This is a genomic window from Actinopolymorpha sp. B11F2 (assembly GCF_040195635.1).
Taxonomy (GTDB): Bacteria; Actinomycetota; Actinomycetes; order Propionibacteriales; family Actinopolymorphaceae; genus Thermasporomyces.
Genome location: NZ_JBEFTX010000005.1, coordinates 346,029 through 403,699, shown reverse-complemented (window position 1 = coordinate 403,699; position 57,671 = coordinate 346,029). Strand labels below are relative to the sequence as shown.

Below are 57,671 nucleotides of genomic sequence, written 5' to 3'. Positions count from 1 at the left end.
CTTCGGTCCGGTGGCCGTCGTCGGGTTGAGCGTCGAGCTGTTCTCAGCCTGGCGGCCGCGATGGGACGACGCGTTCCCTGGTGTCGTTATGCTGGCGTGCTACGCGAACGACTACCACGGCTACGCTGTCCGCCCGGAGACGCCGGCAGAGGCGTACGAACGCGCGAACAGCTGGCTGCCGGACACAGCAGGCGGCACACTCGTCGACGCGGCCACCCGCCTGCTGGGCCGACAATCCGGCGGGCCGGTCCGACACGGGACGACGTCATGACGGGACAGGTCGTCCTGGCGATCGACGCGGGGCAGAGCGGAACCAGGGCGCGGCTAGTTCGGGGCACCACGGTACGCACCGCCAGCGCTGGCGGCGTGGGTCTGGTCGTCGACGCCGACACGCTGCACCGGACCGCCAAAGTCTTCACTGGACTTTGTGGCACCCTCCTCCGAGATGTCGATGACGCCGCGGTGGACACGGTCGTGGTCGGTACCACCGGTCTGTCGCGTCACCGGGACCAGAATGCCGAGCTGGCCGCGATCCTTCTGGCCCGTACGTCGGCACGCAGGGTGGTCCTGGCTCACGACGGACTTACCGCCCACCTCGGCGCCCTCGGTGGTCGCCCCGGTGTGGTCGCCGCCGTGGGCACCGGCGTCGTGGTCTTCGCCCGTACGTCGACCGGCCGGTGGCTCCCACCGCTGGACGGTCACGGTTCCGCTCTGGGGGACCGCGGCGGGGGTTACCATCTCGGACTCGTCGGCCTGCGCGAGGCGGCTCGCCAGCACGATCTTGGCGAGCTCGCTGCTCCGCTGCTCGACGCGGGCCGCAGGCGCTTCGGCCCGGTGGTCGCCTGGTCCGGCGCGATCGTGGAGGACGGCACCGCGCGAATCGCCGCGTTCGCCCGCGACGTGCTCCGCCTCGCTGCCGGGGGTGACCCGACGGCCATCCAGATCAGCGCGCTCGCGGCGGGAGAGCTTGCTCGCACAGTCTGCGCCGCTGTGTGTGCCCTGCGATCGGCTGGCGACGAGCCTATGGAGACAGTGGACGTATCGTGGTCGGGCTCAGTGCTGACTGATCCTTCGTACCGCACGTTGGTCACGGCGCGTATCAAGGAACTCTGCACAGATGTCACCGTGCGGGCGCCCGAGGGATCCGGACTCGACGGCGCCATAATCCTCAGCACAATCGCCGAGCTGGCGCCGGCGCCGGGCCTCGTGGAGGTCTACGGTCCCTGATCCACGACCGTCGGATCACGATGCCGCACCTGCTGCGCAACCGCGTCGCTTCTATGTAGACATATGCGGAGGGCGAGGTTTCCGGGGCCTCGATTCCGGCTGATCGATGTGAGCCAGGCGCCCAGGCCGCCGCAGAGGGGTTCCGGGAGCGGTTCCATGACTCTTCCTCTATGTCCCCGATCCGTCGCGTGACGGCGCCATAGGCAAGGAACGGTGGCACCCTTACTCGAGCAATGCGTCCGATTGCGGAGGCGGCTGCCGAAGCTCCCGGGCGACACCGGCCGGAGCGAGGTCGTCACACCCCGACGATGCGTCATCGCTTCACCGCATCGCATCGTCACCGACCTCGACGCCCTGCGCCGTCACCGGATCCTTGGGCACATCCTCGCCCCGTTACCTTCTTCGTGGCTCCAGGTTGGGGCTGCAGGCCACCGGTTCAGGCATGACTGGCTGCCCCTGTCGTCGATGATCTGGGGGGGTGTTGTCACCTGGGCTGGCGGATGCCAGTGACCGCTGATAGAGACCTGGCCTTGATCGTGAAGGTCTGTTCGTAACGTGGCTGCCGGCGCGGGTGTCCTGGTCGGCCTGGCACTTGAAGCGAGGAGACCTTCGTTGTCGAACTCCGACAAGTCTGCCGTGGAGCCGTTCGGTGTGTTCTGCGGCCTGGACGTTGGCAAGGGTGAGCACCACGCCGTCGCGCTGGACCCGGGCGGACGGCGGCTATACGACCGGGCCCTGCCCAATGACGAGGCTGCTCTGGGCAGCGTGTTCGGCGAGCTCAGCACTCACGGCAGGGTGCTGGTGGTGGTGGACCAGCCGGCCTCGATCGGAGCGCTGCCCATCGCGGTCGCTCGTGACCTGGGCATCGAGGTGGCCTATCTGCCCGGGCTGGCGATGCGCCGGATCGCCGACCTGCACCCCGGACAGACCAAGACCGACGCCCGCGACGCCTACGTCATCGCCGACGCGGCACGCACGATGCCGCACACTCTGCGCCGGATCCGCGGCGAGGACGAGACACTGGCCGGGCTCGGGGTTCTCGCCGGCTATGACGCGGACCTGGCCGCACAGTCCACGCGGCTGACCAACCGGCTCCGCGACGCACTGCTCAACGTCCACCCGGCCCTGGAACGCCTTCTGGGCAAGCACATCCACCGTGGTGGGGTCCTTGACCTACTCACCGTCGCCGCCACCCCGGACGCCCTACACTCGCTCGGCGTCGACGGCGTCACGGCCGCTATGACCGTCCGTTCACCCCGACTGGCCAAGACCCTGCCCGCGCAGATCCTCACCGCTCTGGATGCCCAGACGGTGACCGTCCCGGGCACCACCGAGTTCGGACGCGTCATCGCCGGCGTCGCCGGCCAGCTGCGCGACGTTCTCGCCGAGAGGACCTCCCTCGCCGCCGACCTCGAGTCCCGCCTGGAGGCCCACCCTCTTGGACAGGTCCTGACCTCGATGCCAGGCGTCGGGATCAGGACCGCCATCATCCTGCTGGTCATCGTCGGCGATGCCTCAGCGTTCCGCACCGCCGCACACCTGGCCGCCTACGCCGGCCTGGCCCCGATCACCCGCCGATCCGGCTCCTCAATCAAGGGCGAAACCCGCTCCCAACGCGGAAACCACACCCTCAAGTCAGCGCTGTTCTTGTCGGCATTCGCCAGTCTCGCCGACCACGAAAGCCGCGCCTACTACGACCGCAAACGAGCCGAAGGCAAACGACACAACGCCGCCCTGATCTGCCTCGCCCGCCGCCGCATCGACGTCATGTTCGCCATGATCCGCGACCGCAAGCCCTACCAGCCGCCGAGCAGCCGAAACCCAACCCCACAGACCACGGCGGCTTGACAGCCGCCATAGAGACACCCCCCGCGCCCGATCCCCAGCCACGATCGTTCATTGCTCACTGGGGGTCAGCGGATGGAGAGTTGTTTCTCGAGGTCGGCCTTGAGTTGGTCGCCGCCGCGTTTGTGCCACTCCGCCCGGCACGTGGCGAGGTCGCTCATCGGGCGGCGGCCGGTGACGATCTGGTTGACGTAGTCGGTGGTGACCTTCTCCAGTACTCCGCCGACTCGGTCCGCCACCGACGACGAAAGGCTGGCGATCGGGTCGTCCACCGCGCCGTCCATCATCGACTCGGCGTACGCCAGCGCCTCCTTGTGCCCGTTCGGGTTGCCTGGGAAGTAGTACCCATGCGGGTACTGACCGAGCCCGGCCAACTCACTCTGCAGGTTCCCGTCGTCGACCGGGATCGGCTCGCCCTTTGCGTTGTAGTTGTAGTGCCGGCCTTCGATGCCGAACCGGTTGAACATGTACTCCTCGGTCCCGAATGAGGCGTTCAGGAAGTCCAGGCAGCGCAGGATCGCCTCCACCCGGGACGGGTTCTTCGCCGACTTCGCCGAGATCCCCCAGCGGGAGAACCAGCCCGTCGTCTTCACCCAGGCGGCCTTCCCCCCGTCGTGCCCGGGCGGCAGCAGCGGGACAATGCCGGGGTTCTTCTGCCGGATGCCGTACAGCGGTGAGCTCACCGTGAACGGGTACATCAGCCCGCTCTTCATGATCCCGAGCAGCCCGGACTCGAACATCCCGATCGCCTTGATCTCCTGGGCGTCCAGGGCCAGCGCGTCCGGGTGGAAACCACCGCCGGCCCAGACCTCCCGGCACCAGGCGATCGCCGCCTCGTATTCCGGAGTGTCCAGCCGGTTCACCAGCGTCCCACCGTCTTCGCGCCACTCCGGGCCGGCCCGAAACATCGCGTTCACCAATCCCATCACTGGACCGGGGAAGGCGCCGATGCCGTACGGCGTGTGGCCGTTGACCGTGCCGATCGCCTTCGGGATCGCGGTGAAGAACTCCTTCAGCTCGCTGGCGTTCGCGGGTGGCTTGGTGAAGCCGATCTTCGCCGCCCAGTCGCCGCGGTACGGGAACACCGTGTCCACCGCCGGCACCGGATTGGTCACGCCCATCACCCGGCCGTCGATGAGGGTGACCTTCCATGCCTGCTCCGGCGTGTTGTTTGACAGGTTCGGGTAGCTCTTCATCTTGTCGCCGGACAGGAACTCGCTGAGGTCCGCGAACGCCCCCTGCCGCAGCGCCTTGTCACTGGTCGGATTCGGCAGCAGCGCAGTCACGTCCGGCAGGTTGCCGCTGGCGAGCAGGGTCGCCAGCTTCGACTCGTACGAGTCCGACGGGCCCCAGATCATCTTCAGTTCGAGCCCGAGCTTGTCGTTCAGCCGCTGCCAGAACGGGTTCTTCTCCGGCGGAGGCGCGGGCGGACCCCAGATGATGGTGAACATTGACATCGAGCCGCCGTCGCCGGGTTTGTTCGGCCACGCCTTGCGTAGCGGCTGCGGGACTCGGGCGTAGGCGTTCGGCAGTCCGGCGTGCTTCGCCTTGATCTCACCCGGAACCGCCGGCGCCGGGAGGTGCTTCGGCAGCTCGATCGCGCCTTTGCCGGCCTTGACGCCGGAACTGCCGGACGATCCGCTGCACCCCGGTACGACGAGAGGGGCTGTCCCCGCGGCCCCGGCCTGCAGCAGCAGGCGTCGGCTCAGCACGGACGATCGGGTGTCAGACATTGTGGTACCTCCTGGGAGATTCGGACGGTTCAGCCTTTGATGGCGCCGGTCAGCACGCCCTTGGTGAAGTACTTCTGGAGGAATGGGTAGACCAGCAGGATCGGCAGCACGGCCAGTACGACGACCGCCATCTGCACCGACTGCGGTTCCGGGATCACCTGGTTCGGGTTGTCCACCTGCGGGATCGGCGAGCCCTGGATCACGTACAGGTTCAGCACCAGCTGGATCGGCCACTTGCTGGTGTCGTTGATATACAGCAGCGCGTTGAAGAACGAGTTCCAGTAGCCGACGGCGTAGAACAGCGCGATCACGGCGTGCACGGCCTTCGACAGCGGCAGCACGATGCCGGTGTAGACCTGCCGGTCGTTGCAGCCGTCGATCCGTGCCGCCTCCAGCAGCTCGCGCGGGATCTGGAGAAAGAAGTTGCGCAGCACGACGAGGTTGAAGGCGCTGACTAGTCCGGGCAGGATCAGTGCGGCGTAGCTGTCGAGCAGTCCGAGGTTCTTGATGAGCAGGAAGTTCGGGATCATCCCGGCGCCGAACAGCATCGTGAACAACGCCAGGTAGAGCACGGCGCGCAGGCCCGGCAGGTCCCGGGTGCGGGTCAGCCCATAGGCCATCATGCTGGTGCTGATCACCGACAGCGCGGTGCCGACGACCGTGATGCCGGCCGACACCAGCAGCGCCCGGCTGACGATGCCGCCGCGTATGATCGACTGGTACGCGTCCAGGCTCCATGCTCGCGGAAGCAGGCCGCCGTACCGGACGTCGGCGGACTCGGCCAGTGACACCGCGATGACGTTCCAGAACGGGTAGAGCATCAGCGCGCTGATCGCCAGCACCACGATCAGCTTGGCCGTTCGTACCAGAACCGACGGTCGCCCCATCCAGACCGGGCGCGTGTGCCGGGCCACCTAGAACAACCCCTCGTGCCCGAAACGCTTGCTCAGGGCGTTGGCCCCGAGCACCAGCACGGTTCCGACGACACCCTTGACCAGACCGACCGCCGTGGAGAACCCCCAGTCGGCGCCGACCACGCCACGGAAGTACACGAAGGTGTCGAGCACCTCGGCGGCGTCGGCGCCCACCGAGCTGTACTGCAGGTAGATCTGCTCGAACCCGACGGTCAGCACGTCGCCGAGTCTCAGCACCAGCAGCAGCATGGTCACCGGCAGCAGCCCCGGCAGGGTGATGTGCACGATCCGCTGCCAGGCGTTGGCGCCGTCGGTCGCGGCGCTCTCGTACAGCTCGTTCGGGATCGTGGTCAGCGCGGCGAAGAAGATGATCGTGCCCCAGCCGGAGTCCTTCCAGATCACCTGCGAGGTGACCAACAGCGGGAACGTCTCCGGGTTGCTCATGATGTTGACGTTCTCGGCCCCGAGTCGGCGGAATAGGTCGGCCACGACCCCGGCGCCACCGAGAATCTGTTGCCAGATCGAGATGACGATCACCCAGGAGATGAAGTGCGGCAGATACACGATCGACTGCACCCAGCGCTTCACCGCCGGCGAGATCAGTGAGTTCAGCAGCAGTGCCAGCGCGATCGGCGCCGGGAACGCGAACATGATCTGCAGCAGCGACAGCTGCAGGGTGTTCACCACCGCGTGCGCGACATCGGGGTCGGACAGCAGCCGGCTGAAGTTGTCCAGCCCGACCCACGGACTCCCTGCAAACCCGAGAAACGGCGAGTACTCCTGGAACGCAGCGACGTTGCCCAGCATCGGTACGTACGCGAACAGCACGAAGAAGACCAGCCCGGGCAGCACGAACAGATACATCCGCCAGTGCCGCAGGACCAGCGCACGCCGGCCCGACCGCCGTATGGCTCGGGTCGCCGGCAAAGTCGCGGCACGGGTGGCGCCTGCAGTCACGACGGACTCCTCTCGCACGAGCCCCATCGTGTTCCTGGGCGATCTGGCCAGGCAATCGATCCGAGTAGACCACTTGCGGGTGGCTGGCTCCGGTGTGGGCGGGTCGCGCGGCGCACTGTGGATCGGCGGCGGGTTCCGTTCCCGGCGGTACCCGGTCACCTGGCGGCACAACCGCGGGCACCACAACATCGAGCACGACTTCGTCGCCGGACTGATCGACTACGGGCACACGCTCGGCAGCCGTACCCTGCTCGGGTTCGTTCCGTTCGACTTCGACGGCATCAACCAGTACGCCGTCCAGCACCCGCGGCTGAAGGCGTTCGGTGCCAACGGCAAGTACCTGGAGTCGCAGGGCATCCATTGCTGGGGCTATGCGCTGAATCCGGCGCTGGCGGAATCGCGGCGACTCGTCGCCGAGTACGTAAAGGAGCTGTACGACGACTTCTACCCGAACGCCGACGGGCTGCTGATCGAGTCGTCGGACCTGAAGCTAGGCAGCGGTCCCGGCAACCACCACGCGCTGGAGTTCGAGCTGGTCCGGGAGATCTCAGCGGACTACTCGGCCGGGCATCCCGACGGCGAGGTAGTGGTCTACCCGCACTACTTCCGCACCGACCTCGGCCGGACCAGCTGGTACGACGACCGCTGGCGGCTGGTATTCACCTCGCACAGCACCGAGCTCGACGATTGGCTGATCGGCAGGGCCGCGTACACGTTCTACGCGGACTACTCGATGATGACCGGCGACCCGGCCAGGTTCGGCGGTCGTGCCGGCTGGTCACCGGCCGCGGGATCGACAGCTACCTGCCGCCGTTGGAGTTCTTCACCTACACCCCGGAGCGCGGCGAGATGGGCGAGCCGGCGGTGATCGGACGCGCGCCGCGGCCGTTCGGGCTGCGGCACCTCAGCGCTCCGTGAACCCGTACGACGATCTGCTGGTGGCGGTCCCGGATCGCCGTCCGGGTCTTCCGGCGGGATCCCTAGCTGGAGCTGGACGAGTTCTGGCCGGTACTGCGGCGCGAACTGCTCGGCGCGGACGCGTCCGAGTCAGACCTGGCGGATCTGTGCACGCTGCACGCCGTGCACTTGCGGCACAAGAGCTACTTCAGCGCCGGACCCGCGGCATTACCGCGGACCTTCCGCGACCTGCTCGACCGGGGGGCGGCTCGGACCGGGCGACCTAGAGTGGATCGCCGCGCGGCTGGTCGAGCTACCAGCGATCCATGACCGGCTGGCTGCCAGCCGGTCGGCAGCGGCGAACGCGCTGGCCACGCGCGCCGCCGACGTGCTAGCTGCCTGGGACGAACCGTCACGCACGTTGCTGCACGACCACCTCCGGGCAGCGTGATGACCACGCGTCCGGACTTCCAGGACCGAGCAGGTGGCAGGGCGACGGCTTCCGGCACGGCGGTGATGGCGTCGACGCGCTGCTGCGAACGTCGGCCACATAGGGGTCGATGGTGCGACGACTTGTTGCCAGAAGAACTGACCCGATCCTCGAGAGCCGGAGAGGTATCGAGGACGGAGCGCTGCCCATGTCAACGATGCGAAATCGCTCCGTCGACCGACAAGTGGTCTAGTCAGCTTGCTTTACTCCGCGCGGCGACGCACCGATAGTCCTGATGGCGCGCTGTCACTGGGAGGTCATCATGCTACGCACGTCGCGGAAGCTCGCCCTAGGAGTCGCCCTCGCTCTTGCTCTCACTGGCGCGCTCTCACCGGAGCCGGCCGCCTCGGCCAAGAAGCCCACCGAGGGTGGTGACGCCGTGCTGAGCAGCGTCTGGACTCAGGACGCGTACCAGAATGTGTTCGCCGACGATGTTCCGCCACCAGAGGCGTCTCGCTCACTGTCCATGGTGGCCGCCCGCAACGAGTTCGAGTCTGGCCAGATCATGGTCCGCAAGACCAGGGCGTTCGAAATCAGCGAGGTCAGGTTCAGTCCGCTGACTAGTGAAGCCGGCACCATCGACACGGACAACCTCGACTACCGCTTCGTCGAATACGAGTACATCAAGGCGAACTCCACGTTCGCCGGTCGCCAGCCGATCAGCAACCCGATCCGCAAGGCACCGGGAATGTATCCCGACGCGTTGTCCAACGAGCGATCCATGAGCGTCGAGGCGAACACCACCCAACCCGTCCGGGTCCGCGCGTATGTCCCGAAGGCCACCCGACCCGGCACCTACCGCGGCATGGCGACGTTGGTGACCAGCCTCGGCAACCACACTGTGCCGATCACCTTGACGGTGGCGGGGGTGACCATTCCAAACGCTGGCCAGAGCAGCTTCACCACTGACCTCTGGATGCTCCAGTATGGCTCGCTGTCGTGGGACGAAGGGGCCGGCGACACCATCGGGCTGTTTTACGGCTACAAACGACTCAGCCCACAGTGGTGGCAGCTGATGGAAGAGTTCGCTACATCGATGCGAGAAAACCGGCACAACAACCTGCCGGTGAACATGCTCCAGCTTCTGATCGGTGGCGGCACCACTGTCGATGCGGCTGGCCGCTACGACTTCGACTGGTCGCTGTTCGACGAGTTCGTCGAGTTCTTCCGCGACCGCGGTGTGGTCAAGCAGTTGGAGGGATTCTGGATGGCCGGGCCGAACGTGCGCGGTGTCCCGTACCCCCGATTGGAGATCATCGATCGTGATGACAAAGGCAAGGCGGTCCGGGGATACGCCGAGTGGGACGGTGACAAGGCGGCGAACTTCGTCGACCAGTTCGTCCCGGCGCTTCGCGATCACGTCCGCGCCAATGGCTGGTCGGCCCAGTGGTGGATGCACGTCGGCGATGAGCCGAGCGGCACGGAAAACGTGCGGATGCACCTCGGTCTGGCCAAGCGCTACCGCGAGCTCTGGCCCGACGTGAAGCTGTCGGACGCGATAGTCGACTGGGGCAGCGTCGAGCAGGTCGCGCCGCACCAGGACTTCCTGATCCCCAACGAGCTGACCCTCAACGAACACGAGGACTTCTATTCCGCCCAGGTCGCCGCCGGCAAGCAGGTCTGGCTCTACAACTGCAACGTTCCGACGCACAACTACCTGAACCGGTTCATCGACCAGCCGGTCTGGCACCAGCGGTCGACGATGTGGTACGCGTACAGCCGCAACCTGTCCGGCTACCTGCACTGGGCATTCAACAACTGGCAGTACCGGATGGACGACCAGGAGGTCCGCGGCGACGGGTGGATCACCAAGCCCGATCCCGAGAACAACACACTCAAGTACACGGTTCGCCTCGAGTCGTTGCGCGACGGGCTGGAGGACCGCGAGCTGCTCGAGATCGTCGGCAACCGCGATCCCGGCCTGGCCCGCGACATCGCACGCACATTGGTCACCACCGCCAACCGATATTCCCGCGACACCGGCTACATGGCCAGGATCCGCACCCTGCTGGTGCACGCCGCCGCCGGCGAGGCCGTGCCACATGACCTGGCCCGCGGCGCAACCGCCACCGCCTCCAGCGCGGCGCCCGACCACCCAGCCGCGGCCGCCATCGACGGCGATCCGACTATCACTGGCTGGCGACCCGCGGTCGACCAGACCGGCGAACAGTGGATCCAGGTCGACCTCGGCCGGCAGATCCAGGTCGACGCCGTCCAGCTGCGCTGGAGTGGCCGCCCGTCGTCGTACCGGATCGAGACCTCCTACGACGGCGATCACTGGGCCACCGCCGACCACGTCCAAACCAAGGACGGCAGCATCGATCTCGCCGGTCTGAACGCCAAAGCCAGCTACCTGAGGGTCCTGGCGACCGGCGACAGCTACCAGCTTTCCGCGCTGCAGGTCAGTGGCGCGCCACTGGCGCGGCCGAACCTCGCCGGTGGCCGCCCGTACACGAAACCGGATCCGGTCGCCGCCTATCCCGACGCAGGCGATCGGGAGTCCACCGACGGCGTGCTCGCCGGCCACTACAGCGACGCCAGGTCGTACGCCTACGACGTCGCCTCCGGGAGCACGCGAACCGTCGACGTCGTGGTCGATCTCGGCACCGTACGACGATTCGACCAGATCCGGGTGCATCGCTACGAGGAGTTCGAGCGCTTCCGGTACGCCCCGGATCGGGTCACCATCGCGGTAAGTGCCGACGGCTCGACCTATCAGCGGAAGGCCGGTCTGTCGATAGCCAACGGTTCCGACGGTCTCTGGTACGACGCGCGCTTTCCCGTGTCCGAGGCCCGCTACCTCAAGGTCAGCTTCACCAAGGACTACGGCGATCTTGCCGACATGGTGTTCCTCGACGAGATCGAGGCGTACGGACCGGGCGACGGCTGGCTCAGCAATGTGGCCGAGGGGCAGCGTTATGCCAAGTCGGCCGAGCCTGACGATCCCGACTATCCCGACAGGGGAAACCGCGAGTCCACCGACGGCGAGATCGGCGGGCACTACTCCGACGGCCGGAGCTACGGCTACTACCTCAACCCGGGCGAGTCCCGCACCGTCACCGTCACCGTCGACCTGAACGGGCCAAAGGCGGTGCGCGAAGTTCAGGTGAAGCAGTACGCCGACGGCGTACACCAGTACGCCCCGGATCGTGTCCGGGTGCGGGTCAAGCCGATCGGCGGTGAATTCCGCCCGGTTGGCGAGCTTGCCTGGGCCAGCGGCGGTTGGTACGACATCGGCTTCGACGAGCAACTGGTCACCGCGGTTCAGGTCGAGGTCACCAAGCGGGAGGGCAGCTTCGCCGACTATCTGTTCCTGGATGAGATCGCGGTGCTCGGTGACCTGTCCCGGTCGCCGACCAACCTGGTCACCGGCTCGACGTACCAGCGCAGCACCGCCGAGCTGGACCCGAGCTATCCAGACAGCACCGGGATCGAGTCGACCGACGGCGTGCTCGCGGGCCATTACAGCGACGGCAGGTCGTGGGCCTACCACCTTCGGCCAGGACAGACGCTGACCGCGGACATCGACTTCGACCTCGGTACGCCACGCTCGCTGAGCCTCGCCCGGTTCCGGGCGTACAACGACGGCGAGCACAACTACCGACCAGATGCCGTGACGGTGTTGACCAGCGACGACGGGAAGACCTTCACCGAGCGGGCGATGACCGCCGAACCTACCAACCGATGGTTCGAGGCACCACTGAGTGGAGTGTCGGCCCGGTACGTGCGATTCCGGGCGATCAAGAGCGATGGCTGGTTCGCCGACTACATCTTCGTCGATGAGTTGGAGGTCTTCGGGCGGTGAGGATCCGCCGTGGAGCGAGGCAGGTCCGTGGGGGCGGGAAGTGGTCTAGTCGGGGTGCTGTACAGCCGCTATGACGGCTGGCCATGGTGGTCGCCATGACGACGCCGACGTTTTGTTGCGTACCGGACAACGACCTGTACCGCGCATTCCTCGACGGGGGCGGCGAGGCACGGAGGGTGCCGGACGTCGCTGAGGCGGTCGAGCGGGCCGAGCCGCAGGGCACGGTCCTGGTGCTCGCCGACGGCTACCCGCACCGGCGTACCGAGATGCCGGTCGAGGTGCTCGAACTCGCCGCTGCCAAAGGGTTGCGGATGTACGTGGAGTTCCCCCACGACCTGCCAGCGGTGTCCTTCGGCGAGCCGCGGACCGCCCAGTGGGAGCGCCTGGTCGTCACCGACGAGACCTTCGGCCCGGCGCTGCCGGCGGCCAGCCTATTGAGTGCACATGCTTGTGTGTTCCTGCCGACAAACCACCAACGACCACTGCTGGTCATCGCCCGGATCGCCGGCTACGACCGCGCAGACTTCGGTGTCCCGGCGTCCGCCTACCCGGCGCTGTTCGAACTCTCCGGCCAACCAGGCGTCCTGGTCGCGTCCACCAAGCTCAGTGGCTTCCGCACCGGCCGGTACGCCCCCACCGCTCGATGGACGCAGCTGTGGAGCGGGATCCTCGACCGGCTGCTACCCGACGGCCCGCCCACCCTGACCTGGACGCCCGTCGTCTCCCCCACCCACCAGCCTCACACCCAGCTCGAGGCGGACGCCGAAGGAACAGCGGTCGAGCGGGCCTGCCAATGGCACCTCGCCTCACACGTGCTGCTCACCAAGGCTGGCAATCAGGCGGTTCGCACCGGGCTCGATCAGAACGCCGAGGCCATACCGCCGGACCGGCTGCCACTCGACGCCGGCGACGGCAGCAACGGTGTACTCGAAGGCTTCGAGTCACAGATCCAACCCGACGGGACCCAGCGATGCCGGCTACCACTGCGCGCGGACTCCACAGCGGAGACCGCGATGGTGCTCGCGGTCTCACAAGCCGGCACTGCCGCGGACAACCTGCTCGACTACCTGTTCCGGTCGTCCGGAATGTGCGCCGGCGACCGCGCTGACGCCGACCATCCGTCGTACGGACTGATCTCTTGGGGGGTGGGGCATCCGGACTGGGAGATCGCGAACTACGGCGACGACAACGCCCGGGTCCTGCTCGGCTGCCTGCTGGCAAGCGCCCGACGCAACCCCACCCGATGGACCGAACCGATCCTGAAAGCCGTCCTGGCGAACTTCCGCACCACCGGCCGCAGCGGATTTCGCGGTGACCGGATCGACATGCCCGAGTTGACCAGCCGCGGCTGGCGAGCCTACTTCGACGCCGCCCTCGACAACCCGTCCCCGCATTTCGAGGCGTACCTCTGGGCCTGCTACCTGTGGGCCTATGCGACCACCGGATACCGGCCATTCCTGGAACGTACGACGACCGCGCTCGCCTCGATGATGAGCACCGGACCGACCGGCTGGCGACGCAACGACACCACCGAGCGAGCCAGGATGCTGCTGCCGCTGGCCTGGCTGGTCCGGGTCGACGACACCCCACGACATCGCGGCTGGCTGCACGAGATCGCCACCGACCTGCTCCGCCACCAACACCCCAGCGGAGCGCTGCCCGAGCTGGAGGCAGGCGGACTGGCGATCTTCAAGGTGCCGCAGACCAACGAGGAGTACGGCGTCACCGAATCGCCCATCATCCAACGGACCGGCGACCCGGCAAGCGACCAGCTCTACACCACCGGGTTCGCGCTCCTCGGCCTCCACGAAGCGATCGCCGCCACCGGCGACCCCACACTGCGCGAACCCACCGACCGGCTCGCCGACTACCTCGTACGGATCCAGACCCGCAGCGACCAACCCTGGCTGGATGGCACCTGGCTGCGATCCTTCGACTTCCAGCGGTGGGACTACTGGGGCAGCTCAGGCGACCTCGGCTGGGGCGCCTGGTGCATCGAACTCGGGTGGGCACCGGCATGGACCACCGCCACCCTCGCCCTCCGCCAATCCCAGTCGTCACTGTGGGCCGAGGCCAGCCGTGTCATACCAGACAAGAACCTGTCCAGACAGCTCCTCCGCGGCATGCTCGCAGAACGGCTCGACGAGGACTTCGACTAGGCCGTCCACGCCGATGGAGGTCTACCCGCGGTCGAGTATCGCGACCTCGGGACCGTCGAGGTAACAGGTCGCGACACTGCCGCCGACCAGTGAGCCGAAGTGGTCTACTCCGCAATTCCGGACCCTCTTCCAATGGTGGTCTCGCAGGCATATGCATAGCTGACACGCCTCGATCGTCTTCTTACTCCAGACAGGACACAAGTAATGAGCACTTGCGGCACCGTCGATCGTCGGACGCTTCTCCGCTTCGCTGTGGCGGCCCCCGCGGCGGGCTTGGTCGCGTCCTGCGCCCAGCCTGCCAAGTCCGGAGCTCCGGCAGTGGCGCCGACCGCCTCCGGATCGATCAAGGTGGACCCGTCGGCGCCGTTGGAGTTCTTCAACTTCGACGGCGGCTACGGCAAGGAGTGGACCACTCTTCCGTTGGACCTGTACCGCAAGGAGTTCCCGAAGGCGAAGGTCAAGCTGTCCAGCGGGCAACAGCTGCAGCAGCAACTGCAGCCGAGGTTCGTCCAGGGCAACCCGCCGGACCTGATCGAGAACGTCGGCTTGGACGGCGCCGCGCTGGCTGCGCAGAACCAGCTGCTGGAGATCAGCTCCCTCCTGTCCGCGCCAGCATTCGACCAACGAGGCAAGACCGTCGCGCAGACACTGCTGCCGGGTGTCGCCGAGACCGGGCGGTACGACGGAAAGAAGTACCAGATGGCCTACGTGTTCGGAGTCGGCGGAATCTGGTACTCCAAGCCGCTGATGGACAAGCACGGCTGGGAATATCCGAAGGACTGGGACCAGATGTTGGCCCTCTGCACGGAGATCAAGAAGACCGGTGTCGCTCCGTGGACGTACCAAGGCAAGTTCCCGGGCTACCTGTCCGTCCCGCTGCTGTGGACCGCGTATAAGGCCGCCGGGCCGTCGATCCGCGCGGCTGTCGACAATCTGGAGCCGAACGCGTGGCGGCACCCGGCCTTCATCGAATCCGCCACCCGCTACCAGGAGTTGGCGTCGAAGAAGTATCTCCTGGAGGGATCGCAGGCCCTGACCCACACCCAGTCGCAGACTTACTGGGCGCAGGGCAAGGCGGTGTTCATCCCGTGCGGCGGCTGGCTCGAGAACGAGCTCGGCGACATCGCGCCGAAGGACCTCGGCATGACTGTCGCGCCGGTGCCCGGCCTACAGGCCGCCACGGACAAGGTGCCGTTCCACATGGTCAGCGGCGGCCCTGGTGGCGCGTTGATCGTGCCTGCCAAGGCGAAGAATCCCCAAGGTGGCCTGGAGCTGCTTCGGATCATCTTGTCGAAGCAGTCGATGCAGAACTTCACCAAGCTGACCAACTCGATGACCGTGGTGAAGGGCGCCAGCGAGGGCCTGCAGTTGTCGTCCGCGATGGCGTCGATGGAGAACGTCGTCGCCGACGCCGGCACCGACATCGTGCAGGACTGGAACTTCCGACTCTGGTACGCCAAGATGCTCGCGAATTTCGACCAGGCGATGGCGGCGCTGATGAACCTCGACATCACGCCCGACGAGTGGAGCAAGCGAGTGCAGAGAATCGCCGACGACACCGCCAAAGACCCCTCGATCAAGAAGTACCACTCCTGACATGCACCACGGGAAGTACCGCTTCATCCTCATCCTGCTAGTCCTTCCGCTCGCGCTCTACACGATCTTCGTACTCTCGCCGTACGTACAGGCGTTCTCGATCGCGATGACGGACTGGCAGGGGCTGTCGCCGACGTACAACTACACCGGATTCGCCAACTTCACCCGGTTGTTCCACGACGGCGACTTCTGGATCGGTCTACGGCACAATCTGTTCCTGCTCACTTGCATCCCACTGATCGTCTGCACGCTGGCGTTGTTCTTCTCGACAATGCTCAACCATCGCGGCAGCGTCCACGGAGCGCGGTTCTACAAAGTGGTCTACTTCTTTCCCAGTGTGCTGTCGATCGCCGTCGTCGCGGTGCTGTGGCAGTTCGTCTACGAGCCGCGCAACGGGCTGTTGAACGGCTTCCTCGACGCGATCCGGCTGGACAGCCTTCGGCACACCTGGCTCGGCGATGGCGATACCGCACTCGGTGCGATCATGGCGGTCGTGGTGTGGGGCGGTGTCGGATTCTACGTCGTGTTGTTCACCGCCGCGATGAGCGCGATCCCGGCGGAGCTCTACGAGGCCGCACTGCTGGACGGCGCCGGAAAGTGGCAGTCGTTCTGGCGGCTCACGCTTCCGCTGATCTGGGGGAGCGTGCAGGTCTCGTTGGTCTACCTGGTGATCGGCTCGCTCGACATGTTCGGGCTGGTCAACATCTTGTCCGTCGGTCCAGGCGGGCCGGACAACGCGACCCAGGTGATCTCGCTGTACATGTACCAGAACGCTTTCAAGTTCGGGCAGTTCGGCTATGCCAGCGCGATCGGCGTCACGCTGTTTGCGCTCACCCTTGTCCTGACCCTGCTCGCGTTCCGGCTCACCCGCCGCGAGCGCGTCGAATACTAAATGGAAGGTTCGATGGCGACGCTTCTGGACCCCCCGAAGGCAATGCCGGTCGAGCCAGGCAACGATAGCGCGCGGCGTCGCGGTCGCGGTGTCGAGCTGGTCCTGGGCGGGACCGGGCAGGCGTTCGTCGCGCTCTGGGCGGTGATGGTGGTCTTCCCACTGCTGTGGACGGTGGTGAGCTCGTTCAAGTCCGACCGGGAGATTTTCGACAGCCCATGGAGGCTTCCGTCGACGTGGCACTGGGACAATTTCTCGCGAGCCTGGCAGCAGTCGAACATCGGCGGCTACTTCCTGAACAGCGTGATCGTCGTGTGTTCCGGCGTCGTGCTGACGCTGCTGCTGTCGTCGGCGGTTGCGTACGTGCTGGCGCGGTTCGAGTTCCCCGGCAACCGGGTGCTCTACTACTTGTTCGTCGGCGGGATGGTATTTCCAGGCTTTCTCGCGCTGGTTCCGTTGTTCTTCGTCGTACAGAATCTCGGCCTGCTCAACACCTATCTGGGGTTGATACTTGTCTATGCCACGCATGGAATGTCTTTCTCGGTGTTTTTCCTGACCGCATTCTTCCGGACCCAATCCCGCGAGCTCGCCGAGGCGGCTTTGGTGGACGGGTGCACGCACTGGGGTGTGCTGTTTCGAATCATGCTGCCGCTGGCGCGGCCGGGCCTGGTCAGCATCGGCATCTTCCAGTTCCTCGGCATGTGGAACGAATACCTGCTGCCGCTGGTATTGAACACCGACGAGAAGCACTACCTAGTGACGCAGGGGCTGGCGAACATCGCCGTGACGCAGGGGTACCACTCCGACTGGTCGGGGCTGTTCGCCGGTCTGACGATCTCGATTCTGCCGGTGCTTGCGGTATATCTGGCGTTCCATCGGCAGATCAGCGCCGGCATGACCGCGGGTGCGCTCAAGTGACGGCCTCGGAGCGAACGCATCTTGTGGCCAATGCCATTGTCGATGTGACTCCGCCACCGGCCGCCCGCATCCCTACGGACCGTGTGCTCGTCTGCGCGTCGCACAGCCACTCCGTGTGGCACACGATCGCCTGGACGATCAGCGGTCCGGGCACTGTCGAGGTCGCGCCGTACGGTGGGTCGCCCAGGCCGTGCTGGCGCGGCCTCAGATAGCGGCGAGGCCCATGACAGGGGCGTCGGGGAGACGACGACAGCGGCCGCCGGGCGGCCGGGAAAGGGTCGATATGACAACAGCGCTCAGCAAGAGCACCCTGAAGGCGGCGCTCGGCACGCCGGCCGGGCGATCGGAGACCGTCCGTGACACGGTCGCGCGGATCATCGAGGACGTGGGTACTCGCGGCGACGCGGCCGTGCACGAGTACTCGCAGCGGTTCGACGGATGGAGCCCTGACGACTTCCGGCTGACCACGGCCGAAGTCGAGCGGGTCGTGGCCTCCGTGCCCGGCCAGGTGATCGAGGACATCCGGTTCGTCCAGCGGCAGGTGCGCGGGTTCGCCCAGGTCCAGCGCGACTCGTTGCGCGACGTCGAGGTGGAGACGCTACCGGGGGTACGCCTCGGCCAGCGGCACGTCCCGATCACCGCGTCCGGCGCATACGTCCCGGGCGGGCGCTATCCGCTGACAGCCTCGGCGCACATGACTATCGTGACGGCTAAGGTGGCCGGCGTGGAGCGGGTGGTCGCCTGTACGCCACCCATCCGTGGCCAAATGCCGGCGGCCACTGTCGTGGCGATGGCACTCGCTGGCGCCGACGAGATCTACCTGCTCGGCGGCGTACAGGCGGTGGCGGCCCTAGCGCTCGGCACCGAGACGATCGACCGGGTGGACCTGATCGCCGGGCCGGGCAACGCGTACGTCGCGGAGGCCAAGCGCCAGCTCTTCGGTGAGGTGGGCATCGACCTGTTCGCCGGGCCCACCGAGATCCTGGTCATCGCTGACGAGCACGCGGACCCGTTCGTGGTGGCGGTCGACCTGCTCAGCCAGGCCGAGCACGGCCCGGACTCGCCTGCCGTGCTGATTTCCACGTCGGCGGAGCTAGCCCGTACCGCCATCGAGCACGTCGAGCGGCTGCTGCCTGGCATGCCGACCCGGGACATGGCCGAGCCCGCCTGGCGGGACCACGGCGAAGTGCACGTAGTGCCCGACCTGGACGCGGCGTTCGCGCTGGCCGACGGGTACGCGAGCGAACACGTCCAGGTGCTCACCCGGGAGCCGCGCCGGGCACTGGTCCGCATGCGGCACTACGGCGCGCTGTTCCTCGGCGAGGGAACCTGCGTCTCGTACGGCGACAAGGTGATCGGCACCAACCACGTGCTGCCCACCCGGAAGGCGCCGCGCTACACCGGCGGGCTGTGGGTGGGCAATTTCCTTCGGACGGTCACCTACCAAGAGGTCACCGATCCGGTCGCGAGTGCCTACCTGGGTGAGCTGTGCGGCCGGGCCGCCCGGGTCGAGCTGTTCGAGGGGCACGCGCGCTCCGGCGACGTCCGGGCGGCCAAGTACGCCGATGCTCCGCTGCCGTGGACCGACCACCGTTTTCCCGAACCGGCGTAACGGCGCTGCTGCCCGACACGCCGCTCCGGCGCCGGATTGATCCCTGGCCGCTCGCACAGTGCTGGTGACCGGCGTTTGGCGGCCCGGCCGGGTCGACGTGCTGGCCAGCAACGGCGGGGCGAACCGGCCGCAGCCGGCATTGGCGGCGGACGAGGCCGCCTGGGATGAGGTGCTGAACGCCAACCTCAAGGGGTCTTGTTCCTCTGCCAGACGTTCGCCCGGCGTCCACCGGCTCCTACTCGCCTGGCCCGCCACGCCCGGCGGATCCCGTGGTCGACGCCGAAACGCGCGCGAACCTCGAACGCGCAGAGCTCCCGCGACGATCGTCGACGGACTCCTGACGGTCGCCGATGGACCCCGATATGGAGACGTCGAGTCGCTCCGCATGAAGCTTCTCGTAGAAGGGCTCGTGGGGAGCGGCGAACCGGGCTATCTGTCAGAATTCTCGACGGTGTGTGTGTATCCACGCGTTCGCGCCTTCCAAGCCGGAGCAGGCACTGGCGTCCCGAGCGCCAACGCATCGTTCAGCGCACCGATCATTGCCCTTCCCGTCCTCGGTGTTCGCCATAGCCTAGGTCGTTCTCCCTGACACGTACCGCCGGCCGGTCGGACGTGTCGTCGCTGCATGGACGGCTGCGGGGGAGTAGCCGGTCGGGCAGCGGCTGCCGACGTAGACCTCACCGCGCCGCCATCATCTAGCGAAACGCGGGGCCAGTTCGGTAGCCTTCGGCCATGCTGCTCATGGACGTCTAGCGCGGCCGCCTCGGTCACTGTGCCGAGGTGTGCCTCTTTTTCGCGCACGTCCACGCACCGCGCCGGGATACCGTCGCGGCGGTGGCGATGGAGTCCAGCAGGAAACAGGCCTCGGCCAGGCCGGGGCCGCAGAGGACATGCGCACCCCACGGAGGCGTCCGGTCAGCCGCCAGGATGCCGATGCCGCAGTCCGCGGCGGCCAGCGCGGCTCCCGGTCCGGCCGAGACCAGCGCCACGATTGTCCAGCTCGCCGCTTACGGATCCGTGACCGGTGCGCTGCTGGCGCTGGGCGGCCCGCGGGCGAGTGCGACCGAACGGGCCGTGCTCGGTGTCAACGGCGCGGCCGGCGTCGGCCTGGTATCAGGCATCTGGTCCGCCCGCGCACTGGCCCGGCGACCGGCTCCGGTGGTGTCGGACGCCCAGATCTGGCACGAGCTGGAATCGGCGGAGGCGGCCAGGGGCCTGGGCAGTACGCCGGACGGGCTCACCGACACCGCTGCCGCGGAACGACTCGCCTCCCGTCGACCGGACCCTGAGGAACGTCCGCCAGGCATCCATTGATGAGCTCACGAATCCGCTAACGCCGATGCTCGAGGCCGGCGCCGGCCTCTCGGCGGTGAGCGGCTCGGTAACGGACGCGGGCCTGATCGCCACCGTCATGGCTGCCAACGCCCTGTTCGGAGGCGCCCAGCGAGTTACCACTGACAGGGCGATCCGCCGCCTGGCAGACGCGGCAGCCGCACCGGTCCGGGTACCGCGGGCCGGCCGGGAGGTCGAGGTACCGTCCGCGGACGTCGTACCCGGCGACGCGATCCTCGTGCAAGCCGGGGACGCCGTACCCGCGGACTGCCGGATCATCACCGCGAGCGCCCTGGAGACCGACGAATCGACCCTCACCGGCGAGTCCCAACTGGTCGCCAAGTCGGCTGAGCCGAGATCGAAGCCGAAGTGGAACGGCTGGGCCGCCAGGGTTTCCGGGTACGCCTGGGCTGAGCGACTGAACCTCCCCGGCGCGCCGCCATGCCACACAGGTGGGCAGGACGATCTCGGGCGCGCCCTTGACGACGAGCCGCATGCCAACGCCGTCGGGCTGTAGCCCGACGTGGGGTCCGCGGGCAGCGTTTCGTAGGGTCTGACCTGGCATATCGACTACCTCTGGGTAGGGCGTGCGCGACGAGGCCGTGAGACGGTTCTCACTATCGGCTGGACGGAAGGCGAGGCTTGTGGCGACATTGGAGCGGACCCTGGTGGTGCTGAAGCCGGACGCAGTTGCGCGCGGCTTGGTAGGTCGGATCGTGCAGCGGTTCGAGGACGCTGGCTTGAAGATCGTCGCGGCCAAGATGAAGGTGATGGACCCGGAGTTCACCCGCCAGCACTACTTCGATCTGGAGGAGCGACACGGCAAGGCGGTCTATGACGCCACTGCCGCATCGATGCAACGTGGTCCGGTGATTGGCATGGTGCTCGAGGGGGTCGAGGCCGTGGCCAACGTGCGGAAGCTCGTCGGCGGTACGTACCCGAACGAGGCCCCACCCGGCACCATCCGTGGTGACTTCGCGCACCACTCCAAGGCGTATTGCATCGACGAAGACAAGGGCGTTGCGAATCTGCTTCACGCATCGGGGAACCTCGACGAGGCAAAGTACGAGGTGGGGCTGTGGTTCGGCACAGACGAGCAGTTCGATTACCGCACCCTTGCGGAGACGTTCACGTTCTGACCCCACGATTCGGGGGTCGGCTCGAGGAGGAAGGCGGCAATGATGCCACCAGTCGGGGCGCTAGAGCAGGAGTACCAACAAGCGCTCGCATCCGCAGATCACCGTGTTGCCGCCGAGACAGCGTATGCCCTCGCGATGCGCGCCATGGAGGCGAGCAACTACGACGATGCGCATCGGTACGCCAACGAGTGCCTCGCAGAAGTCGAGCGACTTCCCTCATCGACGCTGGACGATGTGGCGGCGACCCGCACGCACGCCGGCGGGGTTCCGTTACCCGACTACTTCCACGAGGGTGTCGTACGAGAGCGGCTGGGCGGCCTCCTCGACCGCTGACGGTCGGTAATGGAGGGGCGCTTTGCGAGAACCCGCGCGTCAGGCCGGTGATCGCTCGGCCCCGTTCCGCTGATGGGGGAGTACGGCATCGAGGTGGTTCTGCACGGTTGCCATGAAGCCATGAGGTACGTACTCAGTCAGCTGAGCGTGTTCTGCCCAGACGAGTCCTGCGAGCTCGTCCTCTGCGATGATGCCTGGCGTCCCCCGGATGATTTCGCAGGCGACGTACACCATCTTTCGCCCCGTGGCGGGGTGTACGCGCTCGCCAAGGGTCTTGATCGGCTTAACTTCCAGACCGACTTCTTCCTTCGCCTCGCGCGCGGCCGCGTATTCCGCAGTCTCACCGGGTTCTACCCTGCCACCGGGAAACGCCCACAGCAGGCTTCCTTCGCTCTGGCGTCGGCGTACGAGGAGAACCCGTCCGTCCGCGACGATGATGGCGGCGGCAATGGTGGGTCCCTCGTCAGGAAGCTGCTGTGTCATCCGAACCTTCCAGCACTTTCAGTAGTGGCGGGTAGATCGACTCGCGTGGAATGAATCGGGTCAGCTGATCAATCTTTGCCCAGGTGACGTCGACATTTTCGAGGATGTCTCTGTTCTCGATCTCTCCGGATAGGTACTCGCAGAGGAAGTACTCACAGTAAACCTTGCTGATCGGATGGAGCCTGCCACCCAGGTGGTCTCGGATCGCACTGTGGATGCCTGTCTCGCCGAAGGTCTCGCCTACGGCGACCTGCTCGACGGATAGCCATGGCTTGACGATGCCGGCGGGAAACTGCCACCGGACTCCTCCTGCGTCGTCGCCGCGGCGGCAGACAAGCAGGACCTCCGAGTCCCGTACGACGGCAGCAATCGCCACGCGTAGCGGTTGGACCTGATCGTCAGCCGGGTGCTGCAGCACGCTCCCGGGTGCAGGTGCTTCCCCCAACAGCATCGCGAAGCGGGCCTGCTCAACTGGAGTCGCGTTCGCGAGAGCAATGTCCAGGATCTGCTGCATCTCCGTGACTGGTCGCCGATCGGGCTCCCTATGCCAGGACGCCACGGTGCTGATGCCGATGTCGAGCCTCTCGGCGAACCTCTCATTGGTCAGCCGCAATGCATCCTGCAATGCGGTCGCGCGTCGCCCGCTCCACACGTCGACGACAATCTCCGGCACGCCGCCTCCTCGATCGGCTCGCAGATCCAAGAGAAGCGTAGTTCACCGCGAGCACGACTTGGCTCATCTCATGTGCACTGTGGATGCACTGCGCGTGCGCATGATGGCTTGAACATGTACTGCCGCTGCACCATGGATGCATGGTCGAACCGCGCTACAAGCCGTTGACTTGAGGCCATGAGCCAGACCGACGAAGAGCGCCAGGACGTCGAGGACCTGGTGGTTCGCTTGGAGATCGTGAACGCGCGGTTGGAGCGACTCACTCGTCGCGTCGACGCGTTGGAGGACGTCTCTTCGGAGACTTCTGCTCCACCGCGGCGACGCGGCCTTCGAGCTGCTCGATCCGATCGAGAATCTCGTCGAGGCGTCGCGTGATGGTCTTGGCGTCGGAAGCATCGGTGGTGGCGGGCTTGCGGCTCCGTACGAACGTTCCGCGGCCTTGCCAGCCGACGACCAGGCCCTCGGCTCGCAGCACGCGCAACGCTTGCTGGATCGTTCCCACCGCTACGCCGTGCTCCTTGGCGAGCTCGCGGACTGAGCTGAGCTGGTCGCCGACGGGGATGCGTCCGGACGTGATCGCGTCCCGGATGCTGGCCGCCACCTGCAGGTACGGCTGCTGCGGGTCGTTGACGTTGATGGATCTGCCGCTCACAGGTCAAGGCTACTAAGCCTGTCCTGCCTATGTCGGAACACCTGGAATACATGGCACGGTATTGTATTGAGTGAACTAGTACAACTGGTACAGTCGGGATCGTGAAGTCGCCTGGATCGGACCCAGGCACGCCGTGAGGAGGGAATGTGACGTCGGTATTGCGGAGTAGAGGTGCGTCGCCGTCTGACGCTGACGTGTTCGCGGCGAATGTGAGTGCTGCGTTGGCCCAGCTCGCTAGCGGTCAGCGCCGAGTCGACGACGCGCCGGAACCGAGGTTCTACAGCGTCGCCGAGGTGGCTCGGATGTTTGGCACGTGTGACGCGACGATCCGCCGGGCGATCTACGCGGGGGAGTTCCCGGCGGTGAAGATCCGCGGTCGGTACATCGTGCCGGCGAAGGCGCTGGACGAGATGGTCGACGCGGCGGTGGCATCGCGCGCGCTGGTGGACCCGGCGGACTGGGTGGCCTCAGGTGGTGTTGCCGGATGACGGCGACCTGGGCTGACCTGCGCTTTCACGGCGACGCTGATCTTGCGTCGGCGGTGGCGGCGGAGTTGCGACGACTTGCCGGGGTCTATGACGCGGCGGCGAGTGAGCTGGCTGCGACGGCTGGCTACTGGCGTACGGATGCGGACTCAGCAGAGCACTACGCGGTCGCTCGGGTCTTGGTCGCGGATGCCGAGGCGCTGGAGCACGCCGGTGCTGGCGAGGGGGTGGCCTGATGGCTGGGGCTGTCGTTCCGAAGCCAACTGGGGAACAGCAGGCGGCGATTGAGGGGTTCACCTCCGGCGGTCACATGATCTTGGAGGCGGGCGCCGGCTCGGGAAAGACGACGACGCTGAAGATGCTCGCTGGGCAGGCGCCGAGCCGTCGGGGCGTGTATCTGGCGTTCAACAAGGCGGTTGCCGTCGAGGCTGGCCGGAGTTTTCCGCGCAATGTGCAGTGTGCGACGGCGCATTCGTTGGCGTTCCGGACGGTCGGTCGGCAGTTCAAGCACCGGTTGAACGGCCGGCGGGTCCGGGGTCGGGAGACGGCCCGGATCCTCGGGGTGAACGAGCCGTTCCGAATCTCCGACTTGCTGATGCTGGCTCCGGCTCAGGTGGCGCGGATCGCGATGGAGACCGTGACGCGGTTCTGCTACTCCGCCGACGTCGAGCCTGGGCCGCAGCATGTTCCCGCGGTCACTGGTGTCGACGAGGACGCCGTACGCCGCGAGCTGGTCAAGGTTGTGGTCCCGTTCGCCCGCAATGCGTGGGCGGACCTGACCAGTGTCGACGGGCGGCTGCGGTTCTCCCATGACGTCTATCTGAAGGTGTGGCAGCTGTCTGGGCCTCGGCTGGATGTGGACTTCGTTCTGCTGGACGAGGCGCAGGACTCCAACCCAGTGGTCGTGGACATGTTCAACCGGCAGCAGAACGCTCAGAGGGTCCTGGTGGGCGATGCGAACCAGGCCATCTACGGATGGCGCGGCGCAGTGGACGCCATGGCCACCTTCGATGCTGACCACCACCTTTATCTGTCGCAGTCGTTCCGGTTCGGGCCCGCGGTCGCGGATGAGGCGAACAAGTGGTTGGGACTGCTGGAGGCGACGCTGCGAATCTCCGGTACCGCCGCGATCAGCTCCCGGCTCGCGCCGCTTGGGCAGCCGGACGCGGTGTTGTGTCGTACGAACGCCGCGGCGGTCGGGGCGTTGCTGGACTTCCACGAGGCCGGTGTGCCCGTCGCGATCGTGGGTGGGGGATGGGACATCAAGCGGTTCGCCGAGGCGGCGATCACGCTGAAGGCCGGCGCCGGTACGCATCATCCGGAGCTGGCGGCGTTCCAGACGTGGGGCCAGGTTCAGGACTACGTCGACAACGACCATGGCGGCGCTGATCTGAAGGTGTTCGTCCGGCTGATCGACTCCCACGGGCCGGACACGGTGATCGCCGCTGTCGACAAGGCGGTCGACGAGGGCCGTGCACGGGTGACTGTCTCGACCGCGCACAAGGCGAAGGGCCGGGAGTGGTCGACCGTAAAGATCGCCGACGACTTCACCCGGCCGAAGGACACCACCGGCGAGCTGCAGCAGCCGTCACGGCCAGATCAGATGCTGGCCTACGTCTCGATCACCCGTGCCCGGCACGTGCTCGATCGGGGCGGTCTGGCGTGGGTCGATGAGCTCCTCGCTCCGCTGACTGGGCGTGGTGAGGGGGTGCCGGGCTGATGGGGATCGTCTATTGCGGTGCGTACGCCGACCAGATCGGCGACCACGAGGGATATGCCGCACGTCGGTTGCCCGACGGCACGCTGACCGGTACGTGGACCGCCGACACCGCCGAGTTCACCGCCTATGTCCCCGCGTGCGGGTGCGGCTGGCAGGCCGCCAGCGAGCATCCGGCCACCTGCGCCGGCGAGGAGTGGGATCGCGAGGAGTGGGATCGCGACCATCTGCAGCCACTGATCGGCCGCGGCCGCGCTGACTGGTCGGCGTGGGCGGATCGTGTCGCTGCCTACGCCCGAGAAATTGTCCTTCACATCGCAGCGGACCACCCGTGGCTTGCCACTCAGGTGGCCGAACGCCTGGAACACGACATCGCCGTACGCCGGCGCATTGCCGAGCAGCTGGTCGACGAGGGGGAGTAGCCCGATGACCGTCGTCGTACCTCTGCAGACCGATGTCCCGCTCGACGCGAACGCGATCAACGCCGAGCGTCGCGCACTCCTGGCCGAGCTCGCGGCCGAGCGGTTCGGCTCCATCCGCCTGCATCGGGACGGACGGCCGTACGCCAAGGAAGTCGAAGCAGCCAGACACCTCGAACGCGCCGCCGAGCTCGCCCGCCAGGTCGCCGAGCAGGAACGGCAGCGATGCGCGATCCAGACCACCACTAGCAGCACGAGCTCGCGGAAGGAGGTCGCGCGGTGACCACCTTTGACGTAGCCGCCGAGCCAGTCGAGGGGTTGGAGCGGGCTGTTCTCGACGAAGGCGCCGGCGCCCGCGAGAATCAGCCGAGCGTGCCGTGCCGCGCCGACAGAACCGCCGCGGACGACGATCCATGGTTTGAACCGGAGCCGGTCGCGACCGCCACACGGGCGCGCACTGCCTACGAATTGCACGCCCGGCGGCGGTGTGAACCCTGTCTAGTCCGTGAAGCGTGCCTGAAGCTGGCGCTGCGATACGAGTCATGTGGCCTGGCCGCCTGGAGTGTCTGGGGCGGCACCGCGCCCTGGACCCGGCAGGACATCCTCCGCGCCCGCCAGTCCTCGTCCACGATCGCCGACGTCGCTGCCGCGACCGACGCGGTCAAGGGGGCGATCGCATGAGTCTCCTCGACAGCATCCCTGCGCTGCTCCGGGAGGCCGTGGGCTGGATCACGGCTCACGGTCCGATGCTGGTCGTCGCCAGCGGCGCCCTGCTGATCGCCGGCGCCGCGGTGCTCGTCTGGCGGGCGTATCGGACGGACCGGCTGGCCGATGTCGCGACCTGGTTCACGGTGGCGATTGCAACTGCGTACTCCGCCGAAGGCATGTGGGAAGTCGCACGCGAAGGCCTCGACCTGAACCCCTGGCAGGCGGCTGGCCTGTTCGGCGTGGCCGAAGCGGCGATGACCTCAGAGGCAATCCGTGCCCGCCGGCATTACAAGCGGCACGGCCGCCCGGGGCCGCACGGAGCGGCGGTGTGGGTGATCGCCACCTGCGCCGGCGTCATCGCAACATTGAACGCCGACAGCCTCGTCGAGGCACCGGTCCGCCTGCTGGTGCCGCTGCTCGCCGCCTGGCTGTGGTGGCTCGAGCTCACCTCCGAGGGCATCCGCCGCCAGGTCGACACCATCACCTGGCGCCTCTCGCCACGCCGGATCCTCGTCCGTCTCGGCCTCGCCGAGCCCGGCGAGCGCGATGTGGTCGAGGTCGACCGGGCACGCCGAATCGCCCTACTGACCGCGGTCGCGTACCGATTGCATCACGGCTGGAAGCCACTGCGCACGTTCCATTCCGCACGACTGCGCCGACTGGCACTTGGCGCCGACGACGCGATGGTCGACGAGGCACGGACCCGGGTTGATCGGGCACACCACATCGCGACACTCACCGCACCCGGCACCCAGCCGTCCGCTGGCAACGCCCCTGATGGCATCCCGGCCCGAACCACAACCTCTGTCTCCGCGGCTGCCGGTGATCGCTCCCGGCAGCCGCGGGCTCCACACGCTGGCGCCGCATCGAGCAATAGCAGGCCATCTAAGTCTGCCGCCGGCAGTGTCGTACGGATGGGCGATCACCGCGGTCGGCCCGACAGTCGGGTGCGTGGCGAGAAGGCCGCTGTGGTGAAGGCGTACCGCGACCGCGTGCTGTCCGCCGAGGGCCGCGAGCCGGGCACGGCCGAGATCTCGCGACAGACCGGCGTATCCGACCGGACCGTTCGCGACGTCGTGGCCAAGCTCCGCACCGCTCAGCACGGCCAGGCCGGCCCGATTGGCCACGGCGGTGGGGAGGTGGCGCAGTGACCACGACCATCCAGGTCCCGCCAATCGTCGGCGCCGACACACGGCCGGCAACTGTCGGCAGAGCTTCCGCCCGTGCCGGTCGGCATCTCTCCGACCGGCAGGACACCAGTGACCGGCACTTGCACGCTGCTGCTCATCCGACTGCCGGATCCATTGCCGCGGCAACTGCGTGCCCGGCAGAACTCACTGCACTTTGCCGTCAATGCCACACCGGCCGCGTACGGCAATGGTGCCGGCAACACCGGTCGGGAGTAGACGCGCTGCCGCTGCGCAGTCCTCGCTCTTCCCCTAGCTCGAGAAAGAAGGTCGCTGATGGCCGGACGACGAAGCAAGCGTGAGACGAGGGAGGCCCTCGTGGCTCGACACCAGGCCAGGACCGCTGCGCTGCGGGCGCGGTTGCAGGGCCTGGCGGGCCATCCGGGCCAGCAGATCTCAGTCGCTGCGGACTACCTGCGCGGCGCCGTCGCCCGAACGAGTCGCGACGTGCCTGCCGAGGCCGCGGCAACCGGTCGCGAGGCCGCCGCCGTATTGACAGAGCTCGGCGACCGGCTGTTCCAGGCCGCAATCAAGAAGAGGAGGTCCACTCGATGACGCCCACCAATCCGGAGGCGTCTGCGAACGACGTCGACGACCGACCGCGCCTGCGGGCCGTTCCTGACGCGTCCGCAGGCGCGGAAGGCGCTGAAGGGGCTCAAGGGACGGAGCGTGACGTTCCGATCGGAACTTCCGATGGTGCCTCCACGCCAGCTGTCGGCTCGACGCGCGGAGCACGCGCATACGCGTGCGCGAGGGCTGCGGCAGGTCGAGCCACCCGGCTGGTCACAGATGGTGAGCGGTGGCGGTGCGTCGGCCATCGGCTGTTCGGTAAGTCGGAGCCTGACCGCGATGGCGTCGTGGGTGGGCTGTTCCGTCCGCCGGATGTGTGGTCGACGGATCGGCCGAGTTTGCGCAAGCAGCTCAACTACGCCCGTTACGGCGTCCAGCATCCCGAAGGTGGACCGCTGCGTGTGTTCAGCCTGCTGTTCGCCTACGTCGGGCTGATCCCGCAGGCGTGCCTCTACTTGCTCGCCTGGGTCGCCGAGCGGCCCGGCCGGCTGATCGCTGGCTACGGGCTTTACGCCGTGCTGATGCAGATCCCGGCCGTCCACGACGTCGTGGTTGCGGTGGTCACTGTCCTGACCGTCCCACTCACCTGGCTCGCCTGAGCCGTCGGAAGGAGAATTCCTGATGTCTCTGTCGTTGGGTGCCGCGGCGGCAATTGCCTTCGTCGTGGCGCTGGTTCTGGTCCGCCTGAAGGCGGCACCGCGAGTGGTGCCGTGGCTGATGCTGATTGCCGGCCTGGGTGTTGCCGGGCTGCTCGGCAGGCTGCTCGACAAGTTTGCCGGTGTCCTCGAGACCGTTGTCGGTGCCGGCACCGGTGCCCTGTTCGGTGTCGCGGTGCCGGCGGCACTGGCAGTGGTGTGCGCGGTTTATCTGTTCTTCCACCTTCGCCCTCGGGGTGCCAAGCCGACGAAGTTGACGGTCGTGACGGCACTGGTCTTCCCGTCGGTGCTCGCCTCCCTGGGCGGCGCGTTTGCCGGCCTTGCTGTGGTCGCCAGCGGGTTCCTCGGCGCCGTGGGGGACACCCTCGGCTCGCTGTTCGGCGACGTGATGTCCGGATTGGGGGTGTGACCCGTGGAAACGATCATCTTCTGTCTGCTCGTCTCCGCACTTGTTTTGCGTAAGTCCGCAGTGGACGTCCCGTTCATGGTTCGGGGTAAGACTCCGCCGTCGCACGAGCTTCGGATGGCCGAGCTGCGCCGCCGGGAGGGCGTGGAGGCCAGGAAGGTCGCGGAGCGCAAGGCCCGCGCCGACGCCCGGCGTAACCGCCCCCAGCCGGGGCGGGACTACCTGCGTGCGCTGTACCACCACTCGGTGAAGCAGGCGATGGAGAAGCGCGAGGCGAAGTGGCTGGCGATTGATCCGATCAAAGCTGAGCGGTACGCCAAGAAACAGGCCGCCCGCGCCGAGAGGCTCCGCGAGCGTCGTGCCGCGCGCGAACGCGGCGAGAAGGTCGGCCTGACGAGAAAGGCCTCCGACGTCAAGGCAGGTACAGCAGGCTGGCTGCGCCGGCACAAGATCATCGCCGAAGCCCCGACGTCCGGTCCGGCCCTGGACGGCCGCGCTGAGCCCGAGCCGGTCGCCGTCGACGGATCTGACAAGCGGACACAGGCCGACGCTGCACGACTAGCCGGAATCGACGACGCCGACCGGTCCCACGAGGACGAGGCTGCCGGCGGAGACGATGCCCACGGCTCGGCGGATGTTGCGACTTCGCCCGGGCAACCGCCGAACCCCGAGCTCGGCGACGACCAGGACGACACCGTCGCAGACGACTCGAAGCCTGGCGCCGGTGACGGCGCTATGGCCGGTGCCGACTCCGGTGCCGGTGCACGGATCCCCACGCAGGAAGGAAATCACGTGTCCGCAGCAACTGGCGAGACCACGACACTGAGCCAGACCATCGCCTCGATCGAGGCATGGGAGTCCGAAACTCAGTCCGCAATGGCCAGCTTGGAGCTGTCGATCGCCAGCCTGAACGGCGCTGAGGTAGGCCCGTCAGTGACCGGTGCGATCGGCGAGGCGCGGGAAGGGTTCTCGACCGCGGCCGCGGCGTTCGCGAAGGCCAAGGCCGCGTTAGAGCCATCGCAGCAGATCGGTGACATGTACCGCTCCACGCCGGACGCCGGCTCCAAGGAGTTCGCCAAGAACTAACCAGACCGGGCCCCGGCCGGCCGATCCCCTCGCGGCCGGTCGGGCCCACCCCTCGAACCTGATCGAAAGGAGTGCAGGCTGATGTCGCGGAAGTCGGCCAAGGTCGCCGCCGCCGGGTCCGACCTGATGATCGCCCACGCGATCGCCGGGTCTCGGGCCACCGCTGCACGGAACCGGTCGACGGTCTCGGAAGGCACGGTGGAGCGGCTTCGGGCCGAATACGAGGCGGGCCTATCGACCGCGTTCCGGAACCGCCGCCAGGTGATGCCCCACCTGCACGCCGCCGGCCTGTTCGTCGTGAACGCGATGCTGCAGGTGTTCGTATGGATCCTGCACAGCGACGCCTGGACCCGCTCGGTCGGTTTCCTTGGCCCGCTCGCCGGAACGGTCGTCGTCGCGTTTGTGGTCGTGGCGTGCAAGGTGTCGGCGCGATGGCGCGCCCGCGCTGTGGTTGCGGTGCTCGCCGCTGGAGGGTGGCTGATGTGGGCGGCCGAGGCCGGCATCAGCTGGATGACGACGGGCATGTTGATGTGTGGCTACTACCTGCTGGCTGCCCGCTGGTGGAAGTACTGCCGGCATGACTATCCCGACGGCCCGCCTGCATCGCCGGCTCCCAAGCCGGCGACGAAGCTCAGTGGACCGGCCCGCGACGACATCGCTGGCCTGTGGCAGGCCCATGTCGACTGTAAGAACGGGGCACTGCCCGGCTCGTACCTGCACTCGCAGGTGATCGAGGAGCATCGCGAGGCCTGGACGGTCGAGCTGATGCCCGGCCAGCAGTCGTTGGACAAGGCGTTGGCGAACCTGGACCGGATCCAGACCGGCCTTCACCGTCCGCAGGAAGAACTCATCCTCGAGCCGCACCCGTCTCGCGATCCTGCCCAGCTGCTGCTGACGGTGGTCACCAAGTCCCCGATCAAAGACGCGGTCCTGTTCGACGGGCCGCAGTACTTCTGGGACGCCGAGCAGGAGCAGGGCTGGATCGAATCCGGCTGGTACGCCGACGGCAACGGCCGCGTCAGGGTGGCGCTGTACGCACCGAACTCCGCACGTCACATCATGGTCTTCGGCGGCCAGGGGTCGGGCAAGACCGCCCTGATGAACTCGATCGCGGTCTCGGCGAAGGCATCCGGCCACACCGTCATCTGGTACCTCGACGGCCAAAACGGCACCTCATCCCCGCAGCTGCTCCGCTACGCCGACTGGGCACCCACCGGCTCGGACGCCGCCGAGCAGATGCTCGAAGCCCTCGAGCAGATCTTCGCGATCCGGGGCCTGCTGATGCAGGCCTGGCGGGTCTCCGGGCTGAGCCCCAGCCCGCAGCTGCCCGGCCTGGTGGTGTTCATCGACGAGTGCCACAAGGTCTTCGACAAGACCCAGCCAGGCATGGTCAAGCGGTGGGTGGATCTGGCCAGCATGGCCCGCAAGCTGTGCGTCTCGTTCGTGGTCGCCACCCAGCATCCGGAGCTGGCTTCGTTCGGAGATTCGGACAAGCTGCGGTCCCTTCTGCAGGAATACACGACGCTCCTGCTGCGCACCAAGAGCCCGGTGGCGAGCAACATCCTGCGGCTGCAGGTCGACCCGTCCAAGCTGCCCACCATGCCCGGCTACGGCTACCTGATCGCCGGCGAGGAATCCGAAGGAGTGCGGTCCGCACCTTTCCGCGCCGACTTCCTGGACGACAAGAGCGGCGACGCGGACGCCTGGTTCGAACGATTCCCCGGTGTACCGCTGGACAAGCCATCGGCGAAGGCCGCCGGCCCCGAGTACCACAACCGCGCGGCCATCAAGGCCGAACGCCAGCAGGAGCTCGACACCAAGGTGGAGGCGCTGATGGCCGGTACAGACATCGACGCCGAGACCCTCGCTGAGCTGTTCCCCACCCAACGCGAACCCGGCCCGGGCGCTGAGACCGGGGTGGTCGACGGGCCGCTCGAACTCGCACCGGTCGTCGCGTTCCCCGGCACGATCCCCGGGCCCGGCCAACCAATCGAGAGCACCGACGCGGACACCTCGGCGCCGAACGGTCTGACCGCGTCCCAGGTCGCGGTCTACACCGCCGTGGCCGCCGGCGGGGCCAGAGCCGCCGACGTGGCGTCTGTCGCCGGACTCCAGCTGTCGCAGACGTACAAACTGCTCGGCGAGCTCGTCGACGCCGGCCACATCGCCAAAGCCGGCCACGGTCGCTTCCTGCCTCTCAGACGCCCAGCCGAGCCGGCAGGAGAACCCACTGGCACCTGTGAGGCGCGGCACCAGCCGCCAAGCACGTCCGCGCCCCACAGGCCAACCCCTCCCCACAAGGAAAGGAGCGCCACCTAGTGAACCACCATCAGTGGCGCGACGCCTGGTACGTCCGCGCCGGCGACGCAGTCGACGCACGCACCCCGACACCTGGCACGCGCGTACCGGCATCTGGTTCTGCGCGACCGCGACCGGGCTCATCCTCACCGTCCTCATGCCGACAGTGCTCGGCGTGCTGCTGCTCGCCGGTGTCGGCATCGACATGCGCCGCTGCCTCGCACACCGGCCAGACCCCGATGCCGATCCGCGGGCGGAACGCCGACGCCAATGACCCCACACCAAGCGCGCAACACGCCCACTGACCCGAGCCTTCCGAAAGGACCCTCAACCGTGTCTCGCACCCGCAGAATCGCTCTTAGAGCCATAGAGACGTTCATCGCCCTCATCTCCACGGTGCTGACGTTCGGCGTCGCCGTCGCCATCTTGATGCCTCAGTTGCTGCCGTTGGACCGGACCTGGGTAGGCATCGCCGTGCTGGCCGCGGTGGGTTACAACCTCCTCGTCGACGGCTGCTTCCTCGTACGCCGGGTACACCGCGACCTGCTCGCGCCGCCCGTACCAGTCGCGGTCGTGCTCCAGGGTCGGTGGCGCGACCTCCTCGACTGCCACGGCCTCCACGTCGACGAACCACGAGTCCTCGTCGACCTCCACCGCGGCCCATCAGCCGAGTTGACCTACCGCGACGAGCACCTGGTGCTGATCGTCGGACCGGACCTGCTGATCCAGCCCGCCCGGGTCGTCCGACACGTGCTCGCCGTCCAGGCAGCGCGGCTGGCCACCGGAGCCCACGACATCGTCGCGACCGCACGGATCTTCAGCCACATCGCGAACGCCTTGTACGTAGCCGCTGCGGTGCTCATTGGCCTCGGCATGCTCACCTCCAGCAATGCCGTCGGATTGCCGCTCTACGTCGCCGCAGCCGCCGCGTACGCCGCGGCAGTCGCCACGTCCACGATCACCGACCACTGGGTCACCAGCACCTACCACACCGCCACCCAGGTCGCCGGTCATCTGCTCGGTGAGCCACTCACCACGGCGATCCGCGACCACATCAGCGACCTCGACGGCTGGGAACTGGCCTGGTGCGAACCTGCCTGGAGCGACCGAGCCATCCACCGCGAGGGTGCGGAGGTGAGCTCCTAATGGCCTCCGAACCGCTCACCCTGCACGATCTGTTCGGCGACGCCGAACCCGAAACGATTGTCGAGGACGTCTACGGCGACGGCACCGAGCTGCTCATCGGCCACCTCGACACCGGCGAGATCGACCGCCGAATCCGCGCACAACACTGGTGGCGACCCGGCATCACCGTCGACCACGCCACCGTCGACCACGCCTGGGTCACCTTCGACGTCCACGCACCGCACTGCGACGCACCAGACCCGGCAGATCCAGGCCGGGACTGTGACTGCTCCTGGGACGACTGGATCCTCTACCACTGGCGCGAAGCCACACCGGCCACCAAAGACGCCGCGCCGGTCACCTTCGTACGCCTCGACCAGGCCACCGGTGTCGCGTTCGACACGGGAGCCGCCGCATGAGCCGGCTCCCAGAGATCGAAGCACTCCTGCCGCCTGGGTGGTGGACCGCCGACGCGGCCTGCGCGCAGACCGATCCCGAGGCATTCTTCCCCGACGTCGGCGGCTCGAGCCAGGGGGCGAAAGCCGTCTGCCGGCGCTGCCCGGTCCGCGCCGAATGCCTCGAGCATGCACTCACAAGTGGCGAACGGTTCGGCGTCTGGGGCGGCCTTTCCGAGCCCGAACGGCGCCGGTTCAAACGCACCCATGCCGCCGAGCTGAACGCCAGAAAGGGGAACGCCGCATGACCACCGCCACAGCCCAGCCGCCGAACACCGATGAGCTCACCGTCGTCAAACACCTCGCCGCCGGGCACAGCATCGGTTTCGCAGCCGACGCCGCCGGCATCATCAGATCCAACGCACAATCCATCGCCGAACGATGCGGACACCCGGATCCGATCCAACTCCGCCGAGCGGTCGCGCAGCTGCTGCGCCGGCATGACGAGCAGGCGCACGAGGCGATCCCAGCCGCCGAAACGCTGCAACAGCGGCGCGGGCACATCGTTGAGCTTCGGCAGGCCGTAGGGCCGGGAGGCGGCGCGTGGCTTGATTGTGTGCCGTGTGCACGCCGACCGTGTTCGTCGGCGTACCGGCCGAATGCAACGACCTCGCCGGCCGGCTCACCCGCCGGCCGGCCGAGGTTCGGCGTCGCCTGGCGGCTATGCGACCGGTGCGGCGACCACACGTTCGACAACCACGGCCAGCCCCTCTGCGACACCGGCCGGGCCTCGCACACCGAACCCTGCCGTGCCTGCACCAACGCCCTCGTACAACCCACCACACTCGCCAGCGAGAGGAGGAACACGCGTGGCCACCTCATCAGCGTCGGCAACTCCGAAGCATCCGACGCTGCGACGCCCACTGCCACGACGCCACCGAACCCGATTGCAACTGCATCTGCGGCGGCCGCTACCACGGTCGTGGCGTCGACACGGCCCGAGCTCAGCTGCAGGACGACCTTCTCGCCGGACGGCTCGGAACCGAGCTCGCCGACGCAGCCCGCCACGTACTCGCCGCCGGCGCCCAAGACTCTGTTCTGAACTGTTCCCGGCCGCGTCCGCCGGCACGTCCACTGGAGCCCTTCTGTGAGTATCCGCGTTATGAACTGGCTGTGGGAACACTCCGCAGCATCCGGGAGCGAGCTGCTCCTACTCCTCGCCATCGCCGACGCCGCAGACGACCACGGCCGCAACGCCTACCCGTCCATCAACACCCTCGCCGCCAAGACCCGCATGTCCCGGCGAACCGTCCAACGACTCATCGGAAAACTCGCAGAGGAAGGTCACCTAGAAGTCAGCAAGGCCGGGGGCCGGATGTCCAATTCATACGCGATCACCCTCATCAACGTTCAGGAATCGACTGGAGAATCCACCGAGATTTCCACAACCCCTTCAGGCAGTCCAACTGACACGGCACCAGACATTCCTGAGTCGACTGAAGAGTCCGCAACCGGTGACAGTCTGACGCAGCGTCAAAATGACACCGGTGACAAAATGACACCCCAGGGGTGTCACAGCTGTGACACCCCAGGGGTGTCACAGCTGTGTCACCCAACCCTCCCTATACCCAGAACCCCCTCCACCCGAGCGCGCTCGCGCACGCGCGAGGCACCTGGCCCACAAGGGCAAACCGTAGGAGGTGGAGGAGCAGACAACGACTCAACACGAGACCCACGCCCGATTGAGCGGCAAGCCAAGGGCGGCGAGGTCCTGGAATCCCTCGGACCCGATTGGCGGATCGGAAAACGGTCCGCCAAGCTTCTGCAGAAACCCCTCGCAGAAGCCCTAGAAGCCGGCTGGAGCGCCGAAAAACTCTCAGAGTACCTCCGGGCAAACCCCGAAGGCGTGAAGAGCTCATACGCCGTTCTAGCGGCTCGACTCGCCGACCTACCCGACCCTCCGCAGAAACCGAGGGAATGGCCAACCTGGTGCGGCACATGCGACGAGACGATCCGCATGCGCGAAAACAAGGCCGGCGAACCCTTCCGATGCCCGGGGTGCCATCCCGCCGTCGTGCAGCACGACCCGTCTCTGGAGCAAGCGTCTTCGGGACCGAGTACCGGGCGAGCAGGAAACACGTCCGTGCGCGCACGTCGTCAGCCATACGAGCCAAGGCATCCGAACCGTGCCCTCGGCTGAAGCATGGGCGGACGAGTCGTTCGCAGAACGAGCGTCCGCCGGCTTCTACATCCTCGCCGCAACTCTCGTCCCAGCTAATCGCCGCGACCATGTCCGGACGATCATGCGTGCGCTGCGCGGCAACCACAGCGGCAAACTGCACTGGAACGACCTCGAACCTCGCGAGCGCAAACACGCCGCCGAGCAAGTTGCTGCCCTGGACGAGGTGCATGTGGTCGTCGCCGCCTCGCCGGTGCCGGTGCGCCGGCAGGAGCGCGCCCGACGGGTCTGCCTCGAACGGCTCATCATCGAACTCCACCAGCAGGGCGTCACCACCCTGTTCATGGAATCCCGGGGGAGTCGACGCCTCGACTCGCTCCCCTGAAGTGCGCTGCCGCAGGGTCCCGGTATGCCCCGGGCCCACCTGGCGCCACGACTTCCAGCGCCCGTTGTACCCGCGGGCTGACCTGACGAGCGGGTTGTTACCAGGGGTCTTCGGACACTCCCGGAACCGTGAACTCCACCCAGCCGCGCTCCATCGACTGCACCTCGAGCTCATACTCGCCAAGCCAACGGCGCGAAGAGTCCAAATTGCTCCAGCTACGAGCCAACTCCTCCAGGTGCCCCAACAACGTCGGCGTATCATCCGGATCCGCATAGATCCGGTACGGCTCGGACCGGGCACCATTCTCCCGCCACCGCACCCGAACCTCGAGATTCTCCTCCGCCACCAGTCCACCCCACTCTCGTCGCGGCAGTTGGTCGAGCGTAGCCATGTGTGTGCCGCATCCGGCGGATTGGCTCACAGTGTGCTGTGGCGTCGCGGGCGGGCCATGACCTTCTGACATCACGGCGAGCCCGAATGGGCTGCGCGGAACCAGAACTGGACACCGATATCTCGCCGACCCGGTGACCGGCCGCGAGCTCGCTGTCGCTAAGGCGTCCTGGCCCAGCGGACTCCAGCTCGGCCAGGGGCAAGCCGGTCGTCCTCGACCTTGATCCGGAGGCCGCAGACCTTGCCTGACTCGAGGAACTCGGCTTCGAGGTCTTCACCTCCGTTGACGCACTCCTTGGCTATGCGATGCGCCGCAACGACTTAGCGGCGGGAGAAAGCGTTCCTGATGACACCGCGGCGGAAGAGGCGGCCCAACAGCCCCCGTAGTCAACGCCGAGCGCGGCTGCCAGGCTGCCCGAAGCTGCGTCGTCAGCCGCCGAGCGTGGGTTCGAACGGGCGATGAGGGACGTCTGTGAACGGGCACGCAAGGATCTCACCGGCCTAAGCAGCGGCGCAAACCAGCTCGGGCTCCTGCTCGAAGATGCGCGGCGAGGCGGCAAGGGGGCATTCACAGCAGGGCGACTTTGGTGATTGGCCTGCGGGCAGGTGAGAACTGCCTCACAATGATCTCCTGCTGGGGGGAGATCGCCATGTGCAGTGTAATGTGAGCAGAACGCGGCTGTGAATTCGCCGGCCGCGTGAATAGCGAATAGCGGCTTCCAGCATTCCTCCACACGCAGTACGTTGCCATTCGTGTGCGTGACGAGAACGACGGGAAGACCTTCGGGCCCACTCTGACCTGGCCAGATGGCACAAGAAGTCGTGCAAGTGCTCGCCGGGTAACCGAAGTGCACGCCTGCTGGTAGACGTGGCTTTCCGTGCGCGGTCGATTAGTCAAGATCTGCCGAATACGAAGCCATGCCTGGTGAGGGCGATGAGCACATAGGCAGCACGAGCCAGGCGGACGTGTGGGCGCGCAGAAGGCGGTCGACGCGGCAGTCTACGAGGACGTCCGGTCGACATAGTGGTCGGCGCTGATGCTAGCGCAGTCGATGAGGTGCGGGCACGTGTGACTGACGCCGGACGGCAATAAGGGCTGGCGAGCCTCGAGATGGCGCTGTTGGCGCGGAGCTGAGGGTGACGTTCTCCTGCAGCCGGAGAAGGCGACGGAGCCCGAGAAGGCGGCCAAGCCCAGACGCCGCCGGTTCGCCGCCTGATTCGGGGCGGTGAGGCTCAGACGGTCGTCCCCGAGTTGCTCGTAGAGCACAGACCGCCAGGGCCCTGCCTCCCAGTCCCCGAGGAGGGCCCTGGCCCGAGCGGGTCCATGGCACCCGGTCGTGGATCCTGCCCAGGAGAACCTCCTGGAGAGAGAAAGGACTGGAGATGAAGAGGTTGGTAGTGGCGCTGGCAGCGGTCACGCTGTTGGCCGGCTGTGGTGGTGGTGAGCCGACGGATGAGCCGACGCCCACGCCGACGGTGAAGGCGACGAGGACACCGAAACCGACGAAGAGCCCAGAGCCGAAGGAGCCCGCGCAGGCAGGTGCGGCGCAGGTCTGGCGGGGCGGGGACGGGTCGGTGGTCGAGTCGACGCTGCTGGAGTACCGGCCGTCGGTGGCGACGCCGGACTTCCCGGCGTCGAGGGAGGGGGAGGACTTTGACGCGATCCGGGTGCGGGTGTGCATCAAGGAGTGGTCGGGTCCTCCGACGGCGACGAGTCCGGCGCCTTGGCTGCTCGTGTACCAGGACGGCAGCGCGGCGTCGACGGTGCTCACGCCGTCTGCGGTGGCTCCGACCTACCCGGAGCGGGTGCTGCGGGAAGGGCAGTGCTCCTCGGGCTGGATCACGTACGCGGTGGTGGAGGGGACGACTGCCGCGTCGGTGGAGTACGCGGCAGCAAGTGATGACGCGACGGCCGTGCAGGACGACCTGCCGCTGCAGTGGCTGCTGGACGTCAAGTAGCAGGCAGGGGTGCCGACAGACGACCAGGTTCGAGCGCTGGAGCCCCACGACCGCCGGAGTGGCGGTACCACGAGTGGACTGGAGAGAACGATGAGGAAGGTGATCCTGGCGGTCGCAGCGTTGGCGCTGCTCGCCGGATGTGGTGGGGCTGATGGCACCGAGGCGCCTGCCGACAGCGGGACCGAGAAGGCCGCCCCGGCGCCAAAGGAGAAGCCGGCGGACAAGCGGAAGCCGCACGTGGACGGGCAGGACGTGTTCGCGTGGATCGACGAGAACTACTCGGACCCGCAGCCAGTGAGGTCGGTGAAGGTGGTAGATGGCGGCGCCATGTCGGTGGAGCTGAAGCCCGAAGACGTCGACTGGTTCGACAGCCCCGGTGCGGCAGGGTTCGCCGGCTGCGGCATGACCCGCAACTACTTCGACGAGAAGGGTCTGGATCAGCCCGAGATCCTCGTGTGGGCCGAGGGTCACCCGGCTCTCGCGTCGGCTCCGGCGGGCGGGAAGTGCTCGTTCGGGTGAGCAGGGAGGGCGACCGGCAGCCAGACGTGTGCAAAGGCACGCCCGCCCACGACCGCCGGAGTGGCAGTGCGACGAGTGGACTGGAGAGAACGATGAGGAAGCTGATCCTGGCGGTCGCAGCGGTAGCGCTGCTCGCCGGATGTGGCGGGGCAGCTGCCAAGGACGAGCAGGAACCGGCCAGGGCGAAACCGAAGGTGGAGCAGGTCGAGGAGAAGCCGAAGCAGCCGACGGCTGAGCAGGTGACGCGGCAGCTGGCCGAGGCGATCCCGACGGTGAAGCTGTTCCGCGTGTACACGGCCGAGGACGACCCCAACGACATGCTCGGCCGGCCTGGTGGCTACTTGTCCAAGACGGCGTTCCACGACTCGCGAGCGAAGGACGAGGAGCTGGAGTACCTGGAGAAGGACGCGATCGAACGGGGCGGATCGGTAGAAATGTTCGCTACTGAGCAGGAGGCGAAGCAGCGGTACGAGTACCTGTCCGAGGTGGTGAAGGCTGCGGCGGGTCTGGTGGGCGAGTACGACTACCTGTCTGGCACGACTGTGGTCAGGGTGTCGCGGTTCCTGACCCCCGACCAGGCGAAGGAGTACGAGGCGGTGATGAGGTGATGAGGGGCTTGTTGCTGGTGGCTGCGCTTGTTCTCGGGCCGGCGGCCGGTGTCACGGCCGGTTGGTGTGCTGGAGCGCACTACGCGGCGGCGGCTCCTGTAGGTCCGCGCGGGCCGGCGGGTCCGCCTGGTCTGCAGGGTCCGCAGGGGCCGCAAGGGCGGGCAGGGTTCGCGGCGGCGTACGAGGGCTTGGGGGGCGAGCCCGACCTGTCGGGCGCGATCGTGATCGCCCGGACAGGGCCGATCGGATGTCCCGACGGGACCTCCGCGTTCCTCGGCCCGTTCCCGGTGGAGCTGTATCCGAGCTACAGGCTGTGCGAAGTGGACTGACAAGAGCGGGCCATCGGGCGTTGGCTTCGGCTGTGCGGGGCGGACGGTGCTCGATGAGCTGAGCAAGGAGGGCGGCCAGCCGCGTGCCAGGGTGCGACGCCCGGGCGCCCACGACCGTCACAGTGGCGGCGGCATCGACGAGGAGGAGAAATGGCACCGAAGACAGGCTCGAAGCACAGGGAGCGGACGCGAATTGTACTGCCTGACGGCACGTGGATCAACCTGTACGACGACGGGGAGATACTGATCGCTCGGTACAACTCGCGGGTGGACGTGTCGGAGATCCTGACCCGTGGGCCGGGCCAGGACGGCTCCGGTGCTGCCCATGTGCGGATGAGGTTCGTGCAGGACCCGGGCTTGCCGGAGAAGCGGACGGTTCCGCGCGACGACGACGTAACGATCTGACAAGAGCGCGCCCGGCAGGCGGTGACGCATCTGGCCGGGCCCTCGATCGCCGGTGAGGAGCGACTGTGATGGCCAAGGTAGACGAGCTTGACCGCAGCTGCGAGAGGCTGCTGATTCACCGCGAGCGCGCCAGGTGGCTGTCTTTGCCCGCTCGCGGAAGACGCCGCACAGCCGGAGCTGGCTGTGCGGGTCCCGGAGAGATTGTGGACCCGGACAAGCTGCGTCGGGCGATGCCTGCGCATCGAGGGCAGCGGACTGACTGTGTCCGCCGACGTGAAGGGCCAGGCGGTACAGCAGCTGCTAGCTGCGGCAAGCGTTCGCTGACCACGATGTCGATGCCGAGACGCTGCGGCTGGTCGGGACCATGCCGGAAATTTGCCTGAGGTCGCTGCAGACGCTGGAGCGGCGGAAGCGCATCGCGTGAGCGCCCTGGTCGCGAGAGCCCTCGAAGGCCACGGAGCGCTTTCGGCGCACAGCTGCTCCAAAACCGGTCCTTGCCATCCCGGCACTTCAAGTGTGCGGGCGCGCTCCCGTCACGCAAGATCGTTCGTCCTCGCTCCGTAAGCTCCGCTGCGGGCGCTCCATCTTGCGCTCTGGTCGCTTGTACGCCCGCTGACTCTTCGGCGCCGGGACAGCAAGGGAAAGGGTCGGCCGGCTGGGACGAGACCACCGGTCGGTAGGGAGCGGAGAGGGGGACTGTTGAGTACCGCGAGGAAGACCAGGGCAAGCCGGAAGAGCAAGAAGAACACGGAAGGTGTCCGCTGCGACGCTGGTGGAGAAGGTTGCCGGTCTGATGGCCGAGATCACCGACCAGGTGGCCGAGCTCGCGACGGCCGAAGGGTGGCAGCGGACGCTCACCTGGCCGGCAGCCAGGAACCTGACAACGGGCTGGTCCCGCCTGGGCCGGCTGCTCGGGTTCCGCGCCAGGACGTGTCCTGGCGGACCGGCGGCCGAGGTGAGCGGCTGGTGGGTCGCACGCTGTGGTAGGCCCGCCTCACGGATGGCGGACGCTCCACGCGATACCGATCGGTGAGCACGGCGCCGACATCGACCACCTCCTGATCGGACCCAGCGGCGTGCTCACGATCAACACCAAACATCACCGCGGCGCCACCTGAAAGCCGGACGCGCCGCAGAAGCCCTCACCCGAGTCACCGGCGGCAGTGTCGAAGTCCGCCCGCTTATCGTCGTCGTCGGAGCGGTCCGCATCCGCGGACGACGCACCCGCACCGCCCACGTCCTCGCCCGCCGCTCATTGCTCTGGAACCTGCTCTGGCGCCGCGGCCACCTCACCGCCTACCAACGGGGCCGCTCCACCACCTGGACCAGATCCCACCGCCAGCGCAGGCGCACCTCTTATCCACAGCGCCAGTAGCCGACGCGGGAGGTCTGAGAGCGTCGTGCCGCCGTGCACTTGTCGGAGGCCTCAGGCAGGGAAGGGTCAGAACGCGCAGGTAGCCACTCCTGAGGGGGCCGATCGCCCATCGAGGGCCTCTCTCGCCGCTCGCGGCGATGGCATGTGGGGTAGCACCAACCGGCCGGGTGAGGTGGACGGGCCGCTGGGCCGTCACCACTGACCCCTACAGGCACGACGGGAGAGAGAATTGCCGGCCACTCGGGACTCCGGTCGACCCAGGCGTTGTGCGGTTCCCTCGACACCACCACCCATTGCGTGTACGCTACACGCAATGGCTCCGGTGGGGTTACTCTGGGCCGACCACTGGGTGGTCGCGCCCTAGTCATGAAGTTGGTGTGGTCTCTAGGGCTCGGACCGGCGGCGCACGGGGGTCTTTGCTGAGTGACCAATCATGGCTGCGTGGCCGGGAAAACTGCTGGTCCCCGAGGGCGGTGGTAGACGTGGCGGTTGGCGAATGGGAGATGTACCTGGCGTTGAACAAGGCGCTGTGCGAGGTCGTGTTCTCGGCGGAGAACGCCGAGACTCCCGTGTACTTGGACATGGATGAGGATGTTCTGGCGGCAGTCGCCCGACGTGCAGGAGTGCCTGCTGTCAGGGCCGCCGAACACCTGTCATCCGCGACGCGGGGAACTCTAGGGCTTGACGGGCACGCGCCCGTGTTCGGTGGGCATATCGGGCGACTACGCGCCTGGCAGGAGGGCCTGCGCTTGGCCAGAGCACGCCATCAGGAGCCTGAGCCGCCACCGGTGATCGCGCTGCTTGGTGTGTTCACACTCGCGGCCGAGGCGATGGCAGCGGACTCTGACCATGCGGCGCACGCCTACTATCCTCGGTTATTCGAGCTGTTGCGTGTGGATGATCGATCCGCTCAAGACAAGCTCACGACGGCCTACCGGCAGCACGCGGAGTCATTCTGGCGGGCGCTCAGCGATTGGCTGTCTGCAGCAGATGGCAGGTACGGGTTACCGACCTCCTACGCGCTCAGCCATCGGTATGTGGGGCTCCCAATGTCTCAGGCGTTGGTCCGCTCTACAGACCGTCGGCGATTCCCACGGATGTTCAGTCAGTTTGGTTTACCGCCTGGTGTTGAGCTGCCGCCCGCGGACATGGTGCCCTTGCTTGACGCATGGATCAGGCAGAACCCATGTCCGACTAGCAAGGGTCTGCAGTCGTTGTGGCTTCGAGGCGCTGGTCAGGAACGCATCGCGACAGTTGCTGCGATCGAGCTTCAACACTGGGATGGTGCTCACGCCGAGTTCGAAGGGAACGGTTGGCAGGCGGCCGGTGCGGTGCAGCTGGTCGGCCTGCTTCGCCGGTTCCCACGACCTCAGCTGGAGCTGTCGTTTGTTGCGGACTTCCGAACCGAGGCTTCTCCGCGAAGACTGTCAGTGCTGAGCGCTGCCGGAAGCCCGACGCTCGATCTGCTACCTGCGACGGGCCTGCGCGTGCGGCCGCGAGCCTTCGGCGAGGTCGATCCGGGATCACTGGTGGAGGGTTTGCTGCATCTGCAGGATCCGGACTCGGGCAAAGAGGTTCGGAGGCATCCACGCCGGGTAGTGCCGCTGCGTCGAGACGACCTGATCAATGCATACAGCGAGTGTGAGCGAGTGCAACTTGGCGAGGACGTCATGCTGCTGGTGAAGGACCAGGATGCGCTGCGCCGAGACGTGATGCAGATGCTTGCTGTGGTCGCACGTCCAGGCTTTCGGGAACACAACATCTTCCCGGGGCTCCCCGCAGGATGGGTGCTGATCACCGACGTTCAGGTGATGGCGACCCTCTCGGCTGAGCCCGCCCGCAGCGACCTCAACGCACTCGTACCGCTCGTTTCATCGCAGCTCACGTTGGCTGGCGGACTGAAGCTGCCCGGGCGTGCACGGAAGTGGTCGAGCTTGCGACCTCCTGAGGTCCGCGCGGTCGTCCAGGACGCGAAGTCCATAGCGGTCACCATGACTCCGTTGGGAGGGTCGGACGGTGGGGGGCAGGCACAGACATGGACCAGTACACAGCCGTCGCTGGTGGTAGACCTCGCTACTGAGTCACTACCCGACGGCGACTACGAGCTCGCCCTCGTGAGGGGTGGGCGCGTAGCACAGCAGACGCTGTTGCGCCTGCGCTCGTCAGAGACGCCGGACCTCTTCAGCTGGGAAACCGCCCCATCGCTGGTCCATGACCTAAGTCGGCCGCTGACGGTCCTGGCGGCGGAACCTGCGAACGAGTGGGCAAGGGCCGAGGTCAACGGTCCCTTTGTCTCGAAGGCCGAGGAGCCCGAAGGCTGGCTCCCGGGTGCCCCGGCGACCGTCTGGTGGACCGAGGCGAAGCCATCCGACGGCGCCAGAATTCGCCCGATCGTCGTCGCGGCGCCGGACCCAACCTCATGCGTCGTCACCGGTGCGCACCGAATCGAGCTACCGACGTTCTACGGCAAGGCGACGTCACCACTAGTGACTGGAACCTGCAGCACGTGCGGCCTGGTGAAGCGGTTCCCAGCGTGGTACTCCATCCGTCGTTCGAGGCGGAAGCCGCGACTGCAGGCCCATGCCCCGCCCAAGGTAGACGTCCAGGTGCTCCCCGGCGTGAAGAGCGAAGCTACGGCTTGGGACGACGCGCTCGACGCACTTGTGCACACTGGCGGCGGACGCTTCGGATGGCTCGAGCGCCTCGCTCTGCAGATCGAAGGATCCAGCCTGTTCGTAGACACCTTTGCTCGAGCTGTCGAGGCGCTGGGTCATGTAGAGGTGTCTCGAGGGTCCATGCTGGAGCCAGAACAGTGGAGGGTTACGCCTCCGTACCTCGTCGAGCTCGTAGGGGGTTCGCTTCTCCTCACAGGTGCCTGGACTCCAGCGATGCGCCAGAAGCTATGTCGCCGCTCCGAGATGCTCGGCGGACGGCTTACACGCAGGCGTGTGGGAGACGGGCCGAGCTCGTGGATCGTTAGCGGTGTGGACGCTGCGGCAGTCGGCGACGCCGCGGAGGAGGTTGGCGCCGCTGGCGTCGTTCCGGACGCCGCGCCCAGGCTGGCGCGGGCATTGCCGTCCCTATGCGAAGTCGAGCAGAGTCTTCCGCGGGTACCGATGCCCGGGTCCCGACGCGCCACGCGGTTCCATCCTCCGTCCGCGTCGTGGGTATCCACCGGGGTGACGGCATCTCCTGGCGCATACCGCCTGGAGTCTGCCTTCGCAACCACCGACGTGTTCCGCACGGGCGAGGACGTAGCCCAAGGTAACGCCGCCATCGGAACGGTCCAGCTAGTTAAGCATCTTGAGGCACGCCGGACCGGCCGCCCGCTCATCGCATACGACCACCACGCCGCCCAGCTGGCGGTGCCGTTGGGTGCCGACCTCCCGGGCCTGTACGGGCGCGCAGCCGTGCTGTGCAGCGGAAGGTTACCGACCCGCGACGTCCAGCATCGCAAGCTCATATACCACAACGTTCCCGCGGACGTCGCTGCACTGCTCGCCCGCGCCCTCGCTAGCTGAAACTGAGAGTCACCATGCCAGCTAACCCGTTCTCGGTCTACGACGACATTCGTGCGTCCTATCTGCGCTACTTCGACACCGCCTTCTGGCTGCGGGACCCTCGCCTCATGGCGGAGAGGCGACGGCGACTTGACCATGATGGTCGACTCTTTACCGACCCGCTCCTCGAACCTGTTGTCCCCTACGACGCTGACGTCCCTCTTAGAGAGGTCTGTCGAGAGGCGGGGATCTCCGAGGAGACGGCAGAGACCGTCGGCCGGGCTCTCTTCGGATCCTTCGTGGCGGAAGGCAGCCCGGTGCTCCTCCGCCAGCATCAGGCCGACGCCATACGGCACACGTTCCGTCCTGGCGATGAAGATGAGCGGAACGTTGTCGTCACGTCAGGTACCGGCTCGGGTAAGACGGAGAGCTTCCTGCTACCAGCGCTACTCCGGCTGGTCGAGGAGTCACGTACCTGGAAGCCACAGCCGGCCCGCGATGCCTGGTGGACTGCCAAAGACTCCCCGTCATGGGTTCCCAGCCGGACCCACGAGACCCGGCCAGCTGCAATGCGGGCGATAGTCCTCTACCCAACCAACGCACTTGTGGAGGACCAGATCGTCAGACTGCGCCGCGCGATCCGACGCATCGGAACAGTCCGACCGACAACACCGCTCTGGTTCGGTCGCTACACGGGCAACACGCTTGGATCTGGTCGGCCACCGCTGCAGGGAAGCACCGGAAGCAAGGCCGCCGACCTGGCGGCCGACCTCCGAAGGATAGGCGACGAGTTCAACACGTTGCGGGCCGCTGGAGTCCCGGAGGAGGACCTCGCCCAGTTCTCTGACCCGAGCGCACACGAGATGCTGGTCCGATGGGACATGGTGGCTGCCCCGCCCGACATCCTCGTCACCAACTACTCGATGCTCAACGCAGTACTTATGCGGAAGGTCGAGGACGACCTCTTCGGCAGAACGGCAGACTGGCTGGACGCGGCCGACGACCACGTACTGACCCTCGTGGTTGACGAACTCCACCTGTACAGGGGCACGCAGGGCAGCGAGGTCGCCATGGTCATCCGGAACCTACTGTCCCGACTCGGGCTGGAGCCCGACAGCCCAAAGCTTCGATGCATCGCCACGAGCGCATCACTAAGCGAAGGAACAGACGGGTTGTGTTACTTGGAGGAGTTCTTCGGCGTCCCGAGGTCATCGTTCTATGTCACAGCTGGTAGGCCGCGTGACCTAGGTCCACCAACGACCCTGTCTCGCGAACGCGTACTCGAAGCAGCCGAAACCCCGGACGTCCTGGCTCAGCGATACGACCTCTCCCGGGCCGTCGCCCTGGCCTGCCGCGACGAGGACGAAGGCAGACTGCGCGCTACACCAGTCACTAGCGTGGCCAACCGGTTGTTCGACACTCCGGATGACGGCACCGCGATGCGGACCGTCCTCAACGCAATCGCGACCGTCCGGCCCGGGCACGCCAGTGTCCCGCTCCGGGCCCACCTCTTCGTCCGCGCCGCAAGAGGCCTCTGGGCCTGCACGAACTCACAGTGCCGTGGCGTCCCCAAGGACGACAAGAGCGGTCGAACCATCGGCCGGCTGCTCACCGTTCCGGCTTCTACCTGCCCCGACTGCGGCTCCCGGGTGCTGGAGCTGTTGTACTGCTACGACTGCGGCGACATCAGCCTTGGCGGGTTCGTTCTCGACCACGTAGCTGAGGAGGGCGGCGGCGTTCTGCTCGGTCCCAACGCTACCGACATCCCCGCACTGGACGCCGAACCCGTCTTCAGCCGAAGGTACGGCCAGTACATGTGGTACTGGCCCGGCGACCGTCCCATCCAGGATGACCCGTCCTGGCAGAAGGGCGGCCTCCCAGACGGGAAGAAGGCGCGGTTCTCCTTCTCCATGGCCGAGTACGACCCAGCCATTGGTCTCCTGAACGGGACCTCACATGATCCGACTGGCTGGTACATGACCGTGAGTGGCGTCCCCCCCACCATGTCAGGCGGCACGCCAGCGCTTCCAGACCGCTGCCCCCGCTGCGGTGTACTGGGGACCAACACCGACCTAGACATCTTCTGGAGCGGAACCGTTCGCAGCCCCATCCGCGCCCACACCTCCGGCATTGCCCAGTCCACGCAGCTCTACCTCTCACAGCTCGTGCGCAGTATGGGGTCAACCTCGGCCGAGTCCCGAACTATCGTGTTCACCGACAGCCGCGACGACGCAGCTAGAACAGCTGCCGGTGTAGCGCGCAACCACTTCCGGGACCTCACCCGTCAGCTGGTGCAACAGGCGCTCGAACAGGATCCCCCCGATGCAGTCGAGGTCCTTCGCAAGGCAGCCACCAATATGAGCTCCCTCAACAGCGCCGAGAAGCTGGTGTTCGAAGAGGTCAGCGGGCAGAACCCAAACCTCTGGATGCTCATACAGAAGGAAAGATTCCTACCCCTCGAAAGTCACGAGAAGGAACAGCTGGCACAACTGGCAGACAGCGGCGCTCCACGGTTCAGCTGGGGAGAGCTCCGACAGACGCTAACCGACCGCCTCGTCGAACTGGGTGTACCAGTCGGAGGAGCCGGCCCCTCGGTGGCAACAAACCAGGATGAATCTCCTTGGTACCGTGCCTTCACGCCGCCAAGGTCCGGAATGTGGGAACCCCTACCAGGGACAACCCGACTGCAAGCACAAGCCATCTTTACTAACCTCCTCAACACCCATCTGGCTGAGGCCGTCTTCGACCGCGCCCGCCGCGACATCGAGTCCGTAGGACTTGGCTGGGTTGAACCTCGCGAGACCGACCGGACGACTCCACCAGTCCACCCCGAGACTGCGTACCAGGTTCTCTGCTCCTGCGTCCGACTCCTGGGAGCTGCCCGTCGATACACCGGCGCAGAGTACGGCTATCCCCAGAACAAGCTTCCTGCCCCAATACGCCGCTACCTGCAGCGGGTAAGCAACCGCCATGACGTCGAGATGAACGAGCTCGTACCCTGGGTTACAGACTCACTCACCCGCGTTGCCGCGGTGGGATGGCAGCTCCAAATCCAGGCCGCGACCGCCCGTCTAGCAGTCGTGCGCGCCGGGGACCGCGTATGGCGCTGCCCTGACTGTAACTTCCGGCACCTTCACGCCTCCGCGGACGTATGTGCCAACCGCAGCTGCGCGAGAGTTGGCCTTGTAGAGGGGCCTGCAACCGACATGGACGACGACTACTACGCCTGGCTGTCTCGTCTGAAGCCACGCAGGCTTGCCATTGCCGAGCTAACCGGCCAGACCAAACCGCTAGACGAGCAGCGACGGCGCCAACGCTGGTTCAAGGGTGTTCTGCTGCCGGAGCCAACCGAAAACCACCTCACTTGCGAACTCGACGTCCTGAGCGTCACGACGACGATGGAAGTTGGTGTCGACATCGGGTCACTGCGCTCCACACTGATGGCCAACATGCCGCCCCAACGCTTCAACTACCAGCAGCGCGTCGGCCGTGCAGGACGTGCCGGCCAGGCGTTCTCGTACGCGCTCACCGTGTGTCGCGACCGGACGCATGACGACTACTACTTCAACAACACGCAGCGAATGACCGGCGACATACCGCCCCAACCATTCCTAGACCTCGGCCGCAGGAGGATCGTCCAGCGTGTTCTGTCGGCCGAGCTGCTGCGGCGTGCATTTCTAGCAGTGTCCAAGCAGCCGCTCTGGACCCAGAAGAGCATCCACGGCACCTTCGGACTGGCCACGGAGTGGCAGGACCGTCGCCCTGAGGTCGCCGCCTGGCTGGCCACCTCACCAGACGTTCCGGTTGTTGTGAGGCGTCTGACGGTGCTGACGGGACTGGACCCGGACGACGTCGCCGACCTAGAGGCCTGGGCGCGAAGCAAGCTCGTGACCGATGTCGACGCAGCGATTCGGCGTGAGTCGTGGACGCAGGAGGAGCTCAGTGAACTGCTAGCGGCCGCCGGTGTGGTTCCGATGTTCGGCTTCCCTACGCGCGTACGCAGTCTCTACGGACGATCGGTGAAGACACGGGATGGGCTCGACGCCGCCGAAGTCTCCGACCGTTCGCTTGACATGGCAGTGTCGAGCTTCTCACCAGGTTCCCTAGTAGTGAGGGACGGATGGCTCCACACCGTCGTGGGGTTCGCCGCCTACGACATCCGAGGGCCTCGAGCCGTCGCCAAGGACCCGCTTGGCCCACCGGTGCCCCTCGGAACCTGTGAAGACAGTACGTGCGGATCCACCACCACGGATCCGAACGACGGTACCTGTGCTGTCTGCGGCGCCCCGCTCCGGACCTTCGACCTCTACCAGCCACTCGGGTTCAGAACCTCGTACAGCCCTAGGGACTACAACGACGAGAACGACCTTACGTCGATGGCCCGGCAGCCAAGCCTTGCCATCACCGGTCGGGCCCAGCACGTCGAGCAGGTCGGGACGCTCAGCGTCGAGACCTACGAGCAGGCGCAGATCGTGCAAGTAAACGACAACCGGGGACGCCTTTTCGAGCTGAGACAGCTACGTGATGGGTCCGTAGTCGTACCCGACAGCTCCCTGTACTCGCGGGCCTGGACTGCACCGGAAGGCACGGGACGTGGCGAGGCCGCCATCGGCGAGCTGCGCACGACCGACGTCGTGGTCATCGGGCTTGACCGGCCAGACGTGCCGAACGGTGTCGTGCCGTCTGACCGCACGCAGCTCCCGGCCGGCCGGGCAGCATTCTGGTCGTTGGCAGAGGCGCTACGACGCGCGAGTCAGGTGGCCCTCGACATCGACCCCCAGGAGCTGGTCATGGGCCTGCACCCCGTCCAGTCCGACGGCACGGCAACCTTCCGCGTATTCCTGGCGGACGCACTTCAGAACGGAGCCGGCTACGCCACTGAACTCGGAAGCAAGGAGGTATTTGAACGCATCCTCGCCGACGCTCGCCAGGGCCTCACCGCCCGGTGGGAGATGCCATCTCACACTGACTGCAACACCTCCTGCCCCGACTGCCTCCGGTCCTACGACAACCGGCGCCTGCACGGAGCACTCGACTGGCGTCTCGCCCTCGACATGCTCGACCTCGCCGCTGGAGTGCCCTTGCCGGGGGAGCGCTGGTTTGGCCGAGCTGCCGTGGTCGCCGAGAGCCTCGTAAGGGCGGGATTCGGCCTGGAGTTCGAGGTCATTGCTGGGACACCGACACTGCTCAACGCGAGGACGCAGACCGCCGTCGTTCTTGGGCACCCTCTCTGGCGGCGTGAGCCACCTCTGTACACGGAGCAGCAGAAGGAGGTGCGTACGACTCTCGAGGGCAGCGGCCGTGCCTGTACCGTCTGGATGTCGGACTTGTACGAACTGGACCGATATCCTCTGGCCGTACTGCGACGGCTTCTGTAGGTAGCGCAGCCGATTGCACGGCTGAGGTCGATGTGGCTGGCGAACGTCGGTGTCGGCGAGGATCGCATCTGGTCCTCTCCGCCGCTTGTCGCAATGACGACAACTAGCGGTATGGGCATCAGGTGGTCGCGGGCTCGTCACTCCCCGGCCAGTCAGCTACGCACCGAACCAGTGCCTTGACCGCGCATTCTTCCCGCACTGCGGGAAGGGCGCCCGGGGCGGTCCCGGCGCGGGCAGGACCCAGCCGTCGAAGCCGTGGCTGTGCCGACTGGAAGCGGGGATCGTCGGGGGCACCGTTCGAGCAGGCGGCCAGGTCGGGCAGGGCACTACAGACAAATATGACGTATCTGTCACTCTTGGAGCGTGGATGAGGTCGTTGAGTCACTGGCATGGTTGAGGAACCAGTGCGCGGAGTATGCCTTCGACGTGCGGGGCCTCTTTCGGCGAGCAAGCCCCGCGAGTACCTGGCCGCTGAAGGCCGCCGATCCAGAAGGGCTCGAGTCTCGTCTCGCTGACGGTGGGCACCTGCTACCACTCCCGCAGGAGCCAGCCGCACTCGCCAACGTGCTTGAGGTGTCGGTTGTCAACTTCCTTATGGACCGGCTGACCCTTCTCCCTGGGGCAGAGGCGCAGCGCGGCTCCGAGCGCAGCTACCCCGACCTAGAGCTGAGCGGTTCTGCGTTCGGCGGCGGGCACCATGCGCTGGATGTCAAGGTCGCTCGGCGAGCCGTGACAAGAGGTCGGCCAAGGACGCAGAGCAGGATCGCGCTGTACACAGGAAACACGTACTTCAAGTGGCCGGACCTACGCTGGCCCGGGACGTTCAGGCCGTTCAACGAGTACGTCAGCCGCCTGGACTTGATCCTGATCTACACACACTGAACAGGGACGCCACTCGTCGCGGCGATGACCTTGAGGCAATCGTGCAGGAGCCATGGCGGATCGGAAGCCGGCAACGTTCATCGACGACCCGGGAGTACATCGGCGCCGTGGACGGGCTGGATGACCTCCGCGCCGGCCGCGGGGAGTTCGGGACTGCCAAGGACTTCTACGACTACTGGAGGCGTTACCCGTTCAAGATCAGCCCTCAGGTCCAGCGGCAGCTCGACCGTCTGGTCCAGCAACAGCGGGACGAGATTGAGGCGCTCCGGAAGAGTCACCGCCCGGCCGGGCCCCGCGACCACGAGGCCTTGTGAGCGCGCCGCCGACCAATCGTCGGACCGCCCTGGCATGGTTAGCTGCGTGAGTACTCGAGGCGTTGCCATCTCCCTGTTCTCTGGCGCTGGCGGACTCGACCTCGGAGTGGAGGCAGCCAGCTACTCCGTGCGCGCGGCCGTCGAGTATGACCGCGACGCTGCAGCGACCATGGAGAAGAACTTCCCGGGCCTAGCGTCTCCTGTCATCCAGCGAGACATCCTGGAGGTGCCGACGCGCGAGATACTTCGGGCGGCTGGCCTGAAGGCCCGGGAGCGACCAGACCTCCTCGTGGGTGGTCCACCATGTACACCGTTCTCCAAGTCGGGCTTCTGGCTGGAGTGGAAGCGGGCAGGACTGGACCCCGGCGCGAGCCTTCTCCAGGCGTACACGAGGGTCCTAGCCGAGGCGCGCCCCCGTGCCTTCGTGCTTGAGAACGTCTATGCGCTGACCTACAACAACCGAGCAAGCAGGCCAGCGTTCGACAGGCTCATGCGCGAGATATCTGATGCTGGATATACCGCCCGGCCAAAGGTGTTGAACGCTGCTGACTACGGTGTACCACAGGCTCGTCCTCGGCTGTTCGTCATTGGCGTGCGCAAGGGCCAGAAGCTCCCGGAACACCCACCTGCGACCCACGGCGGCCGCTGGGAGCGACGCGCGACTGGCTCAGCTGACCAGCCCCACGTGACGGCCGGACAGGCGCTTGAGAACCTGGTGTCCGAGCCTGAGCAGGAGGAAGTGCTTAAGGGGCAATGGGGGGCACTGCTGCCCGACATCCCACCTGGAGAGAACTACCTCCACTACACCGCCGAACGTGGACACTCAGACCCAATCTTCAAGTGGCGCAGCCGGTACTGGTCATTCCTGTTGAAGCTTGATCCCCACAGGCCCTCGCCGACGATCCAGGCGCAGCCTGGCCCAAACGTCGGGCCCTTCCACTGGGACAACCGTCGTCTGCGTGTACCCGAACTAAAGAGGCTGTTCACGTTCCCAGACAGCTTCGACCTCGTGGGTAGCCGCTCATCGGTTCAGGCTCAGCTGGGCAACTCAGTCCCTCCTCTCCTCGCGGAAAAAGTCGTACAGGTGCTTGTCAACGAGCGATGACGTCCAAGCGCTGGGTGCAGACCTCGGCTGGGCAACACCTCCGAGGGCGGCGAAAGACGGACACGGAGCCCGAGCTGCTTCTCCGCCGAGCTCTCCATGCACACGGCGCGCGTTTCCGCCTCCACCGCCGCATCGCTCCGGGTTGCACGCCTGACCTCGTATTGCCTGGCCGCCGTATCGCCGTCTTCGTCGATGGGGACTACTGGCACGGATGTCCCGAGCACGGACGAAAGGGCCCGTTCACCGGTCCGAACGCCGCGCTCTGGGAACAGAAGATGCAACGCAACAAGCAAAGGGACGACGCAGCCACCAAGCTCGCTGAGCAGGCGGGCTGGAAGGTAGTGCGGATCTGGGAGTGCGCGGTAAGACGCGACCCGAGTGCCGCGGCCGCGACCGTCCTGTCTTCGTAGCCGGCGGACCCTGACGAACAGTCGTTTGCAGCAATGCGAAATCAGTCGGCTCGTCCGCTGGTCCCAGCGACTTCTTGAGCGGCGCATTCTGGACCGCAGCGTGACTCATGCGCCCGCAACGTCACGCGCCCAGTCGGAAGTTATCCGCTGCAGCGCCATGATCCGATGCGGATAGTCGCCGTGTGGCGCAAGTTCGGCAGCACGACGGTACCGGAATGTCCATGCACCAGTTGGCGCGTACATGCAGGCAGCGAGAACGTCGAACTGGTCGGTACGGTAGTATCTGCTCGCCGGATCGCTCTTTGAGGTGCGGGTCTTCTGAACTTCGACCTTGTAGTCGCCATTCTTGTACAGCTTGGGACTCGCATTCTTACATTCCACAAGCAGCCTACGTCCCCTCACGAGCTGAACGTCAAAGTCGGGTTGGCCGTCTCGGTCGAGCCTCCGCACGGATTGGACGGCTGGGTCGACTCGGAGCTGCTTTTCGAGGTGATGCTCGGCTACACCTCCACGAACTGCCACCTGTAAGCGATTTCTAGTCGAGATTATCTCGAGTAGCTCCTGACTACTAATGTCAAAGAGACGTTCAAGGTCGTGGGGACGACCTCCCCCAAGATTAGAGAGGCTATTGCCGTCGGGGTATGCAGTTAATTCCCGGTGAGCAGCGGCGACGGAGAAACGTAAGGGTTGATCCAGCCCGAAATCGCTGGCCTTCCTCTCGAACTTTACATAGTCAAGAAGCCGCTCGGGCCTGAAGCCGACCATGGTCTCGAGGCCGCCTTGTGCGCGCGGGGCCGCCCGCACCGAGCCCGCACGGTTCACCCGCTCCCAGACGTGCCATCCCTGCACTTTTGCGTCGTGCAGATCGGCGTCTTTGGCGTAGAAGGAGATTCCCATCGGCAGTGGGTCATACAGACGCGGGTCGAGTCCGATGAACAAGCCGTATTCGAGATGTACCCCAAGAATTAGCGTAGTGTCCACACCAGCGATGTCCTTGCCAACCTGATGATCATCGGTGTGCCAGCTGCTTTCACTGCCGTAGCGAATTTGACCCTTGGACTCATCATCGGGCCTGTTCCGTGTCGCGATCCTGCTCATTCGGAACAGGTAGACCAGCAGGCCGAGACGTTCGTCGCCAGGCCCCTGAACGCCGAGATAGCTCGGCGCGCGCGTCCGAGGGCTGGCGAAGAGAATCCGGCAGCCGGCCGCCTCTGCCGCCGCTTGGAGGAAAGCTTGCAGGTCGCCCCGCCGTGACGACACCTCGTAGACACGTGCATAGCGACGCCCAGCAAAGGTCATGCCCAACTCCCGATTAGGCCGACGTCCATCTACTCTAACGCTGGCTAGTTGAGCACCATACCGATGTACTGCCGCTCGTGCCTCGGCGCTGGGGAGCTTAGCCCTACCGGTGAGTGCCTTGTTCCTGATCCGCTCAGCCATGTCGACCCGCAGCCGGCCTACTTGCTCCAGGGCACGCGCTGATCGGAGTCGGCCTCCCATTCTCCCGCGCAGTGCCGTCACCGCATAGCGACTTCCTCGGACACTGTCCTCGACGACCTAACCAACCGCCACCCCGAGGTTCTTGGGTGCGGTCGCCTCGGAATGCGCCGAGGTACCGGCAGTATCGACGTCACATCCCTCGACGGCCACCTCGTAGCGATGTCAAACGTCGCCCGCCACCAGTGATTCGTGACGGTCAAGGGAATCTCTGGCCACAGGCGACCTTTGCATCATCTCGTTGCGGGTGTGAAACCTGACTCGCAGAGTGTTTCGATGACCTCGCCGCCGTCTCCGTACACGATGGTGTTACTGCCCCAGGCGAGTTCGACGTCGTCGGGACCACGATTACGCACGAGCCAGTCGTAGTTCTTCAACGCGATGCGTGTCTCCTCGGTCATGACCAGACAGTAGCGCTTGAACCCGCCAGCGCCCCACCGGTCCAGGCGAGTGAGACGCGGCGCAACCGGGTCTTTCGAGGCTCCAGTTCGGTTCGCCGAGGCCGGGGACCCCATCGGTCCTGCGCCGGGTGACGCCATTGCTCGGTGCTTCAGGATTTCGGATCAGACGAGACAACCGCAGGTCGCCTCGCGGTGCCCGGTTCGACGAGACCCCAGTCACGCAGGAGAGTAGTCGCCCGGTGAGCGGTGCCGACCGAGACTCCAGCACTGCTGGCGATCTCAGTTAGCGTCGGCAAGGGCTCACCTGGCTTGAGCGCGCCGTCGAGGATGTCCGCCCGCAGTGATGCGGCAACCTTCTCGTACGGCGCCTGCGGCTGAGTCTTAGCCAGCTCGGTCCGCGTCGTGGGCTCAGGGCGTGTCGGCAGGCGGGCGAACAGGCTGTGCGACGCGCGCTGATCCGACTCGGAGACCCAGGCTGAGTACACACGTAACGTCGTCGTACCTCCGCCACCATGCCCAAGCCGCCCGGCGACGGTTCGGACGTCGACGCCGGCCGCGATGAGTTCGGTCGCCGAGTAGTGGCGGAGGTTGTGCAGGTGAGTGTCGATGTCAAGCCGCGCGACCAGCTTCCCGTAGCGCTGGCTTACCGAGTCGGGAAGGAGGTGGGTTCGGTTGCCAGGATCGAGGGCGAACACGTATGCATCCTCCGCAAGGTCAAGGCCGAGCGTCTTCGCCTCAGATGAGCGACGCAGCTTGTGCTCCTGAAGCACGGTTACTGTGTCGGGGTCGAGGGCGATCCGCCGCTGCTGGTGAGTCTTGGTGGCCTTCTCCCAGGTCCGTGAACTGTCCTGCGCGACGCTCGAGCTGATCTCGAGGACGCCGTTGTCGAGGTTCACGTGTCGCCACCGCAAAGCGCAGAGTTCGCCGCGTCGTGCGCCTGTCGTCATCGCCAGCCAGACAAGGGTGCCCCAGTCAGGGTCCTTCCACGCCTCGTTCAGGATCGCCGCAGCTTCGGTGGCCGAGGGAGGCCGAGGGTTCGGCTTTGGTGCGGCCGGTGGTTGCGCTTGCGTCATCGGGTTCACCGATACCCAGCGCCATCGGAGGGCCCGCTTGAACGCGCCACTAAGGATGAAGTGGATCTGCCGGATCGTCGCATCGCCGAGCGGCTTGCACACGTGACGTCGACAGCGGTCATCGCACTCGTGCGCGCGCGATGTCCGGTGTTCGACGTACCTGCGACGGTCGCAGTGCGCCCGGCACCGGCGGAGCTCGGCGTAGAAGGAGTCCAGCAGATCGGCGTCGAACGCACCTACCTTGATGGAACCAACG

57 protein-coding genes (2 of these 57 cut by a window edge) are annotated in these 57,671 nt (G+C 66.6%); 47 read left to right on the top strand and 10 right to left on the bottom strand.

All coding sequences use genetic code 11. From position 1 onward, the window contains the following. The 3 genes from ABN034_RS12660 to ABN034_RS12650 form a co-directional block, all read left to right on the top strand. On the top strand, nt 1-271 hold the end of the coding sequence (locus tag ABN034_RS12660; RefSeq protein ID WP_349691203.1) for a neutral/alkaline non-lysosomal ceramidase N-terminal domain-containing protein. Its footprint begins 1,016 nt before the window's first position; 271 of the gene's 1,287 nt are visible here — the last part of the coding sequence; its start codon lies off the left edge, out of view; its stop codon occupies nt 269-271. Further along, the gene (locus tag ABN034_RS12655; RefSeq protein WP_349691202.1) at nt 268-1,227 is read left to right on the top strand and encodes a BadF/BadG/BcrA/BcrD ATPase family protein; all 960 of its coding nucleotides are present in this window, start codon (nt 268-270) and stop codon (nt 1,225-1,227) included. The genes ABN034_RS12660 and ABN034_RS12655 overlap by 4 nt, the downstream gene beginning before the upstream one ends. Nucleotides 1,228-1,839: 612 nt before the next feature. Further along, nucleotides 1,840-3,075, top strand: a complete 1,236-nt coding sequence (locus tag ABN034_RS12650; protein ID WP_502879025.1) for an IS110 family RNA-guided transposase — start codon at nt 1,840-1,842, stop codon at nt 3,073-3,075. Nucleotides 3,076-3,140: 65 nt separating this feature from the next. On the opposite strand, the gene ABN034_RS12645 is transcribed toward ABN034_RS12650, so the two are convergent. The 3 genes from ABN034_RS12645 to ABN034_RS12635 are packed head-to-tail and all read right to left on the bottom strand — an operon-like array spanning nt 3,141 to nt 6,676. Further along, entirely contained in the window at nt 3,141-4,805 is a 1,665-nt protein-coding gene (locus tag ABN034_RS12645) for an extracellular solute-binding protein (protein WP_349691201.1), read from the bottom strand. Nucleotides 4,806-4,834: 29 nt separating this feature from the next. Next, nucleotides 4,835-5,719, bottom strand: coding sequence for a carbohydrate ABC transporter permease (locus ABN034_RS12640; RefSeq protein ID WP_349691200.1), 885 nt, complete (start codon nt 5,717-5,719; stop codon nt 4,835-4,837). Next, on the bottom strand, nt 5,720-6,676 hold the full coding sequence (locus ABN034_RS12635) for an ABC transporter permease (RefSeq protein WP_349691199.1): 957 nt from the start codon (nt 6,674-6,676) through the stop codon (nt 5,720-5,722). A 79-nt stretch (nt 6,677-6,755) separates the two neighbouring features. On the opposite strand from ABN034_RS12635, the gene ABN034_RS12630 reads away from it, so the two are divergent. The 11 genes from ABN034_RS12630 (at nt 6,756) to ABN034_RS12580 (ending at nt 21,846) form a co-directional block, all read left to right on the top strand. Then, nucleotides 6,756-7,544 carry a hypothetical protein gene (locus tag ABN034_RS12630; RefSeq protein WP_349691198.1) on the top strand — a complete coding sequence of 263 codons (789 nt, stop codon included), beginning with the start codon at nt 6,756-6,758 and terminating at the stop codon, nt 7,542-7,544. 781 nt (nt 7,545-8,325) lie between these two features. Next, nucleotides 8,326-11,868: a discoidin domain-containing protein gene (locus tag ABN034_RS12625; protein ID WP_349691197.1), complete on the top strand. Its 3,543-nt coding sequence runs from the start codon at nt 8,326-8,328 to the stop codon at nt 11,866-11,868. Between the two features lie 95 nt (nt 11,869-11,963). Next, on the top strand, nt 11,964-14,027 hold the full coding sequence (locus tag ABN034_RS12620) for a hypothetical protein (RefSeq protein ID WP_349691196.1): 2,064 nt from the start codon (nt 11,964-11,966) through the stop codon (nt 14,025-14,027). A gap of 204 nt (nt 14,028-14,231) precedes the next feature. Beyond that, nucleotides 14,232-15,623 (top strand): N-acetylglucosamine/diacetylchitobiose ABC transporter substrate-binding protein, encoded by a 1,392-nt coding sequence (ngcE, locus tag ABN034_RS12615; protein WP_349691195.1) that lies wholly within the window; start codon nt 14,232-14,234, stop codon nt 15,621-15,623. Nucleotide 15,624: 1 nt separating this feature from the next. Then, a complete protein-coding gene (locus ABN034_RS12610) occupies nt 15,625-16,515 on the top strand; it encodes a carbohydrate ABC transporter permease (protein WP_349691194.1) in 891 nt (296 codons plus the stop codon). Nucleotides 16,516-16,527: 12 nt separating this feature from the next. Continuing rightward, on the top strand, nt 16,528-17,430 hold the full coding sequence (locus tag ABN034_RS12605; RefSeq protein ID WP_349691193.1) for a carbohydrate ABC transporter permease: 903 nt from the start codon (nt 16,528-16,530) through the stop codon (nt 17,428-17,430). Between the two features lie 283 nt (nt 17,431-17,713). Next, nucleotides 17,714-19,042, top strand: coding sequence for a histidinol dehydrogenase (gene hisD, locus ABN034_RS12600; RefSeq protein WP_349691192.1), 1,329 nt, complete (start codon nt 17,714-17,716; stop codon nt 19,040-19,042). 933 nt (nt 19,043-19,975) lie between these two features. Next, on the top strand, nt 19,976-20,356 hold the full coding sequence (locus tag ABN034_RS12595; RefSeq protein WP_349691191.1) for a hypothetical protein: 381 nt from the start codon (nt 19,976-19,978) through the stop codon (nt 20,354-20,356). A 25-nt stretch (nt 20,357-20,381) separates the two neighbouring features. Then, entirely contained in the window at nt 20,382-20,891 is a 510-nt protein-coding gene (locus ABN034_RS12590) for a P-type ATPase actuator domain-containing protein (RefSeq protein ID WP_349691190.1), read from the top strand. Nucleotides 20,892-21,018: 127 nt separating this feature from the next. Continuing rightward, nucleotides 21,019-21,513, top strand: a complete 495-nt coding sequence (locus ABN034_RS12585) for a nucleoside-diphosphate kinase (RefSeq protein ID WP_349691189.1) — start codon at nt 21,019-21,021, stop codon at nt 21,511-21,513. A gap of 39 nt (nt 21,514-21,552) precedes the next feature. Continuing rightward, nucleotides 21,553-21,846, top strand: a complete 294-nt coding sequence (locus ABN034_RS12580; RefSeq protein WP_349691188.1) for a hypothetical protein — start codon at nt 21,553-21,555, stop codon at nt 21,844-21,846. Between the two features lie 39 nt (nt 21,847-21,885). On the opposite strand, the gene ABN034_RS12575 is transcribed toward ABN034_RS12580, so the two are convergent. From ABN034_RS12575 to ABN034_RS12565, 3 genes are all read right to left on the bottom strand, one after another. Continuing rightward, nucleotides 21,886-22,329 (bottom strand): NUDIX hydrolase, encoded by a 444-nt coding sequence (locus ABN034_RS12575; RefSeq protein ID WP_349691187.1) that lies wholly within the window; start codon nt 22,327-22,329, stop codon nt 21,886-21,888. Then, a complete protein-coding gene (locus ABN034_RS12570) occupies nt 22,310-22,843 on the bottom strand; it encodes an NUDIX hydrolase (protein ID WP_349691186.1) in 534 nt (177 codons plus the stop codon). The genes ABN034_RS12575 and ABN034_RS12570 overlap by 20 nt, the downstream gene beginning before the upstream one ends. 418 nt (nt 22,844-23,261) lie before the next feature. Further along, nucleotides 23,262-23,654, bottom strand: coding sequence for a GntR family transcriptional regulator (locus ABN034_RS12565; protein WP_349691185.1), 393 nt, complete (start codon nt 23,652-23,654; stop codon nt 23,262-23,264). Between the two features lie 146 nt (nt 23,655-23,800). Here ABN034_RS12565 and ABN034_RS12560 point away from each other — a divergent pair, with 146 nt between their 5' ends. The 20 genes from ABN034_RS12560 to ABN034_RS12470 all read left to right on the top strand — a co-directional run bounded on the left by ABN034_RS12560 (nt 23,801) and on the right by ABN034_RS12470 (nt 37,270). Further along, the gene (locus tag ABN034_RS12560; RefSeq protein ID WP_349691184.1) at nt 23,801-24,142 is read left to right on the top strand and encodes a helix-turn-helix domain-containing protein; all 342 of its coding nucleotides are present in this window, start codon (nt 23,801-23,803) and stop codon (nt 24,140-24,142) included. Continuing rightward, entirely contained in the window at nt 24,139-24,375 is a 237-nt protein-coding gene (locus ABN034_RS12555) for a hypothetical protein (protein ID WP_349691183.1), read from the top strand. Before ABN034_RS12560 ends, ABN034_RS12555 begins: the two co-directional genes overlap by 4 nt. Further along, the gene (locus ABN034_RS12550; protein ID WP_349691182.1) at nt 24,375-25,859 is read left to right on the top strand and encodes a UvrD-helicase domain-containing protein; all 1,485 of its coding nucleotides are present in this window, start codon (nt 24,375-24,377) and stop codon (nt 25,857-25,859) included. Before ABN034_RS12555 ends, ABN034_RS12550 begins: the two co-directional genes overlap by 1 nt. Continuing rightward, nucleotides 25,859-26,278 (top strand): hypothetical protein, encoded by a 420-nt coding sequence (locus ABN034_RS12545; protein ID WP_349691181.1) that lies wholly within the window; start codon nt 25,859-25,861, stop codon nt 26,276-26,278. The genes ABN034_RS12550 and ABN034_RS12545 overlap by 1 nt, the downstream gene beginning before the upstream one ends. Nucleotides 26,279-26,282: 4 nt before the next feature. Beyond that, nucleotides 26,283-26,558 (top strand): hypothetical protein, encoded by a 276-nt coding sequence (locus ABN034_RS12540; RefSeq protein ID WP_349691180.1) that lies wholly within the window; start codon nt 26,283-26,285, stop codon nt 26,556-26,558. Then, on the top strand, nt 26,555-26,956 hold the full coding sequence (locus ABN034_RS12535; protein ID WP_349691179.1) for a WhiB family transcriptional regulator: 402 nt from the start codon (nt 26,555-26,557) through the stop codon (nt 26,954-26,956). Before ABN034_RS12540 ends, ABN034_RS12535 begins: the two co-directional genes overlap by 4 nt. Beyond that, complete coding sequence (locus tag ABN034_RS12530) at nt 26,953-28,134, top strand: hypothetical protein (protein ID WP_349691178.1); 1,182 nt, start codon at nt 26,953-26,955, stop codon at nt 28,132-28,134. Before ABN034_RS12535 ends, ABN034_RS12530 begins: the two co-directional genes overlap by 4 nt. A 108-nt stretch (nt 28,135-28,242) precedes the next feature. Next, complete coding sequence (locus ABN034_RS12525; RefSeq protein ID WP_349691177.1) at nt 28,243-28,389, top strand: hypothetical protein; 147 nt, start codon at nt 28,243-28,245, stop codon at nt 28,387-28,389. Nucleotides 28,390-28,488: 99 nt separating this feature from the next. Further along, entirely contained in the window at nt 28,489-28,725 is a 237-nt protein-coding gene (locus ABN034_RS12520) for a hypothetical protein (protein ID WP_349691176.1), read from the top strand. Nucleotides 28,726-29,027: 302 nt separating this feature from the next. Then, nucleotides 29,028-29,339: a hypothetical protein gene (locus ABN034_RS12515; RefSeq protein ID WP_349691175.1), complete on the top strand. Its 312-nt coding sequence runs from the start codon at nt 29,028-29,030 to the stop codon at nt 29,337-29,339. A gap of 22 nt (nt 29,340-29,361) precedes the next feature. Further along, complete coding sequence (locus ABN034_RS12510; protein ID WP_349691174.1) at nt 29,362-29,805, top strand: hypothetical protein; 444 nt, start codon at nt 29,362-29,364, stop codon at nt 29,803-29,805. Between the two features lie 3 nt (nt 29,806-29,808). Beyond that, nucleotides 29,809-30,888 carry a hypothetical protein gene (locus ABN034_RS12505; RefSeq protein ID WP_349691173.1) on the top strand — a complete coding sequence of 360 codons (1,080 nt, stop codon included), beginning with the start codon at nt 29,809-29,811 and terminating at the stop codon, nt 30,886-30,888. 81 nt (nt 30,889-30,969) lie between these two features. Continuing rightward, nucleotides 30,970-33,207, top strand: coding sequence for an ATP-binding protein (locus ABN034_RS12500; protein ID WP_349691172.1), 2,238 nt, complete (start codon nt 30,970-30,972; stop codon nt 33,205-33,207). A gap of 13 nt (nt 33,208-33,220) precedes the next feature. Then, entirely contained in the window at nt 33,221-33,460 is a 240-nt protein-coding gene (locus ABN034_RS12495) for a hypothetical protein (protein WP_349691171.1), read from the top strand. A gap of 59 nt (nt 33,461-33,519) precedes the next feature. Further along, the gene (locus ABN034_RS12490) at nt 33,520-34,332 is read left to right on the top strand and encodes a hypothetical protein (RefSeq protein ID WP_349691170.1); all 813 of its coding nucleotides are present in this window, start codon (nt 33,520-33,522) and stop codon (nt 34,330-34,332) included. Beyond that, nucleotides 34,332-34,730: a hypothetical protein gene (locus ABN034_RS12485; protein ID WP_349691169.1), complete on the top strand. Its 399-nt coding sequence runs from the start codon at nt 34,332-34,334 to the stop codon at nt 34,728-34,730. The genes ABN034_RS12490 and ABN034_RS12485 overlap by 1 nt, the downstream gene beginning before the upstream one ends. Further along, nucleotides 34,727-35,014 carry a WhiB family transcriptional regulator gene (locus ABN034_RS12480; RefSeq protein ID WP_349691168.1) on the top strand — a complete coding sequence of 96 codons (288 nt, stop codon included), beginning with the start codon at nt 34,727-34,729 and terminating at the stop codon, nt 35,012-35,014. Before ABN034_RS12485 ends, ABN034_RS12480 begins: the two co-directional genes overlap by 4 nt. Beyond that, complete coding sequence (locus ABN034_RS12475) at nt 35,011-35,808, top strand: hypothetical protein (protein ID WP_349691167.1); 798 nt, start codon at nt 35,011-35,013, stop codon at nt 35,806-35,808. The genes ABN034_RS12480 and ABN034_RS12475 overlap by 4 nt, the downstream gene beginning before the upstream one ends. A 60-nt stretch (nt 35,809-35,868) precedes the next feature. Continuing rightward, a complete protein-coding gene (locus ABN034_RS34370; protein WP_502879023.1) occupies nt 35,869-36,906 on the top strand; it encodes a helix-turn-helix domain-containing protein in 1,038 nt (345 codons plus the stop codon). Continuing rightward, nucleotides 36,893-37,270 carry a hypothetical protein gene (locus ABN034_RS12470; protein ID WP_349691166.1) on the top strand — a complete coding sequence of 126 codons (378 nt, stop codon included), beginning with the start codon at nt 36,893-36,895 and terminating at the stop codon, nt 37,268-37,270. The genes ABN034_RS34370 and ABN034_RS12470 overlap by 14 nt, the downstream gene beginning before the upstream one ends. A gap of 97 nt (nt 37,271-37,367) precedes the next feature. On the opposite strand, the gene ABN034_RS12465 is transcribed toward ABN034_RS12470, so the two are convergent. Then, nucleotides 37,368-37,661, bottom strand: a complete 294-nt coding sequence (locus ABN034_RS12465) for a hypothetical protein (protein WP_349691165.1) — start codon at nt 37,659-37,661, stop codon at nt 37,368-37,370. A 1,382-nt stretch (nt 37,662-39,043) separates the two neighbouring features. Between ABN034_RS12465 and ABN034_RS12460 the strand changes: the two genes are divergently transcribed. From ABN034_RS12460 to ABN034_RS34360, 13 genes are all read left to right on the top strand, one after another. Then, nucleotides 39,044-39,619 (top strand): hypothetical protein, encoded by a 576-nt coding sequence (locus ABN034_RS12460; protein WP_349691164.1) that lies wholly within the window; start codon nt 39,044-39,046, stop codon nt 39,617-39,619. Between the two features lie 90 nt (nt 39,620-39,709). Continuing rightward, a complete protein-coding gene (locus ABN034_RS12455) occupies nt 39,710-40,138 on the top strand; it encodes a hypothetical protein (protein WP_349691163.1) in 429 nt (142 codons plus the stop codon). 92 nt (nt 40,139-40,230) lie between these two features. Beyond that, nucleotides 40,231-40,746 carry a hypothetical protein gene (locus ABN034_RS12450; protein WP_349691162.1) on the top strand — a complete coding sequence of 172 codons (516 nt, stop codon included), beginning with the start codon at nt 40,231-40,233 and terminating at the stop codon, nt 40,744-40,746. Beyond that, nucleotides 40,746-41,075, top strand: a complete 330-nt coding sequence (locus ABN034_RS12445; protein WP_349691161.1) for a hypothetical protein — start codon at nt 40,746-40,748, stop codon at nt 41,073-41,075. The genes ABN034_RS12450 and ABN034_RS12445 overlap by 1 nt, the downstream gene beginning before the upstream one ends. A gap of 150 nt (nt 41,076-41,225) precedes the next feature. Beyond that, nucleotides 41,226-41,480 (top strand): hypothetical protein, encoded by a 255-nt coding sequence (locus tag ABN034_RS12440; RefSeq protein ID WP_349691160.1) that lies wholly within the window; start codon nt 41,226-41,228, stop codon nt 41,478-41,480. Between the two features lie 754 nt (nt 41,481-42,234). Continuing rightward, the gene (locus ABN034_RS12435; protein ID WP_349691159.1) at nt 42,235-42,513 is read left to right on the top strand and encodes a hypothetical protein; all 279 of its coding nucleotides are present in this window, start codon (nt 42,235-42,237) and stop codon (nt 42,511-42,513) included. Next, the gene (locus ABN034_RS34365) at nt 42,461-42,598 is read left to right on the top strand and encodes a nuclease-related domain-containing protein (RefSeq protein ID WP_502879022.1); all 138 of its coding nucleotides are present in this window, start codon (nt 42,461-42,463) and stop codon (nt 42,596-42,598) included. The genes ABN034_RS12435 and ABN034_RS34365 overlap by 53 nt, the downstream gene beginning before the upstream one ends. 739 nt (nt 42,599-43,337) lie before the next feature. Next, nucleotides 43,338-46,376, top strand: coding sequence for a hypothetical protein (locus ABN034_RS12430; RefSeq protein ID WP_349691158.1), 3,039 nt, complete (start codon nt 43,338-43,340; stop codon nt 46,374-46,376). Between the two features lie 14 nt (nt 46,377-46,390). Beyond that, nucleotides 46,391-51,733 carry a DEAD/DEAH box helicase gene (locus ABN034_RS12425; protein ID WP_349691157.1) on the top strand — a complete coding sequence of 1,781 codons (5,343 nt, stop codon included), beginning with the start codon at nt 46,391-46,393 and terminating at the stop codon, nt 51,731-51,733. A gap of 363 nt (nt 51,734-52,096) precedes the next feature. Continuing rightward, nucleotides 52,097-52,615, top strand: coding sequence for a type II restriction endonuclease (locus ABN034_RS12420; protein WP_349691156.1), 519 nt, complete (start codon nt 52,097-52,099; stop codon nt 52,613-52,615). Continuing rightward, nucleotides 52,528-52,929, top strand: coding sequence for a type II restriction endonuclease (locus ABN034_RS12415; RefSeq protein ID WP_502879021.1), 402 nt, complete (start codon nt 52,528-52,530; stop codon nt 52,927-52,929). The genes ABN034_RS12420 and ABN034_RS12415 overlap by 88 nt, the downstream gene beginning before the upstream one ends. Before the next feature lie 46 nt (nt 52,930-52,975). Continuing rightward, on the top strand, nt 52,976-54,034 hold the full coding sequence (locus ABN034_RS12410; protein WP_349691154.1) for a DNA cytosine methyltransferase: 1,059 nt from the start codon (nt 52,976-52,978) through the stop codon (nt 54,032-54,034). Further along, on the top strand, nt 54,031-54,444 hold the full coding sequence (locus ABN034_RS34360) for a very short patch repair endonuclease (protein ID WP_502879020.1): 414 nt from the start codon (nt 54,031-54,033) through the stop codon (nt 54,442-54,444). Before ABN034_RS12410 ends, ABN034_RS34360 begins: the two co-directional genes overlap by 4 nt. Nucleotides 54,445-54,549: 105 nt before the next feature. Here the strand turns inward: ABN034_RS34360 and ABN034_RS12405 are convergent, their stop codons facing one another. The 3 genes from ABN034_RS12405 to ABN034_RS12395 form a co-directional block, all read right to left on the bottom strand. Then, entirely contained in the window at nt 54,550-55,743 is a 1,194-nt protein-coding gene (locus ABN034_RS12405; protein WP_349691153.1) for a hypothetical protein, read from the bottom strand. 431 nt (nt 55,744-56,174) lie between these two features. After that, complete coding sequence (locus ABN034_RS12400) at nt 56,175-56,342, bottom strand: hypothetical protein (protein ID WP_349691152.1); 168 nt, start codon at nt 56,340-56,342, stop codon at nt 56,175-56,177. 149 nt (nt 56,343-56,491) lie between these two features. Beyond that, nucleotides 56,492-57,671, bottom strand: the 3' portion of a protein-coding gene (locus ABN034_RS12395; RefSeq protein WP_349691151.1) for a tyrosine-type recombinase/integrase. The gene runs 329 nt beyond the window's last position; 1,180 of the gene's 1,509 nt are visible here — the last part of the coding sequence; the start codon falls outside the window, past its right edge; the stop codon is at nt 56,492-56,494.

Bases quoted from the DNA above. Each gene is read 5' to 3' on its own strand.
- ABN034_RS12475 (WP_349691167.1), top strand. From the start codon at position 35,011: ATGACCACCGCCACAGCCCAGCCGCCGAACACCGATGAGCTCACCGTC.
- ABN034_RS12400 (WP_349691152.1), bottom strand. From the start codon at position 56,342: ATGACCGAGGAGACACGCATCGCGTTGAAGAACTACGACTGGCTCGTG.
- ABN034_RS12575 (WP_349691187.1), bottom strand. From the start codon at position 22,329: ATGACACAGCAGCTTCCTGACGAGGGACCCACCATTGCCGCCGCCATC.
- ABN034_RS34370 (WP_502879023.1), top strand. From the start codon at position 35,869: ATGAACTGGCTGTGGGAACACTCCGCAGCATCCGGGAGCGAGCTGCTC.
- ABN034_RS12555 (WP_349691183.1), top strand. From the start codon at position 24,139: ATGACGGCGACCTGGGCTGACCTGCGCTTTCACGGCGACGCTGATCTT.
- ABN034_RS12590 (WP_349691190.1), top strand. From the start codon at position 20,382: ATGCTCGAGGCCGGCGCCGGCCTCTCGGCGGTGAGCGGCTCGGTAACG.
- ABN034_RS12500 (WP_349691172.1), top strand. From the start codon at position 30,970: ATGTCGCGGAAGTCGGCCAAGGTCGCCGCCGCCGGGTCCGACCTGATG.
- ngcE (WP_349691195.1), top strand. From the start codon at position 14,232: ATGAGCACTTGCGGCACCGTCGATCGTCGGACGCTTCTCCGCTTCGCT.
- ABN034_RS12595 (WP_349691191.1), top strand. From the start codon at position 19,976: ATGCCGCAGTCCGCGGCGGCCAGCGCGGCTCCCGGTCCGGCCGAGACC.
- hisD (WP_349691192.1), top strand. From the start codon at position 17,714: ATGACAACAGCGCTCAGCAAGAGCACCCTGAAGGCGGCGCTCGGCACG.
- ABN034_RS12580 (WP_349691188.1), top strand. From the start codon at position 21,553: ATGATGCCACCAGTCGGGGCGCTAGAGCAGGAGTACCAACAAGCGCTC.
- ABN034_RS12480 (WP_349691168.1), top strand. From the start codon at position 34,727: ATGAGCCGGCTCCCAGAGATCGAAGCACTCCTGCCGCCTGGGTGGTGG.
- ABN034_RS12445 (WP_349691161.1), top strand. From the start codon at position 40,746: ATGAGGGGCTTGTTGCTGGTGGCTGCGCTTGTTCTCGGGCCGGCGGCC.
- ABN034_RS12610 (WP_349691194.1), top strand. From the start codon at position 15,625: ATGCACCACGGGAAGTACCGCTTCATCCTCATCCTGCTAGTCCTTCCG.
- ABN034_RS12460 (WP_349691164.1), top strand. From the start codon at position 39,044: ATGAAGAGGTTGGTAGTGGCGCTGGCAGCGGTCACGCTGTTGGCCGGC.
- ABN034_RS12570 (WP_349691186.1), bottom strand. From the start codon at position 22,843: ATGCAGCAGATCCTGGACATTGCTCTCGCGAACGCGACTCCAGTTGAG.
- ABN034_RS34360 (WP_502879020.1), top strand. From the start codon at position 54,031: ATGACGTCCAAGCGCTGGGTGCAGACCTCGGCTGGGCAACACCTCCGA.
- ABN034_RS12405 (WP_349691153.1), bottom strand. From the start codon at position 55,743: ATGACCTTTGCTGGGCGTCGCTATGCACGTGTCTACGAGGTGTCGTCA.
- ABN034_RS12465 (WP_349691165.1), bottom strand. From the start codon at position 37,661: ATGGCTACGCTCGACCAACTGCCGCGACGAGAGTGGGGTGGACTGGTG.
- ABN034_RS12625 (WP_349691197.1), top strand. From the start codon at position 8,326: ATGCTACGCACGTCGCGGAAGCTCGCCCTAGGAGTCGCCCTCGCTCTT.
- ABN034_RS12510 (WP_349691174.1), top strand. From the start codon at position 29,362: ATGTCTCTGTCGTTGGGTGCCGCGGCGGCAATTGCCTTCGTCGTGGCG.
- ABN034_RS12485 (WP_349691169.1), top strand. From the start codon at position 34,332: ATGGCCTCCGAACCGCTCACCCTGCACGATCTGTTCGGCGACGCCGAA.
- ABN034_RS12450 (WP_349691162.1), top strand. From the start codon at position 40,231: ATGAGGAAGCTGATCCTGGCGGTCGCAGCGGTAGCGCTGCTCGCCGGA.
- ABN034_RS12545 (WP_349691181.1), top strand. From the start codon at position 25,859: ATGGGGATCGTCTATTGCGGTGCGTACGCCGACCAGATCGGCGACCAC.
- ABN034_RS12605 (WP_349691193.1), top strand. From the start codon at position 16,528: ATGGCGACGCTTCTGGACCCCCCGAAGGCAATGCCGGTCGAGCCAGGC.
- ABN034_RS12620 (WP_349691196.1), top strand. From the start codon at position 11,964: ATGACGACGCCGACGTTTTGTTGCGTACCGGACAACGACCTGTACCGC.
- ABN034_RS12530 (WP_349691178.1), top strand. From the start codon at position 26,953: ATGAGTCTCCTCGACAGCATCCCTGCGCTGCTCCGGGAGGCCGTGGGC.
- ABN034_RS12440 (WP_349691160.1), top strand. From the start codon at position 41,226: ATGGCACCGAAGACAGGCTCGAAGCACAGGGAGCGGACGCGAATTGTA.
- ABN034_RS12645 (WP_349691201.1), bottom strand. From the start codon at position 4,805: ATGTCTGACACCCGATCGTCCGTGCTGAGCCGACGCCTGCTGCTGCAG.
- ABN034_RS12425 (WP_349691157.1), top strand. From the start codon at position 46,391: ATGCCAGCTAACCCGTTCTCGGTCTACGACGACATTCGTGCGTCCTAT.
- ABN034_RS12550 (WP_349691182.1), top strand. From the start codon at position 24,375: ATGGCTGGGGCTGTCGTTCCGAAGCCAACTGGGGAACAGCAGGCGGCG.
- ABN034_RS12655 (WP_349691202.1), top strand. From the start codon at position 268: ATGACGGGACAGGTCGTCCTGGCGATCGACGCGGGGCAGAGCGGAACC.
- ABN034_RS12455 (WP_349691163.1), top strand. From the start codon at position 39,710: ATGAGGAAGGTGATCCTGGCGGTCGCAGCGTTGGCGCTGCTCGCCGGA.
- ABN034_RS12540 (WP_349691180.1), top strand. From the start codon at position 26,283: ATGACCGTCGTCGTACCTCTGCAGACCGATGTCCCGCTCGACGCGAAC.